A 56,021-nucleotide genomic window follows, 5' to 3' on the forward strand; every position below is an offset into this window, starting at 1 on the left:
CCTCGGTGCCGGCGCTGTTCGCGGCCGGCATGATCCCCGGCATCATGGCCGGCCTGGCGCTGATGATTCCGGCCGTGTGGCTGGCCCGCAAGCACAAGATGGGCGCGCTCGAAGCGACGCTGCCGCGCCCGGCGTTCTGGAAGAGCTTTCGCGAAGCCATCTGGGGCCTGGCCGCGCCGGTGCTGATTCTGGGCGGCATGCGCGCGGGCTGGTTCACGCCGACCGAAGCGGCGGTGGTGGCGGTGTTCTACGGCCTGTTCGTGGGCATGTGCATTCACCGGACGATCAAGGTGCGCGACCTGTTCGTGATCTTGCGCGAGTCGGGCGAGCTGTCGGCGGTGATTCTGCTGGTGGTGTCGCTCGCGGGCATCTTCGCGTACTCGCTGTCGACGCTGGGCATCATCGACCCGGTGACGCGCGCCATCGTGAACTCGGGGCTGGGCGAGTACGGCATCCTGTCGCTGCTGATCCTGTTGCTGATCACCGTGGGCATGTTCCTGGACGGGGTGTCGATCTTCCTGATCTTCGTGCCGCTGCTGCTGCCGATCGTGCAGTACTACAAATGGGACCCGGTGTGGTTCGGCGTGATCCTCACGCTGAAGGTGGCGCTGGGCCAGTTCACGCCGCCGCTCGCGGTGAACCTGATGGTGTCGTGCCGCATCGCCAAGGTGCGCATGGAAGAGACCGTGCGCTGGGTCGGCTGGATGCTGTTCTCGATGTTCGTGGTGATGGTGCTGGTCATCATCTTCCCCGAGCTGGCCTTGTGGTTACCGCGCAAGCTGGGGTACTGACATTCAAGCCCCGAACAAGAACGCCTGCCAAGATTTCGGTTCTCGGTCATGTTCAACAAAATAAGGAGACCTCTCATGAAATTCCGCCGCACCCTGCTCGGCCTTGCCGCCGCAGCCACCGCCCTTGGCATGTTCTCGACCGGCGCCATGGCGCAGGCCGCCTACAAGACCGAATACAAGATGTCGCTGGTGCTCGGCCCGCCCACACCCTGGGGCCAGGCCGGGAAGATCTGGGCCGACATGGTGAAAGAGCGCACCCAGGGCCGCATCAACATCAAGCTGTACCCGGGCGTGTCGCTCATCCAGGGCGACCAGACCCGCGAGTTCAGCGCGCTGCGCCAGGGCGTGATCGACATGGCGGTGGGCTCGACCATCAACTGGTCGCCGCAGGTCAAGCAGCTCAACCTGTTCTCCATGCCCTTCCTGATGCCCGACTACGCGGCCATCGACGCGCTCACGCAGGGCGAGGTCGGCAAGGACATGTTCAAGACGCTGGAAAAGGCCGGCGTGGTGCCGCTCGCCTGGGGTGAGAACGGCTTTCGCGAAGTCACCAACTCCAAGAAGCCCATCAGGTCGCCGGCCGACATCAAGGGCATGAAGATCCGCGTGGTCGGCTCGCCGATCTATTCGGACATGTTCACCGCGCTGGGCGCCAACCCCACGCAGATGAGCTGGGCCGACGCGCAGCCCGCGCTCGCCAGCGGCGCGGTCGACGGCCAGGAGAACCCGCTGTTCCTGTTCACGGTGCTCAAGATGCAGACCGTGGGCCAGAAGTTCGTCACCACCTGGGGCTACGTGGCCGACCCGCTGGTGTTCGTGGTCAACAAGGAAATCTGGGCCTCCTGGACGCCGGCCGACCAGGCCATCGTGCGGCAGGCCGCCCTCGACGCGGGCAAGGAAGAAATCGCCATCGCGCGCAAGGGCCTGGTGGAAGCCGACAAGCCCGTGCTGAAGGACATCGCGGGCATGGGCGTGACGGTGACCAGCCTCACGCCGGCCGAGCGCGAGGAGTTCGTGAAGGCTACGCGGCCGGTGTACGACAAGTGGAAGTCGACCGTGGGCACGGACCTGGTGGCCAAGGCCGAGCAGGCGATCGCGGCGCGCAAGAAGTAGCAGCCACAGCGCAGGCCAGGGCACCGGGGTCGGCCGCGACAATGTCGACATGCACACCCTGATCATCGACACGGACCCCGGCGCGGACGACGTCATCGCGCTGCTGTTCGCCATGGCGGCGCCCGAAGCACTCGGCATTCAGGCGCTGACCACGGTGACCGGCAACGTTGCGCTGGCCAAGACCTCGCGCAATGCGCGCCTGGCCTGCGAATGGGCCGGACGGCCCGGCATTCCGGTCTACGCAGGCGCAGAGCGGCCCCTGCGGCGCACGCCGATCTACGCGGCCAACATCCATGGACAAGAAGGCCTCACGGGCGTCGACGTGTACGAGCCCGCCGCGCCGCTGGCCGAAGGCCACGCGGTCGACTACCTGGTGCGCACCCTGCGCGCGGCACCCGAAAAGAGCGTGACGCTGGCCATGCTCGGCCCGCAGACCAACCTGGCACTCGCCCTCGAACAGGCGCCCGACATCGTGCGCGGCCTTCGCGAACTGGTGCTCATGGCCGGCGCGCACTTCAACGGCGGCAACATCACGCCGACCGCGGAGTTCAACGTGTTCGCAGACCCCCACGCGGCCGAGGCCGTGCTGAAGAGCGGCGTGCCGATCACCATGCTGCCGCTGGACGTGACGCACAAGATACTGACGAGCGACGAGCGCATCGCGCGGCTGCGCGGCCTGGGCAACCGGGCGGGCGCCATCGTCGCGGACATCCTCGGCGCCTATGCGCCGCAGGAAATGAAGCACTACGACATGCCCGGCGGACCGGTGCACGACGCCACCGTCACGGCCTACCTGCTGCGGCCGTCGCTGTTTCGCGGCAAGCGCATCCACGTGGAGATCGACAGCCGCGAGGGCATGGGCTTCGGTCAGACCGCGGCCGACTGGCACGGCAGCCAGCAGCGCACACCCAACGTGAACTGGATCGTCGACGGCGATGCGCAGGGCTTCTTCGACCTGCTGACGGAACACATCGCGCGGCTGCCCTGAACACCGCCAGCGGCCCATGAAAAAAGCCACGCTGCAAAACAGCGTGGCTTTCGTTCTTGCGCTGCGGCAGCAGGTCAGTGCTGCAGGATCTTGTTCAAGAAGTCCTTGGTGCGCGGCTGGCGGTTCTCGGGGTGGCTGAAGAACTCGTCCTTCGGGCAGTCTTCCAGGATCTTGCCGCCTACGTCGATGAAGATCACGCGGCTCGCGACCTTGCGGGCGAAGGCCATTTCGTGCGTGACCACCATCATGGTCATGCCTTCCTTGGCCAGGGCCACCATGACGTCGAGCACTTCGCCGACCATTTCGGGGTCGAGTGCCGAGGTGGGTTCGTCGAACAGCATCACGATCGGGTCCATCGACAGCGCGCGTGCAATGGCCACGCGCTGCTGCTGGCCGCCCGACAGCTGGCCCGGGAACTTGTCCTTGTGCGCCATCAGGCCCACGCGGTCGAGCATCTTCAGGCCGCGGGTCTTGGCCTCGTCGGCGCTGCGGCCCAGCACCTTGATCTGCGCGATCGTGAGGTTCTCGGTCACCGACAGGTGCGGGAACAGCTCGAAGTGCTGGAACACCATGCCGACCTTGGAGCGCAGCTTGGGCAGGTTGGTCTTGGGGTCGTGCAGCGGAATGCCGTTGACGGTGATCTCGCCCTTCTGGAAGGGCTCGAGCGCGTTCACGGTCTTGATGAGGGTGGACTTGCCCGAACCCGAGGGTCCGCACACCACCACCACGTCGCCCTTGGAGATGCTCACCGAACAATCGTTGAGCACTTGCACCGGGCCGTACCACTTCGATACGTTCTTGATTTCAATCATTTTTTCGGACATTTGTTTCTCCGGTTGGCCACTCAGCGAATGATGGCGATCTTCTTGTGCAGCCGCTTGACGAGCCAGGAAAGGGCGTAGCACATGATGAAGTAAACGACGGCTGCGAGCAGGTAGGCCTCGATCGGACGGCCGAAGTTCTTGCCCGCCGTTTCGAAGCCCTTGAGCATGTCGTAGGCGCCGATGGCGTAGACCAGCGAGGTGTCCTGGAACAGGATGATGGTCTGCGTGAGCAGCACCGGCAGCATGTTGCGAAACGCCTGCGGCAGCACCACCAGGCGCATGTTCTGCCCGTAGGTCATGCCGACCGCCTGGCCTGCGTTGACCTGGCCGCGCGGAATCGACTGGATGCCCGCGCGCATGATCTCGGAGAAGTACGCGGCTTCGAACGCGACGAAGGTGATCACGGCCGAGATTTCGGAGCGGTAGTTCGAGCCGAGCGAGCCGAACAGCGAGTAGAACGACGCCGGCACCAGCAGGAAGAACCACAGGATCACCATCACCAGCGGGATGCTTCGCATGCCGTTGACGTAGATGGCGGCCGGGGTGTCGAGCCACTTCTTGCCCGACAGGCGCATGAGCGCCAGCAGGGTGCCGAAGATGACGCCGCCGATCGTGGCCACCACCGTCAGCATGATGCTGAAGTAGAAGCCCTTGACGACGAAGTTGCTGATGACGTCCCAGTTGTAGAAGGACAGGTCGAGATTCATCATGTCAGTGTCCTCCGCCGCCGGCGCTGGCCGAGACGATGAAGCCCGGCACGCGGGTCTTCTTCTCGATGTAGGCCATCAAGCGGTTGATGATCAGGGCCGACACCGCATAGCACGCCGTCACCGCGAGGTAGACCTCGATGCCGCGCGAGGTTTCTTCCTGCGCCTGCATGGCGAACATGGTGAGTTCGGTGACCGACACGGCAAACGCGACCGACGAATTCTTGAAGATGTTCATCGTCTCGCTCGTGAGCGGCGGGATGATGATGCGGTAGGCCATCGGCAGGATCACGTAGCGGTAGTACTGCACCGTGGTGAAGCCCACCGCCATGCCCGCGTAGCGTTGGCCCTTGGGCAACGCCTGGATGCCCGAGCGCACCTGCTCCGCGATACGCGCCGAAGTGAAGAAGCCCAGCGCCAGCACCACGAGGATGAAGCTCGGCACGCCCTTCATCACGGGGATGAGTGCCGGAATCACGTGGTACCAGAGGAAGATCTGCACCAGCAACGGGATGTTGCGGAACAGTTCCACCCATGCATTGCCCAGGCGCACGAGCCACGGGTTGTCAGGCAGCGTGCGGATGATGCCGACGAGGGAGCCCAGCACCAGCGCGACGATCAGCGCCAGCAATGCAACCGACACCGTCCAGCCCCAGGCTGACAGCATCCATTGCAGGTAAGTCGGGTAGTCACCCCCGGGGTCTTGCAGGAAGACCTGCCAATCCCAGTTGCCCATGTTCATTCACTCCTTCAGCTCTTGGAAAACCTGTCCCTTGAAAAGAAACGCCCACCTTGAAAGGTGGGCGTCATTCACGCAGCGACGCGCCGCTTATTCCTTGGTGACGTACTCTTCAGCCGGCTTGTCGTTCGGGTTGGCCCAAGCGTTCTTGGTGGCTTCGCCCAGCGGCAGGTTGATGGTCACGTTGGCCGGGGGAATGGGCTTCAGGAACCACTTGTCGTACAGCTTGGTCAGCTCGCCCGACTTGGCCTGTGCCTTGATGCTGTCGTCCACGGCCTTCTTGAAGGCGGGGTCGTCCTTGCGGATCATGATGGCGATGGGTTCCACGGCCAGCACGTCGTTCAGGATCTTGTAGTCCTTGGGTGCCTTCGACTTGGCGGCCAGGGCTGCCAGGATCGAGCCGTCCATCACGAAGGCGTCGGCGCGGCCGGTTTCCAGCAGCAGGAAGCTGTCGGAGTGGTCCTTGCCGTAGACCTCCTTGAAGGTCAGGTTCTCGGCGCGCTTTTGCTTGCGCACGGTCTGCAGCGGCGTGGTGCCGGTGGTGGTGGCGACCGTCTTGTCCTTCAGGTCGGCCAGCGAGTTGATGCCCGAGTTGGCCTTGACGACGATCTTGGTTTCTTCGACGTAGGTGGTCACGCCGAAAGCCACGTCCTTCTGGCGGGTGGCGTTGTTGGTGGTCGAGCCGCACTCGATGTCCACGGTGCCGTTCTGCACGAGCGGAATGCGGTTCTGCGAGGTCACGGGCTGGTACTTGACTTCGAGCTTCTTGCCGGCGGCCTTCTCGAGGTCCTTGATGATGTTGGCGCAGACGTCGTAGTGAAAGCCGGTGTACTGGCCGTTGCCCAACGTGTACGACAGGCCGGAGGATTCACGCACACCTTCGGTGATGACGCCCGATGCCTTGATCTTGGCCAGGGTGTCATTGGCTTGTGCCAGAGCGCCGCCGGCGGCCAGCGCCGCGATTGCCAATGCCAATACTTGTTTTTTCATACGGTAAAACTCCTGAGGGTGACGTAAACAGATACAACGAAATTCTAGACACTCACATTTTGCGTGATACCCGGACCAACCCGGTGCATCGACGCCGACTCTGCACCAAGCGCGCGCATGAGCGTGTCAGCATGGTGCGATCCTGCCTCCTGGCATTGTCTGACTTTCACTAAGCAGCCTTTGTGCCCGACGCCGTTCCAGCGGGTTCGGCCGCGGGCGGAACAGGTGCCGCCGACAGGCGCACGGGCTGCGTGAGGTTCTCCGGCACGAGCAGCGCCTCCATCTCGGCGCGCGTCATGATGCCCAGCGACTCGGCCACCAGGTCGATCGGGCCGCCGGTGGCCAGCGCGGTCTTGGCGATGAGCGCGGCCTTCTCGTAGCCGATGAGCGGGTTGAGCGCGGTGACCAGCGTGACCGACTCGCGCACCCGCTTGGCCAGGAACTCGCGGTTGGCCTCGATGCCCTCGACGCAGTTGGTCTGCAGCGTGGCGCAGGCGTTGGCCAGGTGCTTGATGCTCTTGAACAGGCTCCAGCCCATGATCGGCTCGAAGGCGTTGAGCTGCAGCTGCCCGGCCTCCGACGCCATGGTCACGGTGATGTCGTTGCCGATGACCTCGAAGGCCACCTGGTTCATGACTTCCGGAATCACCGGGTTGACCTTGCCCGGCATGATCGACGAGCCGGCCTGGCGCGCCGGCAGCCTAATTTCCCCGAAGCCGGCCTGCGGGCCGCTGGACAGCAGGCGAAGATCGTTGCAGGTCTTGCTGAGCTTGGTGGCCACGCGCTTGAGCACGCCCGACAGCTGCACGAAAGCCCCCGTGTCCTGCGTGGCCTCGATGAGGTTGGCCGCCTGCTTGAGCGGCACGCCGGTCTGCTCGGCCAGGTACTGGCAGGCCAGGTTGGCGTAGCCGTGCGGTGCGTTGATGCCGGTGCCGATGGCGGTGGCGCCGAGGTTGATTTCCTCGATCAGCGCGCGCGCCTCGCCCAGGCGGGCCTCGTCCTCGCCGATCATGATCGCGTAGGTCAGGAACTCCTGGCCCAGCGTCATGGGCACGGCGTCCTGCAGCTGGGTGCGGCCGATCTTGAGCACGTCCTTGAACTCCAGCGCCTTCACCTCGAAGCTGCGCCGCAGCGCGGCCATGGCCTCCAGCAGCCGCCCGATGGCGAACCACAGCGCCAGGCGCACGGCCGTGGGGTACACGTCGTTGGTGCTCTGCGAGGCGTTGACGTGGTCGTTGGGGTGCAGCACGTCGTAGCGCCCCTTCTCGTGGCCCAGCTTTTCCAGCGCGAGGTTGCAGATGACCTCGTTGGCGTTCATGTTGGTCGAAGTGCCGGCCCCGCCCTGGATGACGTCGACCACGAACTCGTTCAGCAGCTTGCCCTCGATGAGGTCCTCGCAGGCCAGGATGATGGCCGCGGCGCGGTCGCGGTCGATGGCGCCGAGGTCGGCATTGGCGCGGGTGGCGGCCTTCTTCACGAAGGCCAGCGCGCGCACCAGGTCGGGCATGGCCGAGATGCGGGTGCCGGAAATGGCGAAGTTCTCGACGGCGCGCGCCGTGTGCACGCCCCAGTAGGCGTTCGCAGGAATCTGCTTCTCGCCGAGGAAGTCGTGTTCGGTCCTGAAATTGGAGCTCATGCAGGTTCCCCGGCTAAAAAAAAGCACGCGTGGAACGCGTGCCGAAGATGTGCTTGTGACAGCGGCGAAAAAGCTGCCGCGACTGTAGTGGCGCCCGGCACCAGGCGCCAATGCCGTATGCGGGGTGCGTCATGCATGGCACTCATAGATTGTGCGGTGCACCAATCAGCTTGGCCGTCAGGCCGGCGGCTGCGTGCCGACCAGGTACGACCACAGCGCGTCGGCCGTGCGCTTGGGTTGCAGGCCGGTGTCGACTGTGGTGGCCGCGGCGGTCTTGGCGGCGCGGCCGGTGCCGGTCTTCAGCGGCGCCGGCGCGCCGGGGCGCTCGCGGTAGGCGCGGATTTCCATCGTCGCCTCCAGGCTGTCGATTTCCGGGGGCAGCGCGCTCACCAGCTTGCGCGCCTTGATTTCCTTGCGCACCGCGCTCTGCGGCAGAAAGGCGATGCCGTGGCCTTCGAGCGCCATCGCCTTCAGGCCCTCGGCCATGTCGGTCTCGTAGACCCGGTCGAGGTGGATGGCGGTGCCCGACTCCTTCAGCAACTGGTCGACCACGCGCCCCAGGTAGGCGCCCGGCGCGTAGCCCAGGTACGGCAGCGGCTGGCCGGGACGGCCCGGCAACCGGTAGCGCGGCGCGCCGTCGGCGTCGGCCTTGACCCAGGGCGCCACGGTTTCCTCGCCCAGGCTGACCATCTCGTACTTGTTGGCGTCCAGCTGCAGCGGCTGCGAGGGGTGGTGGTAGGCGATCAGCAGGTCGCAGCTGCCTTCCACCAGCCGCAGCACCGCGTCGTGCACGTTGAGCGCGATGAGCCGGCTCTTGATCGGCCCGAAGTGCTCGCGCAGGCTGGTCACCCATGAGGGGAAGAAAGTGAAGGCCAGCGTGTGCGGCACGGCGATCTCGATCACGTCCTGCCCGGCGGCCGAATGGCCGCGCAGCATGGCCCGGGTGCTCTGCAGCGACTGCAGCATCTCGATGGCCTGGCTGTAGAGCGTCTGGCCCGCCGGCGTGAGGCGCGTGGGGTAGGAGCTGCGGTCGACGAGGTCGGTGCCGGCCCAGCCCTCCAGCGCCTGGATGCGGCGCGAGAACGCCGGCTGGGTCACGTGCCGGAGCTGGGCCGAGCGGCTGAAGCTGCGGGTCTCAGCGAGGCTGATGAAGTCTTCTAGCCACTTTGTTTCCATGGGCAACGATTATGCGAGCGCCGCGCCATACTGGGCGCCCCTCCTTTTTCCGCACTCGCCATGCCTTCTGCCGACGACCTGCTTGCGCTCAGCGCCACCGAACTTTCCCGCCGCATCGCCGCACGCGACGTGTCCTGCCGCGAGCTGATGCAGGCCTCGCTCGCGCGCATCGAGGCGCTGAACCCGCGCTTCAACGCCATCGTGTCGCTGCGTGACCCGGCCCTGTCGCTGGCCGAAGCCGACGCGCGCGACGCCGAGCTGGCGCGCGGCGAGCGGCGCGGCTGGATGCACGGTTTTCCGCTGGCCGTGAAAGACCTGAGCCACGCCGCCGGCCTGCCGACCTCGATGGGCTCGCCGCTGTCGCCGCGTTCGCCGTCGCGCACCGACAGCCTGCACGTGGCGCGCGCCCGCGCGGCCGGGGCGGTGGTCATCGGCAAGACCAACACGCCCGAGTTCGGGCTGGGCTCGCACACCTACAACCCGGTGTTCGGCATCACGCGCAACGCTTGGGCGCCGGACCGCAGCGCGGGCGGCAGCAGCGGCGGCGCCGCGGTGGCGCTGGCCCTGGGCATGCTGCCGGTGGCGGACGGCAGCGACATGATGGGGTCGCTGCGCAACCCGGCGGCCTTCAACAACGTGATCGGCATGCGGCCCTCGCGCGGCCGCGTGCCCGGCAACCCCGACGACGAGCTGTTCTTCCAGCAACTGGCCACCGACGGCCCGATGGCGCGCACGGTGGAAGACGCGGCGCGGTTGCTGGCGGTGCAGGCGGGCTTCGACGCGCGGGTGCCGCTGTCGTCGCCGCAGGCCCTGCCCTCGCCCGACGCGCTGCGGCTCGAGGGCGACGGCAAGGGCCTGCGCATCGGCTGGCTCGGCAGCATCTGGCCCGACCTGCCGCTGGCGCCCGGCATCCGCGAGCTCGGCGAGAAGGCGCTCGACACCTTCCGCACCATCGGCTGCGAAGTCGAGCCCTGCACGCTCGACGTGCCGCGCGCGCACAACTGGAGCGCGTGGCTGCGGCTGCGGCAGCTGCTGGTGGGCGGCAAGCTGGGCGCGTACTTGAGCGACCCCGCGCTGTTCGCGCAGCTCAAGCCCGAGGCGCAATGGGAAATCGAGCAGAGCCGGCACCTGGATTCGGCCTCGCTCTACCAGGCCTCGCTGTACCGCTCGAACGTGTACCGCGCGTTCGTCAAGCTGTTCGAGCGCTTCGACTTCGTGGTGGCGCCGACGGCGCAGGTGTTTCCGTTCGATGCAGCGCTGCACTGGCCGGCCGAGGTGGACGGGGTGAAGAGCGACACCTACCACCGCTGGATGGAGATCGTCACGCCGTTCACGCTGGCAGGCTTGCCGACGCTGAACGTGCGCGCGGGGTTCGGCGAGAGCGGACTGCCGATGGGGCTGCAGCTCGCGGGGCCGATTCATGCGGACCTGGATGTGCTGCGGCTGGGGCATGCGTATGACCAGGCGTGTGGATGGGCTGCCCATCGTCCTCCCGCATTGGCTTGACTCCCTCCCCTCCCGGGGGAGGGCCGGGGTGGGGGCCAGCGGCGCATCCACTGGGCGCTCTGCCTGCCCCCATCCCTGCCTTCCCCCAGCGGGGGAAGGAGCAAGACCTCAGACGGGGGTGACCACGCCGCGCCCCGCGAAGTGCCCTTCGGCATTCGCAAGGAAATGGTCGACCGACTTCTGCGTCGCCTCGGGCGACCAGCCGGCCACGTGCGGCGTGAGCAGCACGTTGTCCAGCCCGACCAGCGGCTCGGGCCGCTTCGGTTCGCTCTCGTACACGTCGACGCCCGCGCCCGCGATGCGGTTTTCGCGCAGCGCCGCGGCCAGCGCCTCGGTATCGACCACGCTTCCACGCCCGATACTCACCAGGTAGCCCTGCGGCCCCAGCGCGTCGAGCACTTCCGCGTTGACCATGTGCTTCGTGGCCGGTCCGCCCGGCGCCACCAGCACCAGCACGTCGGCCCATGCGGCCAGCGACTTCAGGTCGTCGAAGTAGCGGTGCGTGGCGCCCTCGCGCGGCTTGCGGTTGTGATAGCCGATTTCCATGTCGAACGCCGCCGCCCGCCGGGCAATCTTCTGGCCAATGGTGCCCAGCCCCAGGATGCCCAGCTTCTTGCCCGACACGTTTGCCGGCTGCTCGATGGCTTCGCGCCACACGCCTTCGCGGCACAGCCGGTCGAGCTTGCGGAACCCGCGCACGATGCTGATCAGCATCCCCATGGCGTGGTCGGCCACGCAGTCGTCGTTGGTACCGGCGCCGTTGGCCGTCACGATGCCGCGCGCACGCGTGACCTCGAGCGGCACGCCTTCGTAGCCCGCGCCCAGGCAGCAGATCAGCTCCACCGCGGGCAGGGCCGCGATTTCCTCCGGCGTGATGCCGATCACGCCGATGGTCAGCACCGCGCGAAACTTTGGGCCGTGCTCGGCAATGGCGGCCGCGCGCTCGGCGGCGCCGAAGGCATAAGTCAGGTCGTAGACCTCGGCAATCTGGGCCTGGTGGGCACTCGACAGGCTGCTGAGCACCAGCAGGGGAATCTTGGTCGGCACGTAGGAACTCCTGGATCGGTAAAAACAAAGATCGAATGATCGCGTCAGAGCAGTGGGGCTGCTTCGCTCTTCTGCAAAGCCCACATCTGGGCGTAGCGGCCCTGCCTGGCGAGCAGCGCGGCGTGCGTGCCGCGCTCGACGATCACACCGGCTTCCAGCACCAGGATCTCGTGCGCATCGACCACCGTCGACAGGCGGTGCGCGATGACCAGCGTGGTCTTGTCCTGCGCGGCGCTCTTGAGCTCCGACTGGATGGCGCGCTCGTTGGCCGAGTCCAGCGCCGAAGTGGCCTCGTCGAAGATCACGATCGGCGGGTCTTTCAGCAGCGTGCGCGCAATGGCCACGCGCTGCTTCTCGCCGCCCGACAGCTTCAGGCCGCGCTCGCCCACGGTGGTGTCGTAGCCCTTGGGCGTGGCCGAGATGAAGTCGTGGATGCGCGCGGCGCGCGCGGCGTTTTCCACCTCTTCGCGCGTGGCCCCCGGGCGGCCGTAGGCGATGTTGTATTCGACCGTGTCGTTGAACAGCACCGTGTCCTGCGGCACGATGCCGATGGCGCGGCGCACGCTGGACTGCGTGACCTCGCGGATGTCCTCGCCGCCGATGGTGATGCGCCCGTGCTGCACGTCGTAGAAGCGGTAGAGCAGCCGCGCCAGCGTCGACTTGCCCGAGCCCGAGGGGCCGACCACGGCCACCGTCTTGCCGGCCGGGATCTCGAAGCTCAAGTGCTTGAGGATGGGGCGCGCGGGTTCGTAGGCGAAGCTCACGTCCTCGAAGCGGATGGTCGAGTCCTTGCCGGCCAGCGGCTGCGCGCCCGGTGCGTCGCGCACCTCGCGGTCTTTCTCCATCAGCACGAACATCTTGTCCAGGTCGGTCAGGCTCTGCTTGATCTCGCGGTAGATCACGCCCAGGAAGTTCAGCGGTATGTAGAGCTGGATCATGAAGGCGTTGACCATCACCAGGTCGCCCAGCGTCATGCGCCCTTCGACCACGCCCGAGGTAGCGCGCCACAGCATCAGCACCAGGCTCACGGCAATCAGCGCCTGCTGGCCGGTGTTGAGCATGCTCAGCGTGCGCTGGCTCTTGATGGCGGCCTTGCGGTAGCGGTCCAGGCTGGCGTCGTAGCGCTTCGCCTCGAACGCCTCGTTGTTGAAGTACTTGACGGTTTCGTAGTTGATGAGCGAGTCGACCGCGCGGCTCTGCGCCACCGAGTCGAGCTCGTTCATGGTCTTGCGAAACTGCGTGCGCCACTCGGTCACCGTGACGGTGAAGCCGATGTACAGCACCAGCGCCGCCCCGGTGATCCAGACGAACAGCGAATCGAACTTCACCCCCAATATGGTGAGCACCAGCACCAGCTCGATGATGGTGGGCACGATGCTGTAGAGCGACATCGAGATCAGCGAGTGCACGCCGCGCGTGCCGCGCTCGATGTCGCGCGTCATGCCGCCGGTCTGGCGCTCCAGGTGAAAGCGCAGGCTCAGCGAGTGCAGGTGCTCGAACACCTCCAGCGCGATCTGGCGCGCCGTGCCTTCGGTGGCCTTGGCGAAGATCAGCTCGCGCAGCTCTCCGAACAGCGAGGTCGAGAAGCGCAGCAGGCCGTAGGCCAGCAGCAGGCTCATGGGCACGATGAGCAACGCCTGCGCCATGTCGGGCACACCCGCCTTGGGCGTCATGGTGTCGACCAGGTTCTTCAGCAGCACCGGCACGCCCACGTTGGCCACCTTGGCGCCCACCATGAAGGCCAGCGCGGCGGCCACCCGCCACTTGTACTGCCAGAGGTAGGGAAACAGGCGGCGCAGCGTCGCCCAGTCGGAACGGTCGCTGCGCTCCGGCGGGTGGCCGGAGACGGTGTGGGAGGGGGGGAGGGCTTCGCCGCTTCGGCGCATGGAGGACAATCGTGGTTGCTTGTTTGTTCCAGATTGTGCCCATGTCAGATACTTCCAGCGCTGCCGCTGCCGCCACCCTCAAGAGCCTGCCCACCGACATGGAGCTGGTGCTCAAGGTCATTCCGATGCCGGCCGACTGCAACGCCAACGGCGACATCTTCGGCGGGTGGGTCATGGCGCAGTGCGACCTGGCCGGCTCGGTGATTCCGGCGCGCCACGCCAAGGGCCGCATGGCCACGGTGGCGGTCAACGAATTCATCTTCAAGCAGCCGGTGCGCCTGGGCGACATCCTGTCGTTCTATTCGAAGCTGGTGCGCATCGGGCGCACGTCGGTCACGGTCACGGTCGAGGTGTTCGCCGAGCGCTTCCGGGCCCAGGGCGAGTACATCAAGGTGACGCAGGCCACCTTCACCTACGTGGCCATCGACGACAACGGCCGCCCGCGCCCCATCGAACAACAGGCCTGAAGGCCCTGGAGCGAGCGCCTCAGACCTTCGAAAAGTCCGGCTTTCGCTTCTCCATGAAGGCGCCGAATGCCTCCTTGGCGGCCGGTTCGCGCAGCATGCGCCCGAAGCTCGCGCCCTCCTCGCCCATGCGCTCGAGCACGGCGGGCATCTGCGACTTCTTCAGCAGGCGCTTGGTCTCGACCAGCGCGGTCAGCGGCTTGGCCGCGAGCTTGCGCGCCTGCGTTTGCGCGATGGCGTTCGCCTCGGTCGGTGGCACCACGCGGTTGACCAGGCCCACTTCGAGCGCGGCCTCGGCCATGAAGGGCTCGCCCAGCAGCAGCGCCTCGGCCGCGCGGTGGTAGCCCAGCATCTGCGGCACCAGCAGGCTGGAAGCGGCTTCGGGGCACAGGCCCAGGTTCACGAAAGGCATCGAGAAGGCCGCGTTGTCGCCCGCATAGACCAGGTCGCAATGGAACAGCATCGTGGTGCCGATGCCCACGGCCGGGCCGCAGACGGACGCGACGATCGGCTTGGGAAAGGTCGCGATGCCGCGCAAAAAGCGGAACACGGGCGACTCCTGCGTCGCCGGCGGGCCGTTCAGGAAGTCGCCGATGTCGTTGCCGGCACTGAAGATGGTCGGGTCGCCCTGGATCAGCACGCAGCGCACGGCAGCATCGGTCTCGGCCGTGGCCAGCGCGTCGGCCAGTTCGGCGTACATGCTGCTGGTGATCGAGTTCTTCTTGTCGACGCGGTTGAAGGTGAGGGTCATCACACCGGCTTCGGTGTGGACGAGGATGTCGCTCATGGGAATGGTCCTTGGGTAAAAAGGGGCGTTGCCGCGGTCAGGCGGCCGCCAGCGCTTCGCGCACGAAATCGAGCCGGTCCTGGCCCCAGAACATCTCGGTGCCGACGAACATGGTCGGCGCGCCGAACACGCCGCGTTCCACGGCCTCCTGGGTCACGGCCTTGAGGCGGTCCTTGGTGTCCTGCGCACCGGCCAGCGCGAGCAGGCCTGCGGCGTCGAAGCCCGCATTCTGCAAGACGGCGCCGACGGTGGCCGGGTCGTTGAGGTTCTGCGGCTCGACCCACATCGCGTGGTACACGGCATCCACATAGGCGCCAAAGCGCGCCGGCTCGGTCATCTGGATGCCCGTGGCACCGCGCATCAGCAGCAGCGTGTTGATGGGAAAGAAGGGGTTGTGCACGTAGGGCACGCCGTAGCGCCTGGCAAAGCGCTGCAGGTCGGCGGTCATGTACGGGCCCTTGGGCTTGATCTCGGCCGGCGAGTGGTTGCCCGTGGCCTGGAACACGCCGCCCAGCAGCATGGGCTTCCACACCAGCGTCGCACCGGTGTCGGCGCACACGTGCGGCAGTTGGGTGGCGGCCAGGTAGGCGGCGGGGCTGCCGAAGTCGAAATAGAAGTCGACGGATCTGGTCATGGCGTGGTCTCCTTCATGTGGTCTTCAGAACTTCTCGGACCAGGGGCGCAGGTCGAGTTCGTGCGTCCACGCATCGCGCGGCTGCGAATGCAGCATCCAGTAGGCGTCGGCGATGTGATCGGGGTTCAGGATGCCGTCGTCTTCCTTCAGCGCATAGCGCTCGGGGAAGTTGCTGCGAATGAACTCGGTGTCGATGGCCCCGTCGACCACCACGTGCGCCACGTGAATGCCCTGCGGACCCAGCTCGCGCGCCATCGACTGCGCCAGCGCGCGCAGGGCCATCTTGGCGCCCGAGAACGCGCCGAAGTTCGCCGCGCCGCGCAGCGACGCCGTGGCGCCCGTGAAGATGATCGTGCCGCGATGGGCGCCCTTGGGCAGCTCGCGCGCCACCATGCGCTTTGCGACTTCGCGGCCGTTGAGAAAGCCCGAGAAACAGGCCATCTCCCACACCTTGAAATACTTGCGCGCCGTCTCGGTAAGGATGCTCTGCGGCACGTTCGCGCCGATGTTGAACACCATCACCTCGATCGGCCCGATGGTCGACTCGATCTGCTCGACCAGCGCGACCACTTCCTCTTCCTTGCGCGCATCGCAGGCGAAGGCGTGCGCACGGCCGCCGTCGGCCTCGATCTGCGCCACCAGCGGCTGCAGCTTGTCGAGGCTGCGCCGCGTGACGCAGGTGGCGTAGCCCTCGCGCGCGAAGCGGCGGGCAATGGCGCCGCCGGTGGCGTCGCCCGCGCCGACGATGAGTGCGGCTTTTGTCAGCGACATGGCGGTCATTCCTTGTAGTAGACGATCTGGTTCGACGTGGCCAGCAATGCGCCGCTTTCGCTCCAGAGCTGCGCGGCCTGGTCGAAGAAGCCGTTGCTGAACTGCTGCCCCGTGGCGCTGCCCAGCAGGTAGCCCGTGCCGACCTCGGCCAGCTGCGCCGCGTTGGCGTGGAAGTAGGTGGTGATCGACACCGTGCCCGCCGGCACCGGCTTGGCGCGGCGCAGCCACACGCGCGGATAGAACAGGTCGCTCATGGCCGCGAGCGAGGTGATGTCCAGCGGCCTGGGCTGGGCGTCGCGCAGCCAGAGCCGGCTTTCGCTGTGGTGGCCGCTGCCGTCCCACTGGGCCGGAATGCCGCCGCTGATCGGGCGCATCTCGTACTGGCCGATCCACGCCACGCCCGACGGGCCGATGGTGATGCGCTCGACCGCTTCGGGGCGGGGCACCTCGGGCATGGGCAGGTCGTTTTCGCCCCAGGTCTCGCGGCGCACCGCGGTGACCACGGTGGCGGTGGTGGTCATGGTCGGCGCGCCGCCAGTGCCGGCCTGGGTGATCTGCACCGTCCAGTGCTGCGTCGAGCGGTTGGTGCGCACGGCCGTGGCCTGGATGTCGAAGGCGCCGGCTTCCAGCGCCGCCGCGTAGTTGACCGTGAGCGCGATCGGCGCGCCGAGCAGGTCCGGGTGCTTCAGCACCGCCTGCAGCACCAGCGCAGCCGTGGTGCCGCCGAAGGGCCCGACCATGTTCCAGTAGTCGGGGCTGGTCATGCCCGTGAAATGGCCCACGCGGATGTCGCTGTGGTGAATTTCAAGGGCCTTGTCGAACGGATGCGCTGTCATCTGTGTTGTCTCCTGCGACGGCTGCACGGCAAAACGACCTGGGCTGTCAGACGCGCTCGAAGATGCCCGCCGCGCCCTGGCCCATGCCCACGCACATCGTGACCATGCCGTACTTCAGATTCTCGCGACGCAGCGCGTGCACGACTGTCGCCGAGCGGATAGCACCGGTCGCGCCCAGCGGATGGCCCAGCGCAATGGCGCCGCCCATCGGGTTGACCTTCGACGGATCGAGGCCCAGCGTGCGGATGACGGCCAGCGACTGCGCGGCGAAGGCTTCGTTGAGCTCGAACCAGTCGATGTCCTCGTGCTTCAGGCCGGCATAGCGCAGCGCGGCCGGAATCGCCTCGATCGGGCCGATGCCCATGATGTGCGGCGGCACGCCCTTGCTGGCGAAGCTCACGAAGCGCGCGAGCGGCGTCAGGCCGTACTGCTTCACGGCCTTCTCGCTCGCCAGGATGAGCGCACCGGCGCCGTCCGAGGTCTGCGAGCTGTTGCCGGCCGTGACCGTGCCGCGCGCGGCGAACACGGTGCGCAGCCTGGCCAGGCCTTCGATGCTGGTGTCGGGGCGCGCGCCTTCGTCGAGGCTGACGGTGCGGGTCTTGGCATTCACCTCGCCGGTCTCCAGGTTCGGCGTGCGGTCGGTCACTTCGATGGGCGTGATCTCGTCGGCGAAGTGGCCGGCCTTCTGCGCGGCCAGTGCCTTCTGGTGCGAGGCAAGCGCGAATTCGTCCTGCGCGTCGCGGCTCACCTTCCACTGCTGCGCGACCTTCTCGGCCGTGAGGCCCATGCCGTAGGCGATGCCCACGTCGCCTTCGCGTTCGAAGATGGCGGGCGACAGCGAGGGCGCGTTGCCCATCATCGGCACCATGCTCATGCTCTCGACACCGGCGGCGATCATCACGTCGGCTTCGCCCACGCGGATGCGGTCGGCCGCCATCTGCACGGCCGACAGGCCCGAGGCGCAGAAGCGGTTGACGGTGATGCCGCCCACGCTGGTCGGCAGGCCGGCCAGCACCGCGCCGATGCGCGCGATGTTCAGGCCCTGCTGCGACTCGGGGATGGCGCAGCCGCAGATGATGTCCTCGATGGCCTTGGGGTCGAGGCTGGGGACTGCGGCGAGCGCGGCCCTGAGCGTGGTCGCGAGCAGGTCGTCGGGCCGGTAGTTGCGGAAGAAGCCGCGGTGCGACTTGCCGATGGGGGTGCGGGTGGCGGAGACGATGTAGGCGTCTTGGATTTGTTTCATGGCTTGAGATTCCTGATGTCTTGTCTTGGTCTTGCTCCCTCTCCCGCTTGCGGGAGAGGGCTGGGGTGAGGGCTGTCTTCCTGCAGCGCCTGCAGGATCCGCTCGCGCACCGCATCCGTCTGCGTCAGCACTTCGTTGTTCCAGAATCGAAGCACGCGGTAGCCCTGGGCATGCATGAAGCGCGTGCGGTCTTCGTCGTAAGCGGCGGCTTGCGCATGCTGCCCACCATCCAGCTCGACGATCAGCTTCGCTTCGAGGCACGCGAAGTCTGCGAAGTACGGACCGATCGAGCGCTGGCGTCGGAACTTGTAGTCGGACAGGCGGCGGTCGCGCAGGTGGAACCAGAGCAGGGCCTCGGCATCCGTCGGGGTTTCGCGAAGGCTGCGTGCCCTCACCCTAGCCCTCTCCCGCGAGCGGGAGAGGGGACCGGACGTGTCGATGCTGTCGCTCATGGTCCTTGCCTGCGTTGCTGCGTCAGTTGCGCACCGGCTTCCCCGTGCTCAACATCCCCATGATCCGCTCCTGCGTCTTCGGATGCACGATCAGCGAGCAGAACGCCTTGCGTTCCAGCGTCATCAGGTACTCCTCGGTCACGAGCGAACCCGCATCGACGTCACCACCGGTGACCACACCCGCGATCAGGCTCGCGATGTGGAAGTCGTGCGCGCTGATGAACCCGCCGTCGCGCATGTTCACCAGTTGCCCCTTGATCGTTGCCGCCCCGCTGCGCCCCGCCACGCGGAAGCTGCGGCGCAGCGGCGCGCGGTAGCCGGCGTCGGCCATCGCCTTGGCCTGCTGCAGCGCCACGTACAGCAGCTCGTCCTTGTTCGCGACGATCACGTCGCTGTCGAGCAGGTAGCCCAGCTTCTTCGAGTCGAGTGCGCCTGTACCGACCTTGGCCATCGCCGCGGCGGTGAATCCTTCCGTCAGGAACGGCAGCAGATCGGTGCCCGTAGAAGCCGATGCGTTCTCTGCCGCACGTCGCGCGATGTAGGTCAGCCCGCCCGCGCCGGGGATCAGCCCCACGCCGACCTCAACCAGCCCGATGTAGCTTTCCATCGCCGCGACGCGCCTGGCCGAATACACCGCCAGCTCGCAGCCGCCGCCCAGTGCCAGGCCGCGCACGGCCGACACCACCGGCACGCTCGCGTAGCGGATCTTGAGCATCACGTTCTGCAGCTCTTCTTCCGCGCCCTCGACCGCGCCGATGCCCGCGACCACGAAGGCCGGCAGCATCGCCTGCAGGTCGGCGCCGACGGAGAACATCTCTTCCGGCGACCAGATCACCAGGCCCTTGTATTCGGCCTCGGCCAGGTCGACCGCTGCGCCCAGCGCCTCGGCCACGTCGGGGCTGATGGCGTGCATCTTCGAATGGATGCTGGCGATCAGCACTTCACCGTCGAGCGTCCACACGCGCACATCGCCCTCGTCGCTGATCGTGGTGCCGGCCTTGTTCGCATCGGGCGCGTTCGCGCCCAGCACGCTCTCGGGGAACAGCTGGCGATCGTGCACCGGCAGCTTGCGCTGCGCGATGAACCGGCCTTGCGACGCGCTCCACGAACCTTCGGGCGTGTGCACGCCGCCGGCCCCATGGTTCGAGGACGCGACCGCGCCTTCGAACACCCACTTGGGCAGCGGCACCGTGCTCAGCGCCTTGCCCGCGTCGATGTCTTCCTGCACCCACTTCGCGACCTGCGCCCAACCTGCTTCCTGCCACAGCTCGAACGGCCCCTGCTTCATGCCGAAGCCCAAGCGCATTGCATAGTCGATGTCGCGCGCGCTCTCGGCAATGTCGGCCAGGTGCACCGCGGCGTAGTGAAAGCCGTCGCGCAAGATGGCCCACAGGAACTGCCCCTGCGGCCCTTCGCTCTCGCGCAGCAGCTTCAGCCGCTCGCCCGCGGGCTTCTTCAGCATGCGACCGTACACCTCGTCGGCCTTGGCGCCGGCGGGCACGTACTCGCCGCTCTTCAGGTCGAAGCGCAGGATGTCGCGCCCCACCTTCTTGAAGAAACCGGCCTTGGTCTTCTGGCCCAGGTTGCCCAGCTCCAGCAGCCTGGCGAGCACCGGCGGCGTCGCGAAGTTGGCGTAGAACGGATCGGTCTCTGCGTTCAGGGTGTCTTGCAAGGTCTTGACGACATGGGCCATCGTGTCCAGACCCACCACGTCGGCGGTGCGGAAGGTGCCCGAACTCGCGCGACCCAGCTTCTTGCCCGTGAGGTCGTCCACCACGTCGGGCGTGAGGCCGAACTTCTCGACTTCCTTCAGCGTGGCCAGCATGCCGGCGATGCCGACGCGGTTGGCGATGAAGTTGGGCGTGTCGTGCGCGCGCACCACGCCCTTGCCCAGCGTGCTGGTGACGAAGGTCTCCAGGTCGTCGAGCACCTGCGGCTGCGTGGTGGGCGTGTTGATCAGCTCCACCAGGAACATGTAGCGCGGCGGGTTGAAGAAGTGAATGCCGCAGAAACGCGGCTTCAGCGCTTCGGGCAATGCTTCGCTGAGCTTGGTGATCGACAGGCCCGAAGTGTTCGAGGCCAGGATCGAATGCTTCGCTACATGCGGCGCGATCTTCTTGTAGAGATCGAGCTTCCAGTCCATGCGCTCGGCAATGGCCTCGATGATGAGGTCGCATTCGCCCAGCTTGGCCAGGTCGTCATCGTAGTTGGCCTGCTCGATCAGCACCGCGTCGGCCACGTCGCCGAGCGGCGCGGGCTTGAGCTTCTTGAGGTTGTCGATGGCACGCGTGACGATGCCGTTCTTCGCTGCACCTTGAGCGACCGCGCCGGTCGCGTCCTTGGCGGCCAGGTCGAACAGCACGACGGGCACGCGCACGTTGACGAGGTGGGCGGCAATCTGCGCGCCCATCACGCCGGCGCCGAGCACGGCGACCTTCTTCACTTGAAATCGGGACATAGCGGAGTTTCGAAGTTCTGAATCAGTTCGGGGAACACCGCGGAACCGGCTTTGCCGGGCCGCTGGTGTTGCCCCCTTGAGGGGGAGGCTGCTACACGAAGTGAGCAGCTACGGGGGTGGGTCAAGGAACACGGTTCCAGGTTTGGGTGCGCCAGAAAGGGCCCAGGTAGCCGCGCACTTCGAGCTTCTTGCCGCCTTCGACGGGCGTGAAGCTGGCGCGGTATTCCTTGCCGTTCTCGGGGTCGAGGATCTTGCCGCCTTCCCAGACATCCTTGCCTTCGGCCTTCTTGCCGCCGCGGATGATGTCCAGGCCGACCATCGGCTTGCCCTTGCGGTCGTCGCTGCATTCGTCGCAGGTGGCACCGGGCTTGGCGTCCTTGCCCAGCGCCTTCTCGATGCGCCCGATCAGCGCGCCGTTGGTCTCGGCGATGCTGATCTCGGCCTTGACCTCGCCGGTCTTGTCGTCCACGTTGCGCCACACGCCCACGGGCGTGGACTGGGCCATGGCAGAGGCCGCCGCAACGGCGGTGAGGGCGAACAGAACGGCTGCGAATGTTTGTTTCATGCGTGTCTCCCGCAGGGGTGAAGGAAAGGACCGGGGGCCGGCCTCAGGCCAGCGCCGCGTCGGTGTCCATCAGCACCTTGCTGCCGGCGCGCGCGGTGCGCATCAGCGTCGCGGTCTCGGGGAACAGCTTGGCGAAGTAGAAGCGCGCGGTCTGCAGCTTGGCGACGTAGAAAGGGTCGGTGTTGCCAGCGGCAATTTCGCGCAGCGCCACCTGCGCCATGCGTGCGAACAGGTAGCCGAACACGAAGTGGCCGGCCACGCGCAGATAGTCCACCGCGGCGGCGCCCACTTCGTCGGGGTTCTGGAAGCCCTTGAAGCCGATCTCGGTGGTGAACTTGGTGAGCTGGTCGCCCAGCATCGCGATCGGGTTGATGAACTCGGCCATCTTCTCGTTCACGCCCTCTTCTTCCACCAGCTTGCCCACGAGCTTGCCGAACTTCTTCAGCGACGCGCCGTTGTTGCCCAGCACCTTGCGGCCCAGCAGGTCCAGCGACTGGATGGTGTTGGTGCCTTCATAGATCATGTTGATGCGGTTGTCCCGCACGAACTGCTCCATGCCCCATTCCTTGATGAAGCCGTGGCCGCCGAACACCTGCATGCACGAATTGGTCGCGATGTGGCCGTTGTCGGTGATGAAGGCCTTGACGATGGGCGTGAGCAGCGCGACCAGCTCGCCCGAGTCGTTGCGCACCTTCTCGTCGGGATGGTTGTGCTCCTTGTCGAGCAGCAGCGTGCAGAAGATCTGCAGTGCGCGGCCGCCTTCGGCATAGGCCTTGGCCGTGAGCAGCATCTTGCGCACGTCGGGGTGCACGATGATCGGATCGGCTTCCTTGTCCTTGGCCTTCACGCCCGACAGCGAACGCATCTGGATGCGGTCCTTGGCGTAGGCCAGTGCGTTCTGGTAGGCCACTTCGGTCAGGCCCAGCGACTGGTTGCCCACGCCCAGGCGAGCGGCGTTCATCATCACGAACATCGCGGCCAGGCCCTTGTTGGGCTCGCCCACGAGCGTGCCGGTGGCGCCTTCGATCACGATCTGCGCGGTGGCGTTGCCGTGGATGCCCATCTTGTGCTCCAGGCCGGCGCAGAAGATCGGGTTGCGCCCGCCGAGCGAGCCGTCGGCCTTGACGTGGAACTTGGGCACCACGAACAGGCTGATGCCCTTGCTGCCCTTGGGCGCGTCCGGCAGGCGGGCCAGCACCAGGTGAATGATGTTGTCCGTCATGTCGTGCTCGCCGGCCGAGATGAAGATCTTGCTGCCGGTGATGCGGTAGCTGCCGTCGGCCTGCGGCTCGGCCTTGGTGCGCAGCAGGCCCAGGTCGGTGCCGCAATGGGGTTCGGTCAGGCACATGGTGCCGGTCCACTCGCCGCTGGTGAGCTTGGGCAGGTAGGTCTTCTTCTGTTCTTCCGTGCCGTGGGCCTTGAGCGCTTCGTACGCGCCGTGCGAGAGGCCCGGGTACATGGTCCAGGCCTGGTTGGCGCTGTTGAGCATTTCGAACAGGCACTGGTTCACCACGAAGGGCAGGCCCTGGCCGCCGAAGGCCGGGTCGCACGACAGCGCGGGCCAGCCGCCTTCGACGTACTTGGCATAGGCGGCCTTGAAGCCCGTGGGCGTCTTCACTTCATGCGTGGCCTTGTCGAGCACGCAGCCTTCTTCGTCGCCGCTGATGTTGAGCGGAAAGGTCACCTCGGCGGCGAACTTGCCGGCCTCTTCGATCACGGCGTTGATGGTGTCGGCATCGGTCTCGGCGTGGGCCGGCAGCGCCTTGAGTTCGTCAGCGACGTGGAGCACTTCGTGCAGCACGAATTGCATGTCACGCACGGGTGGGTTGTAGGTAGGCATCCGGAAGTCTCCTGGTCGAAGCTAGATAGAAAAAGAAAAAGGGGGGGAAACGAGAAAGCGCAAAAGCAGAGAAAGCGGGGCGAGCCGCGCGCGTATCAGCGCACGGTCTTCAGGCGGCGGCCCGCCGGTGCGGCAGCCGCGGCCGCCTCCGGCGTGGGCGCATCGGGGGTCGCGCTGCGCGCGAGGATGTTGTCGAAGCCGACGTTGGCGCGGCCGATGGAGCCGGGCACTTGCAGAAAGCGCGCCTCGTAGTGCAGCGCGAGGATCAGGCCGTGAATCTCGAACCCCACCTGGCGCTCGTCGGCGTCGGCGCGCAGGTGGCCTTCGCTTTTCGACTGCACGATGGCGCGCAACACGGCGCCCTGCCAGATGTTGACCGACTCGACCAGCGCGTCGCGCACCGGCCCCGGGCGGTCGTCGAATTCGGAGGCGCCGCTGATGTAGATGCAGCCCGAGTCGATTTCGGTCGAGGTGCGCTTCATCCAGTTGGCGAACATGGCGCGCAGCCGCGGCAGGCCGCGCGCTGCCTTCAGGGCGGGAAAGAACACCTCGTGCTCGAAGCGCGCGTGGTATTCGCGCACCACCGAGATCTGCAGTTCCTCGCGCGAGCCGAAGTGGGCGAACACGCCCGACTTGCTCATCTTGGTGATCTCGGCCACGGCGCCGATCGACAGGCCTTCCAGCCCGATCTGCGCGGCCAGCGCCAGCGCGGCATCGACGATGACGGCCTTGGTCTGCTGGCCCTTCTGGGCGGCGCGGGCGGGCTTGGCGGGAACGGCGGTGGCGGTCATCGTGGAAATCCCAGGCAAAAAACAGAAAAACGAACGATCGTTCTATTTTGCAGGGACTTCCGGGTTTCGGCTCACAGAAACCTTCAGTTGTCGAAGGTTAATTGAAACGAAAAAAGGGCCGTCATCGGCCCCGTCTCTCGTCATGTCGCAAAGCGCGCGACTCAGAACTCCTGCGACACCGGCCGCACCACCACCTCGTTGATGTCCACGTTCGCCGGCTGCTCCACCGCGTAGACCACGGCACGCGCCACCGCGTCGGCCGGGATCTGGTTGGCGTCGTAGAACGCCTTCACGCCGGCCGCGCTGTCGGCGTCGCTGCTGCCGAACTTCAGCTCCGACTCGACCGCGCCGGGCGACACGGTGGTCACGCGCACGCCGCTGTTGCCCATCTCCACGCGCAGCCCTTCGGAGATGGCGCGCACCGCATGCTTGGTCGCGCTGTACACCGTGCCGATGGGGGTGAACACCTTGAACCCGGCGATGGACGCCACGTTCAGGATGTGGCCGCTGCCCTGCGCCTGCATGCGCGGCAGCACCGCGGCAATGCCGTACAGCACGCCCTTGATGTTGACGTCGATGGTGCGGTCCCACTCGTCGACCTTGAGCTTGTCGATGGGCGACAGCGGCATCACGCCCGCGTTGTTGACCAGCACGTCGATGCGGCCGAAGGCCTCCACCGTGGCCGCGGCCAGCTTGTCGAGGTCGGCGCGTTTCGCGACATCGGTGGCCACCGCGATGGCTTCGCCGCCGGCCTCGCGAATCTCGGCCACCACCTTGTCGAGCCGATCGGTGCGGCGCGCGGCCAGCACCACCTTCGCGCCGCGGGCGGCCAGGTGGCGCGCCATGGATTCGCCGATGCCGCTGCTCGCGCCAGTGACGATGGCGACCTTGCCCTTGATGTTGTCTTGAACGGATGTCATGAAGATTTCCTTGGAGGTGTTGAACGGGGTGTTGAACGGGGTGTTGAACGAGGTGTTGAGGAAGTGCATGCAGTGTGGAAAATCCACGTGTTCCCGTAAATGAAACTCTTGCGACTTCAGAATTCCCCAAACCGGAACACTTTCTACCCATGTCCAACCGCCTCGAAGCCCTGCGTGTGTTCTGCGCCGCCGCAGCCGCCACCAACTTCCGCGAAGCGGCCGTGCGCCTGTCGGTCTCGCCGCAGGTGGTGACGCGCGCGGTGCGCGAGCTCGAAGAAGACCTGGGCGAGCCGCTGTTCCACCGCAGCACGCGCGGCGTGCAGCTCACCGATTTCGGCCGGCAGCTGGCCGAGCGCGCGCTCGCGGCGGTGGGCGGCGTCGACGATCTCTTTCACCGCACCGACCGGCGCGCGCTGTCGCAGCACGCGGGCACGGTGCGCATCACCGCGCCGCACATGTACGGCCGGCTCATTCCGCAGGTGCTGGCGCCGCTGGTCGTGGCGCACCCCGGGCTGGTGCTCGACCTGCGGCTGTCGGAGCAGCATGCCGACATGGTCGACCAGCAGATCGACCTCGGCGTGCGCGTCGGGCCGATGCGCGACGCCCGCTTCGTGGCGCGCGCCGTCGGAAAGATGCCGCTGCACGTGGTCGGCGCCCCGGCGCTCATCGCGCGGGTCGGCGTGCCGCGCGACGTCGATGCGCTCGCGGCCCTGCCGCTCACCGCGCTGATCGACCGCAGCTCGGGCCGCCCCTGGCCGTGGGCCTTCAGCAAGCGGCGGCTGTTCACAGTGGCCGCGCCCGCGTTCGTGACCGACGACATCGATGCCGAATGCGCCGCCGTGCTGGCAGGCGTCGGCTTCGGCCAGCTCATCGCGCCGCTGGCCGAACCGTGGCTGCAGTCGGGGGCGCTGGTGGCCGTGCTGGCGGCCGACGAGCCGGAGCCCTGGCCGATCCATGTCTACCGCCCGCAGCGCGCGCCGGTGCCGGCGCGCGTGCGGCTGGTGTACGACGCGCTGGTGCGCGCGCTGCGCTGAAGAAAACTCCTCAGCCGCAGGTCACTCGTATTTCTGCCCGGTGCGCATCAGCTCCGGCGTGCCGATCACCTCGTTGAGCGCATCGAAGTCCAGCATCTGCGGCCGCCACGGCTGCGTGGTGCGATGCGTGTGCAGGCTGGCGTAGTAGCCCTGCAGCGTGTGCACCACCGCGCGCGCCGTGCCGCCCGGGAAGATGGCGATGCGAAAGCCGTGCTTGTGCAGTGCGTCCGCATCCTGGATCGGCGTCTTGCCGCCTTCGACCATGTTGGCCAGCAGCGGCACGCGGTGCGCGAAGCGGCTGCAGGCCGCGTCCATCTGCTCGGGGGAACGCAGTGCCTCGATGAAGAGCGCGTCGACGCCGCATTCGAGGTAAGCCTCGGCGCGGTCCAGCGCGGCGGCCAGCCCTTCGACCGCCACCGCGTCGGTGCGCGCGAGGATGAGCGTGTCGCTCGAGGTGCGCGCGTCCAGCGCGGCCTTGAGCTTGCCGACCATCTCGCGCTCGGGCACCACGGCCTTGCCGTCGAGGTGGCCGCAGCGCTTGGGAAAGGTCTGGTCCTCGATCTGCACCATGGCCGCGCCCGCGCGCTCGAAGCCGCGCACCGTGCGCTGCGTGTTCAGCGCGTTGCCGAAGCCCGTGTCGGCATCGACGATCACCGGCAGGTTCACGCGCTCGGTGATGCGCGCGAGCGTGTCGGCCACTTCGGTGAAGGTGGTCAGGCCGATGTCGGAGCGGCCCAGCCGCGTGTACGCGATGGAGGCGCCCGAGAGGTACAGCGCCTCGAAGCCGGCCTGCTCGGCCACCAGCGCACTGAGCGCGTCGTACACGCCGGGGGCCAGCACGATGTCGTTGCGCGCCAGCCGGGTCTTGAAGTCATGGGTCGTCATGCGGACGCCTCCTTGGATCGAATGAGCGCGGCAGCCGTGTGCGCCGCGATGTAGCCGCCGGCCACAGCGCTCAGCAGCCCGTTGCCGGAGAGATAGCCCCACACCGCGTCGCCCGAGACACCGCCCGCCGCACCGCCTGCCGCGAGCAGGTTGGGCAACGGCGTGCCGTCCTGCCGCAGCACGCGCATGTCGGGCGCGGTGGCCAGGCCGCCCTGGGTATGGAAGAGCGCGCCGGTCACCTTGACGGCGAAGTAAGGCGCGTCGAGGCCGCGCGCGAACACGCGGCCATTCGTGGTCGGCGCACCGCCGCGCATCGTGTCGAGCGTGGCTTGCAGCACGCCCTCGTCGCAGCCGATGCAGGCGGCCAGTTCACGCACCGTCTCGCAGCAGCGCAATGCGCCCGCGGCTTCGACGTCGCAGAAGTCGGGGAAGCCGCGCGCCAGCGCGAGCAACGGGGTGTCGAACACGTTCCACGCGATGCCGCCCGGCTGCGCGAGCACATGCACCGCAGCCTCCGAGTAGCCCTGCGTCTCGTCATGAAAGCGCCGGCCCTCGCTGTCGAGTTGCACGCCGCCTTCCATCATCACGGCCCACGACATCAGCGCACCCTGCGGCGTGACCCACGAGCCGTGGCCCTGGTAGCCGCCCAGGTCGCGCAGCCGCGCCCCCAGCGCCTCGCCCCAGAGAATGGCGCTGCCGTCGTTGCCCACATGCCCGCCGTAGGTGGCCTCGGCCATCTCGGGCAGCAGCGTGCGCACCATGGCGGTGTTGCCGCCGAAGCCGTTGCAGGCAAGCAGCAACGCGTCGCAGCCCAGCGTATCGTGACGGCCGTCGGGGCGCAGGTAGTCGATGCCGGTCACGCGGTCTTCATCGTCGAGCACCAGCGTGTCGACCACGGCCTGCGTGAGCACCGGAACGCCGGCGGCCTCGACAGCGGCCTGCAGTGCCGCCATGAGCGCGGCGCCCGTCTTCTGCGGCAGCGCATGCATGCGGTGCACGCTGTGGCCGGGGTAGAGAAAACCGTCGAGCAGCATCCACGCCAGGCCGTGGCGTTCCTGCAGCGCATCGAGCGCAGGGCCGATGGCGGTGGCGTAGGCCTCGACCAGCGCGGGCGCCGCGCGGCCGTGCGCCTTGGCCTGGATGTCGGCCGCGAAGCGCGCGGCGCTGTCGTCGGGCACGCCGTGCGCGCGCTGCGCGCGCGTGCCGGGCGCGGGAATGAAGCCCGAAGACAGCGCGGTCGATCCGCTCGGCAGCGCGTCGCGTTCGAGCACCACGCAGTCGACGCCGGCATCCGCCAGCATCAGCGCGGCCGTGAGCCCGCAGGCGCCGCCGCCGACGATGGCCACCGCCACATGCACGTCGGCCTCGACCGAGGCTGCGCGGCGAATGGTTCGCACGGGTTGCGTCATGCGGTCGAATCGATCGAATCGATCGAATTGATGAAGAGCTGGCAGTTCGTGACCTCGGCCACGTTGCGCATGTCGGCCAGCGAGATGCCGTGGCGCTCTTCACCGAAGGCCGCGCAGCCGTCGCCGAGCACCAGCGTGCGGTAGTCGCGCATGTGCGCATCGCGCACCGTGCTGGCCACACCGCCGTTGGTGACGATGCCGCAGACCGCCACCGTGTCGATGCCGGCGCGGCGCAGCACCCAGTCGAGCTGGGTGTTGAAGAAAGCCGAGTACGCGACCTTGCTCACCGTCACGTCGACCAGCCCCGCCAGCGCATCGACATTGGCCTGGCCCCAGCTGCCGGGCGCGAAGTCGCCTTTCGCCAGGTACGGGCGCAGCGCCTTCAGGTGCGGCGAGACCATCGGCTCGCCCTTCGCATCGGGCCACAGCGTGAACTGGCTCGCGACGACCAGCCCGCCCGCCGCCTTCAGCGCGCGCGCCACGGCCGCCACGCGTTCGGGCAACAGCAAGGCCGGCGGGTTGGCATCGCCGCCGCGCGCATAGGCGCCCTTGGCATCGAGAAAGTCGTTCTGCAGGTCGATGACGACCAGCGCCGTCTTCGCCGCGGCTACCTTCGCTACGGGCTTCGCGCCTTCGCTCACGACGGCCTCACCAGCAGGTTGCCGTGCGCATCGACCTCGGCATGGAAACCGGGTTCCAGCCACACGGTGGTGTCGGCCTGCTCCAGGATCGCGGGGCCTTCGATGCGTGAAGCCACCGGCAGCTCGAGCCGCGCGTAGCGCACCGCCTCGTGCCACCGGCCCTGATGGAACACGCGCTGCGTGCCCAGCGGCGCGGTGCTGCCCTCGCCTTCGGGCGCGAGCACCTTCAGGTCGAACTTGGGCCGCACGCCGATGCGCGCGTAGCGCAGGTTCATCACGCGGATGGCGATGCCGTCGAGCACGCGGCCGAAGGCGGCCGTGTAGGCCGCCTCGAACGCGCTGCGGATGGACGCGGCCGTGAGCGGCGCCTGGCCGGCCTCGGCCAGCACCACCGGCAGCGTGTGCGTCTGGCCGGCGTAGAGCATGTCGAGCGCGACCACCTGCTTCACCTCGTCGAAGCGCACGCCCGAGGAATCGAGCCGCTGCTGGCAGCTGGCCGCCAGCGCGTCGATGCGGCGCTGCACGTCGGCCACGTCGAGGTCGGCCAGCGGCTTGTTGAGCGTCTGCACCGCGTCGTGGCGCATGTCGGCGATCACGCAGCCCAGTGCAGAGGTCACGCCGGGGTAGCGCGGCACGATGCCGGTGGCCACGCCCACCTCGCGCATCATGGCGCACACATGCAGCGCGCCGCCACCGCCGAAGGGCATGTAGGCGAAGCGGCGCGGGTCATGCCCGCGCTCGATGGACACGAGGCGGATCGCACCGGCCATGCGCGCATTGGCCACGGTCAGAATGGCCTCGGCCGCCGCGTACACGTCGAGCCCCAGCGGGCGCGCGACATGTTCCTCGATCGCCTGGCGCGACTTCTCCCCGTCGAGTGCGGCGAGCAGCCCGCCGCCCAACGGACGGTCGGCGGCGATGCGCCCCAGCAGCACGTTCGCGTCGGTCACCGTCGGGCGCATGTTGCCGCGCCCATAGCAGGCCGGGCCGGGCACGCTGCCCGCCGACTCGGGGCCGACCTGCAGCATTCCGCTCGCATCCACCAACGCGATGGAGCCGCCACCGGCGCCGATGGTCTCGATCTGGATCATGGGCGAGCGGATCACCATGCCGAACTCGATGGCGGTCTGCGCCGCCAGCGCGGCCTCGCCGTTGGCAACCAGCGACACGTCGAAAGACGTTCCGCCCATGTCACCGGTGATCGCATTCGGAAAACCCGCTGCCCGCGCGATGGCTGCGCAGGCGATCACGCCCGCCGCCGGGCCCGACAGCGCGGTGCGCACCGGCAGGTCGCTCGCGGTCTGGCGCGACATCACGCCGCCGTTGCTCTGCACCACCAGCAGTTCGCCCGCGAAGCCCTGCGCGCGCAGGTCGCTCTCCAGCCGGCCCAGGTAGCTGCCGACCACCGGCTGCAGCGCGGCGTTGAGCGTGGCGGTCGAGCAGCGCTCGAACTCGCGGATCTCGGGCAGCACCTCGCTGGCCGAGGTCACGTGCGGGTTGGGCCACAGTTCGCGCACCGCGGCCACGGCCAGGCGCTCGTTCTCGGGGTTGGCGTAGGTGTTGATGAAGAACACGCACACCGCCTCGCAGCCGGCTTCGAGCAGCGAGCGTGCCTCGGCGCGCACCTGCTCCAGGTCGACCGCCGTGTGCAGCGTGCCGTCGGCCAGCACGCGCTCGTCCACTTCGCGGCGCAGGTCGCGCGGCACCACGGGCTTGAAGCTGCCGCGCAGGCCCCAGGTCTCGGGCCGGTCGCGCCGGCGCATCTCGAGCACGTCGCGAAAACCGCGCGTGGTGATGATGCCGGTGCGCGCCACCTTGCGCTCCAGCAGCGCATTGGTGCCCACGGTGGTGCCGTGCACGATGGTCGAGATGTCGGCGGCCGAGTCGGCCACGCGCGCCACACCGTTCATGAAGCCGCGCGCTTCTTCGCCGCGCGTGGAAGGCACCTTGACGATGCGCGCGGTGCCGTTGGCTTCGTCGAGCACGAAGAGGTCGGTGAAGGTGCCGCCGACATCGACGCCGACGACAAGGGATTGGGCAGGGGAAGTCATTCGGATGCTTTCGTCTTGCTGTCGGTGTTCACGTAGCCCATGGCCACGTCGGCCTCGCGCTGCGCAGGGTTGCGTTCGGCGCCATGGCCCCAGCCGCCGCCGCCGGGGGTTTCGAGGCGCACGCGCTCGCCGCGCGCCAGCGTGATGCCGCGCATCTTCGACACCATGGGCGGCGTGTGCCACTCGCCCGCGTTCTCGTAGCTGAACACGTTGACCGCGCCCGAGCCGCCGCCCGCGATGCCCTTGGGCGGCGAGGTGCCGCGCTCGCCGAAGACGAACACTTCGGCGTCCTTCTCGAGCAGTTCGATTTCGTACACGGCGCCCAGGCCGCCGCGGTGCTGGCCGTCGCCGCCGGAGTCGGCGCGCAGCGACCATTCGGTGAAGCGCACCGGGTAGGCAGCCTCCAGAATCTCGAGCGGCGGAATCGTCGCGGTAGAGATGGGTGCGTTGCCGTGCGACAGCCCGTCGCCGCCCGAGTGGCCGCCGTGGCCGCCGCCGAAGAAGCTGAACATCACCCAGCGCTGGCCTTCGCGGCCCTTGTCGCTGCGGTGCCCCGCGATCGACAGCGCATTGATGGTGCCGTAGGCCTGCGCCACGGCGCGCGTGGGGTCGGCCTGCGCGGCGGCGCTGAAGATCACGTCGATCATGCGCAGGATGGTTTCGGTGTAGCCGCCGACCGGGCGCGGGCGCTCGCAGCTGATGACCAGCTTGTCGGGAATGACGAAGTCCACCGCGTCGAGCACACCGGCGTTGGCCGGCACGTCGGGGAACAGGTGCTTGAGCGCGACGTAGCAGGCCGCGATGGCCGTGGCACGCGAGATGTTCACCGGCCCCGCGCACTGCGGCGAGGTGCGCGAGAAGTCGAGCGTGAGCCGGTCGCCGGCCACCGTCATGTCGAGTGCGATGGTGAGCGGCTCGTTGACGATGCCGTCGTTGTCCAGCACGTCCTCGAAGCTGTAGCGCCCGTCGGGCAGCGAGGCGATGTGCGAGCGCATCAGGCGCAGCGCGCGGGTGCGCAGCTCGCTCAACGCGTTCAGCACCAGGTCGTCGCCGTACTCGTCGAGCAGCCCGTTCAGCCGCTTCTCGCCGAGCTCCAGCGCGGCGAGCTGGCCGTTCAGGTCACCCCACAGGCTGTCGGGCAGGCGCGTGTTGGCCTGCAGGATGGCCAGCACGTCGGCGTCGAGCACGCCGCCCCGCACGATGCGCACCGGCGGAATCTGCACCGCTTCCTGCCAGCACTCTGTGGCCGCGGGGTTGTAGTTGCCGGGCACCGCGCCGCCCACGTCGTGCCAGTGCGCAGCCGAGGCCATGTAGCAATACAGCGTGCCGTTGCGGAAGAAGGGCTTCACCAGCTTGAAGTCGTTGGCGTGCGTGCCGCCGTCGTAGGCGTCGTTGCTGATCCAGATGTCGCCGTCCTTCATGCCGCCGCGCGGCGCGGCCGCCCTGGCGGTGGCGCGCACCGCGAAGGCCATGGCGCCCACGAACACCGGCAGGCCCGACTTGCCCTGCACCAGCGTGTCGCCGGTCGTGGCGTCGTACAGGCCGTGGCAGGCGTCGTGCGCCTCGGCAATGATGGGATTGAACGCGCTGCGGTAGAGCGTGGCGTCCATTTCGTCGGCCACCTGTTCGAGGCGGCCGCGCAGCACGGCGAGCGTGACGGGGTCGAGGGTTTCGTTCATTTGTTTCAGTCCACCTTTGCGCCACTGGTCTTGACGACCTTGGCCCATTTATCGATTTCGCGCTTCACGTGCGCGGTGAATTCGGCCTGCGTGGAGCCCACGGGCTCGGCGCCGAGCGCGACCAGCTTCTCGCGCACTTCGGGCAGTTTCAGGATGCGCTGCACCTCGGCCGAGAGCTTGTCCACCACCGGCTGCGGCGTGCCCTTGGGCGCGAACAGGCCCGACCACGCGTCGGCATAGAAGCCCGGGTACGTCTCGGCGATGGTCGGCAGGTCGGGCAGCGAGGGCGCCCGGCGCAGGCTGGTCAGCGCGATCGCCCGCAGCTTGCCGGCCTTGATGTGCGGCAGCGCCGACGGCAGGCCGTCGACCATCATCTGCACCTGGCCGGCCAGCAGGTCCGACACGGCCGGCGCGCTGCCCTTGTAGGGCACGTGCGTGATGTCGACACCCGCCTCGGACTTGAGCATTTCCATGCCCAGGTGCGCGGCCGTGCCGTTGCCCAGCGACGCGTAGTTGAGCTTGCCGGGCTCCTTCTTCGCCAGCGCCATGAGCTCGGCTAGGTTCTTCGCCGGCACCGACGGGTGCACCACGAGCACGTTGGGCACCACGGCCACCTGGCTGATGGCGACGAAGTCGGTCACCGGGTCGTAGGGCATCTTGCTGTAGAGCGAGGTGTTGATCGCATGCGAGCCGGTCACGCCCATCACGAGCGTGTAGCCGTCGGGCGGCGCCTTGGCGACGATGTCGGAGCCGACGTTGCCGCCCGCGCCCGCGCGGTTGTCGACCAGCACCGGCTGGCCCCACTTCTCGCTCATCTTCACGGCGATCAGGCGCGCCGCCGCGTCGGTGGCGCCGCCCGGCGGAAAGGGCACGACGATGCGGATCGCCTTGCCGGGAAAGTCGCCGGCCTGGGCCGCCGCCGCGAGCGGCAGGCAGACGAGGAGCGTGGTCGCGAGGTAGCGCAGGAGTTTCATGGGCGTGCGGAAGTGGATGGAAAGGCCGGGGGCGCGAGCTGTTGCCACAGCAGGCGGATGTCTGTGTCACCGGGCGCGTCGAGTGCGCTGTCGCAGAAGCGCGCGGCCTGTGCGGCGGGCACGCTGCGCGCGGCGTAGTGCGCGAACTTGGCGGCGAGCGCCGCACGGTCCAGCGGATGGGCCGCGTCGCCCACGATGGTGTCGACGGTTTCCTGCAGCCGGCCCGCGGCATGCTCCACCACCAGCGTGGCGCCGCGCAGTTTGCGCGCCGTCAGGTCGGCATCGATGTCGAGCATGACCAGCGCTTCGAGGCGCCGCAGCTCGGCGTCGTCGAAACACGGCGCCGCATAGACCGAGGGATCGACATCGCCGAATCGCAGCATGGCGGCAACGCCGAAGGAAAGGCTGAACTGCGCCTGGATCGGCGTGCGCGGTGCGCGGTTGCCGCAGTACACGACAGCCTCTTCGTAAACCCGCAGCGCCACGCGCTGAATGCCGCGCGTGTCGCCGTTCAGCCGCTCGCGGATGCGCCGCGCGGCGACCGCGCCGTAGTGCACGTGGCGCACCGCGGCAAAGGGCTTGAGGTAGGCGTCCTGCAGCAGCGGGATCGTTGCATCGGGCAGCGGCTGGGTCGCCGCCGCGGCGTGCGCGCTCGCGTAATGGGCCAGCGCGCCGGGCGGCGCATCGATGCCGGCCGCGCTCGCGAACGCCGATTGCAGGCCGAGCGACGCGCTGTGCCCGAGGTAGGTGTTGCGCGCCGTTCGGCCCTGCGCCACCGGCAGGTAGAGGCTGGTCGCGAGCTGGCAGGCCGCGATGTCGACGGCCTGCACGATGCCCGCCGGCGGCAGGCCGAGCAGGCGCGCCACGCCGGCCGCGACGCCGAGCGCCGGCCAGTTGGCGTCGACGTGCATGCCGGGGCGAATGCGCAGCCAGGCGCCGCAGCGCGCGCCGACCTCGTAGCCGAGCACGAAGGCATCGGCGAAGTCGGCCAGGCGCACACCCCGTTGCAGCGCGAGCGGCAGCAGCGCGGCAACCAGCGGCACGCCGGGCCGGCCGTGCGCGAGCGCATGGCCTTCGCAGGCCTCGTCCCACGTGGCGGCCATGGCCAGCACCTGGGCCGCGGCATGCACGCCCATCGACGGACCGCCGGGAAAGCAAAAGGCGCCGGGCTCGCAACCGGACAACGCGGCTTCGAGGCGCACGACTTCACCAGCATGCCGGCCCGCGATCGCGCAGCCGACGGTGTCGACCAGGAGGCGTCTCGCCTGTTGCGAAGCCTCCGGCGTGGCCGGGCGAGCCGCGTGCAGCGCCACCGTGTCGTGCAGCACCTCGAGGTGGGCGTCCCAGCGGCGCGGATCGTTTTCAGCGTGCATGGACGTCCTTGGCGGCGAACCGTTGCCGCAGCTGCGCGAGCAACCCGCCCGCGCGCACCATGTCCATCAGGAAGCCCGGCACGGGCTCGCAGGCCAGCGTGCGGCCATCGACGCGTCGCACCGCCGGGCTCTGCGTGTCGAGCGAGACCGTGTCGCCGTCCTGCAGCGAATCCACGTCGGCGCAGGTGAGCAGCAGCAGGCCCACGTTGAAGGCATTGCGAAAGTAGAGGCCGCTGTACGACGGCGCGATCACCGCGGCCACGCCCAGCTGCACCAGCACGGCGGCGGCCTGCTCCCGCGAGGAGCCGATGCCGAAACCGGGACCGGCCACGATCACGTCGCCGGGCCGCACGTCGCGCGCGAACTCGGGGCGCACGGCTTCGAGGCAGTGCCTGGCGATGACGTCGATGCCGTGCTTCATCGCATGGCCCGGCGCGAGCGCGTCGGTGTCCACGTCGGCGCCCAGGCGCCAGACGCGGTGGGTGTTGCTGTCGATGAGGCTGGTGGCGGGCGCGTTCATGCGAGCACCTCGCGCGGATCGGTCACGCAGCCGCGCAGCGCCGCGGCGGCCACCGTGTAGGGCGAGCCGAGGTACACCTGCGCGGTCGGCGAGCCCATGCGGCCCTTGAAGTTGCGCGCCGTGGTCGAGATGACGGTGACGTCGTCGCCCATCGGGTCGCCATAGCCCGAGCAGGCGCCGCACGCGGTCGGGAACAGCTCGGCGCCCGCGTCCAGCAGCACCTGCAGCACGCCCTCTGCGCGCGCCTGCTCCTGGTCCTGGATGCTGGCGGGCGCGACGATCAGGCGGATGCCCGCCGCCACCTTGTGCCCGCGCAGCACCTGGGCCGCGGCGCGCAGGTCGTCGAGCTTGGCGCCGGTGCAGGCACCGATGTAGGCCACGTCCACGGGCGTGCCCGCATAGCGGCTCACGCCGTGCGAATTGGCCGGGCTGTGCGGCGCGGCGATGTGCGGCTCCAGCGTGGCGGCGTCGAAGCGGTGGCGCGTGAAGTCGGCGGCCTCGTCGGTGAACCAGTGCGTGGTGTCGGCGGCCGGCGCGCCCGCGGTCGCCAGAAAGGCGGCGGTGGTCTCGTCGGGCGCGATCAGTCCGGCCTGCGCGCCCAGCTCGGCGCTCATGTTCGACAGCGTCATGCGCTCCTGCATCGACAGCGCCTTGACGGCCGGCCCCGCGAACTCGACCGCCTGGTAGCGCCCGCCGTTCATGCCGAAGCGCCCGATCATGTGCAGCATCATGTCTTTGGCGGTCACGCCCGCGGGCAATGCGCCGTCCCACCACATGCGCAGGGTCTCGGGCACGCGCAGCCAGATCTCGCCGGTGACCACCACGCCGAGCATCTCGGTGCTGCCCACGCCGAACATGTAGGCACCGAACGCGCCGCCCGTGGGCGAATGCGAGTCGCCGCCCACGCACAGCATGCCGGGACGGATGTGGCCGTGCTGCGGCACCACCACATGGCAGATGCCCTGGCTGTCGTACACGTGCGGCAGCTGCTGGTCGCGTGCCCAGTCGCGCGCGATGCGCACGATGCGGCGCGAGTCGTCGTCGCGCTCGGGCACGTAATGGTCCATCACGAGCACGATGCGCGAGCGGTCCCAGATCTGCGCGCCCAGTTCCTCGAGCATGGGCTTCAGGCGGCGCGGGCCCGACGAGTCGTGGAACATGGCCAGGTCGACACCGCAGGTCACGATCTCGCCCACCGCCACATGGCCGCGGCCGCTGGCGCGCGCAATGAGCTTCTGCGCCAGCGTCTGCGCCGGCACGTGCTTCGGCGTGGGGGTGGTTGCGAAAGCGCTCATTCCGGCTTGGCTCCCGAGAATTTCACGACCTTGGCCCAGCGCGGGATCTCGCTCTGCACGAACGCGGAAAACTGCTCGGACGAGTTGCCGACCGGAATCGCGCCTTCGCTGTCCAGCCGCTTGAGCATGTCGGGCTGCTGCAGCGCGTGGCGTGCGGCGTCGCCGAGCTTGCGCGCCACGTCGGCGGGCAGGCGTGCCGGGCCGAACAGGCCGAACCAAGCGCTCGACTCGTAGCCCGGCAAGGCCTCGGCGATGGCCGGCACGTCGGGGAACGCGGGCAGGCGCTTCGCGGTGGTCACGCCCAGCGCCTTGAGCTTGCCGGCCTGGATGTGGGCCTTGACGTTGCCCACCGCCGCGAACATCAGCTGCACCTGGCCCGCGAGCAGGTCCTGCACGGCGGGCGCGGTGCCCTTGTAGGGGATGTTCACGATGTCCACGCCCGACTGCATCTTGAAGGCCTCGCCCGCCATGTGCAGCGACGAGCCCACCGCGCCGATGGCGAAGTTGAGCTGGCCCGGCCTGGCCTTGGCGAGCGCGATGAGCTCGCGCACGTCCTTCACCGGCAAGCTCGGGCTGGCCACCAGGATCGACGGCGAGGTGGCCACGCAGGTGAGCGCGGTGAAGTCCTTCACCGGGTCGAAGGGCAAGCTCGGGTACAGCGTGGCGTTGATGGCATGGCTGGTGAAGCTCAGCAGCAGCGTGTGGCCGTCGGGCGCGGCCTTGGCGACCGCGTCGGCGGCGATGTTGCCGCCGGCGCCGGGCTTGTTCTCGACGATGACGGTGCGGCCCAGCGCGGGGCCCATGCTGACGGCCAGCGAGCGGGCCAGCGTGTCGGTCGAGCCGCCGGCGGGCGCGCCGACGAGGATGCGCACCGGCGCATTGCCGATCTGCGCGCGGGCGCCGGCGGCGAATGCCAACGCGGCCAGCGCGGAGGGCGCGATGAGGATGTCACGGCGTTTCATCGGATGGTCTCCTTGTTTTTGTCGCGGGGCTCACAGCCCCAGGTACGCGCGCCGCAGTTCGTCGCTGCCCAGCAGCGCATCGGGCTTGCCGGAGAAGCGCACGCTGCCGTTTTCCAGCACGTAGGCGCGATCGGCAATCTCCAGCGACTGGCCCACGTTCTGCTCGACCAGCAGCACGGCGAGGCCACCGTCGCGCAGCGTGCGGATGAGAGTGAACATGTCTTCCACCAGCAGCGGCGAGAGGCCCAGCGAAGGCTCGTCGAGGATCAGCAGCACCGGCTCGGCCATGAGCCCGCGCGCGATGGCCAGCATCTGCTGCTCGCCGCCGCTCATGGTGCCGGCGTGCTGCGCGATGCGCTCGCGCAGGCGCGGGAAGATGTGGAACATCTTCTCGACGTTGGCCGCGCGGCGTTCGCGGGCGCGGGTGAAGGAGCCCAGCTCCAGGTTCTCCAGCACGCTGAGGTTGGGGAACACCTTGCGGCCTTCGGGCACCTGGATGAGGCCGGCCTTGACCACGTCGCGGTAGTGCGCGCCGGTGAGGTCCTTGCCGTCGAAGCGCACGGTGCCGCTCCAGGCGGGCACGAGGCCGCAGACCATCTTGTTGAGGGTCGACTTGCCCGCGCCGTTGCTGCCGAGCAGCGCGACCATTTCGCCGGCGCCCACCTGCAGGTCGACGCCGCGCAGCACTTCCACGCGGCCGTAGCCGCCGCGCAGGCCTTGAATGTCGAGCAATGCGCTCATTCGGATACTCCCGCTGCGGCCTTGCGCAAGCGCGCCGCCGTGCCATGGCCCAGGTACGCCTCGACGACCCGGTCGTCGGAGGTCACCTGCGCCGGGTTGCCCTCGGCAATGAGCTGGCCCTGGGCCAGCACCCACACGTGCTCGGCCAGGTTCATCACGGCCTGCATCACGTGTTCGATCATCAGCACGGTCACGCCGCTGTCGGCAATGCCGCGCACCACCGGCATCATCTCGGCGATCTCCTGCGGGTTGAGGCCTGCCAGCACTTCGTCGAGCAGCAGCAGGCGGGGCCTTGTGGCGAGCGCGCGGGCCAGTTCGAGGCGCTTGCGCCCGGCCACGGTGAGGTCGGAGGCGGGCTTGTCGAGCTGCGGCGCCAGGCCCACGCGCTGCGCGACGGCCTCGGCGTTCTGCAGTGCTTCGGCGCGGTTGCGCACATGCAGGTGCGCGCCCACGGCGATGTTCTCGCGCACGGTCTGCGCGGCGAAGGGCTTCACGATCTGGAAGGTGCGCGTCATGCCGAGCACGGCGTTGCGGTGCGGCTCGCGGCCGGTGATGTCCTGGCCGGCGAAGCGCACGGTGCCGGCGTCGGGCTTCAGAAAGCCCGACATCAGCGCGAACAGCGTGGTCTTGCCCGCGCCGTTCGGCCCGATCAGCGCCGTGAGGCTGCCCTGCTTCACGGCCAGGCTCACGTTCTGCACGGCCTTCAGGCCGCCGAAGGAGCGCGAGATGCCGTCGAGTTTCAACAGCGGCTCAGTCATGCTTGCCTCCCTTGGCGTTCCACAGCTGCCGCACCGACAGGCCCAGGCCCGCGACGCCGCGCGGCAGGAAGATCACGATGAGCACGAGCACGGTGCCGTAGATGACCATGTTGATGCCCGGCAGTTCGCCGAACAGGTTGCGCGTGAAGTCCGACAGCAGGTGCAGCGCGGCCGCGCCCAGCACCGGTCCCCACAGCGTGCCCATGCCGCCGACGATGGCCGCGACCAGCGCCTCGACCGAGGTGACCGACCCGTAGGCGATGCCTGCGTCGATGTACTGGAACACCTGCACGTAGAACCCGCCGGCCGCGCCCATGAAGGCGGCGGAGATGCCGATGGCCGCGAGCTTGACGCGGAACGGGTTCACGCCCACGGCGCGCGCGGCGTCCTCGTTGTCGCGCACGGCCTGCAGGTAGGCACCGAAGCGGCCGTTGCGCAGCCACCAAGTGACCAGCAGCGCGACGACGACCATCGACAGCACCAGCCACAGGTAACCCGCGCGCGAGGCGAACTGCATGTTGCCGACCGACTCGCGCAGCGGCACCATGAGCCCGACGCCGCCGCCGGTGAAGGGCACCGAGGTGGCGAGGATGCGGAACACTTCGGCGAAGGCCAGCGTGACGAGCGCGAAATACGAGCCCTTCAGGCCGTAGCGGAAGGTGAGCGCGCCGACGAACAGGCCCACCAGCGCGGCGCCGGCCACCGCCATCGGCAGCGCGATCCACGGGTTGATGCCGCCCTGCAGCTGCGCGATGGCCTGGATGTAGGCACCGGTGCCGAAGAAGAGCGCATGCCCGAACGAGAACTGCCCGCCGAAGCCGCCGAGGATGTTCCAGGCCTGCGCGATGAGCGTGGCGTACAGCGCCATCATCACGAAGTTGAGCATGACGCCCGACTTCGTGACCAGCGGCACGCAGCCGACGACCACGGCGAACAGCGCAATGCCCGCGAGCTGCTTGTATCCCGGGTTCATTCGCGCGTTCATGCCTTGGCTCCGAACATGCCCTGCGGGCGGAACAGCACGACGCCGATGAAGATGGCGAAGATGCCGATCTGCCCGAGCGACTCGCCCAGGTACAGGCCGCCGAGCGACTCGACCACGCCCACGAGCAGTCCGCCGATGAGCGCGCCCACGAAGCTGCCCATGCCGCCGAGCACGACGATGGTGAAGGCCACGAGCACGAAGCCGCCGCCCACCTGCGGGTTGACGTAGTACGCGGGCAGCAGGAAGCACGCCGCCGCGCCCAGGCACGCGAGGCCGATGCCGAAGCTCATGGCATACACATGGTCGACGTCGATGCCCATGAGCTTGGCGCCCTCCTTCTCCTTGGCCACGGCGCGGATGGCGCGGCCCAGGTCGGTGCGGCCCATGATCCAGAACAGGATGCCCGACACCACGAGCGCACCGGCGAAGGCGATGAGCTTGGGCACGGCGATCATGGCCGGGCCGATGGCGACGGTGCTCAGCGAGTAGGCGGTTTCGATGCTGCGGGTGTCCGACTTGAAGAACAGCAGCGCGAGGTTTTCCATGACGATGGAGATGCCCAGCGTGGCGAGCAGGATGTTCTCGTCCTTGCCGTGGCCTGCGCGGTTGATGACGACGCGCTGCAATGCGTAGCCGAGCGCGAACATGCCCAGGATGGCGACGGGAAGGGCCATGTAGGGGTCGATGCCCAGGCGCTCCTTGAGGAAGTAGACGACGTACAGGGCCAGCATCAGGCTGGCGCCGTGGGCGAAGTTGATGATGTGCAGCACGCCGTAGATCAGCGTGAGGCCCACGGCGATCAGGGCGTACACGGCGCCGGTGGTCAGTCCGTTGAGGACCGAGGGGAAGAGGATGTTGATGTCTGGCATTGGCTGTTGTCTCGTGCTGTCGCAGCGCTTCTTAAGAGGTCCGCCCGGCCTGCGTGGTCGATCGGTCGCCGTCAGGGATCGGGGGGCTCACCGCCACTGCGTCCAACACGCGCTCAGGCCTTGAGCGGGAAGATCGGGTCGACTTCGCGGTAGTCGCGCGGAATGATCACCTTGATGTCGTTCTTCACGACCTGCGTCATCAGCGGTTGGGCGCCCTCGTTCTGCCCGTTGACGAACCTGGTGGGGCCGTACGGCATGAAGTGGTTGCCGAAGGTGCTCTTCTCCAGCGCGTCGATGATGGCGGCGCGGTCCGTCGACCTGGCGCGCTCGATGGCATCGGCCAGCAGCCACATCGAGGTGTAGGTCATGAAGACCTCGTAGCTGAAGAACTGGCCCTTGGCTTCCACGCGCTTGCGCAGTTCCTGCGAGCGCTTGTCCTTCGGGTTGAACCAGTGGTTGCAGTCGATGATGCCGTTGGCCGCGTCCGGAAACTCCTTCACGAACTTGTAGCTCGACGCGGCGCCGCCCAGCACCGAGAAGATGGCCTTGGGCACCACCTTCTGCTGCTGCATGGTGCGCACCAGCAGCGCGTATTCGTTGTAGTAGTTGGCCGGAATCACGATGTCGGGGTTGACCGACTTCATGCGCAGCACGATGTTGTTGAAGTCGCGCGTGGGGTTGGCGTGCTTCACCACCTCTTTCACGTCGAAGCCGTAGCCCGGGAGTTCGCGCGACAGCAGCTGCGCGGTGCCGGCACCGAAGAGCGACTCCTCGTGGATGATCATCACCGTCTTGGCGGGGCTGCCCGCGGCCTTGTTGAGCACCAGCAGGTTGGCGATGGCGACCTCGGTCGACTTCTTGTAGCCGGGGCCGAAGCGGAAGGTGTTCTTCAGGCCGCGCTCGACGATCTGGTCGGCCACGCCCACGTCGACCACGTGCGGCAGGTTGTACTTGGCCGCGGCCTGCGTGGTGGCCAGGCAGATGGCCGAGGCGAAGGCGCCCACGATGGCGGCCACGCCGGCCTCGTTCATCTTCTCGACCTCGGCGGCACCGGCCTGCGGCTGCGACTGCGCGTCGCCCAGCAGGGCCTCGAGCTTCGCGCCGCCCAGCGACTTGATGCCGCCCGCCGCGTTGATGTCCTCGATGGCCATGAGCGCACCCAGGCGGCACTGCTGTCCCGAATAGGCCAGCGCCCCGGTAACCGGATGCAGCACGCCGACCTTGACGGTCTTGGGCTGCGCACCGGCCACGAGCGGAAAGGCGACGGCGGTGGCCAGGGCGGCCGACTGCGACACGAAACGACGGCGGTTCTGCATGGTGAGGCTTTCCTTTTTCTTCAGTTGAACTGGGCTGACACGTCTTTGCTGACCCACACCTTGGCGTCGATGCTGCCCACGCGGGAGAGCTGCATTTCGTAGGTGTAGCGGTCGGGGCGGTAGAGGCCGTGCAGCCACTGCACGGGCCGCTCGTCTTCGTCGTAGATCAGGCGGCGCACCGCCAGCAGCGCGGAGCCGACCGACACTTCGAGATGCTGCGCCAGCACGTTGTCGGCCAGGCGCGCGGAGATGGTCTGGTGCGCCCTGCCCACCTTCACGCCCGACTCCTCGAGCAGCACCAGGATGGGCTTCTTCGACAGCTCTCGCCGCCCGAAGCGGCGCGCGATGGTGTCGGGCACGTAGGTGGTGATGTGCGACAGCGGGCCTTCCTTGGTGGAGCGCACGCGCACGGCCTTCTGCACCGGGTCGCCGAGCTGCAGCTGCAGCGCCTCGGCCACCTGGGTGGACGCGGTGATGGTGGCCACGTCGATCACCTTCACGGAGGTGTGCAGGCCCATGGTGACCAGGTTCTCGAGCAGGCCGCGCAGATTGGCACGCTCCATGCTCTTGCCACTGGGGCCGTCGCCGAGGGCCGGGGGCGGCAGCGCGCGCGTGCGGCGCCCGGGGTTGCGCTCGATCAGGCCTTCGGCCGCCAGCTGCTCGAGCGCGCGGCGCACCGTGACGCGCGCCACGCCGAACTGCGCCATCAGCGCGAGTTCGCCGGGCAGCCCTTCAGCGAAACGGCCTTCGTGCAACTGCTCGCGCAGCACCAGGTAGATCTGGTGGTATTTCGGCAAAGGCATTTGCGACATGCCTTTGATGTTTTTGCAGTTTCAATGTTCTGTCAATGGGACATTTGGCGCGCCAACGGAAAGGGCGCCCGCAGGCGCCCTCGAAAGACCGGCTGTGCCAGCGCCCGGTCAGAGCTTGAACGGCACCACTTCCTGGCGCTGCTCGCCCAGGCCTTCGATGCCCAGCGTCATCACGTCGCCCTTCTTCAGGAACAGCGGCGGCTTCATGCCCATGCCCACGCCGGGCGGCGTGCCGGTGGTGATGACGTCGCCGGGCATCAGCGTCATGAACTGGCTCACGTAGCTCACGATCCTGGCCACGCTGAAGATCATGGTCTTGGTGCTGCCCGTTTGCACGCGCTGGCCGTTCAGGTCGAGCCACATTGCGAGCTTTTGCGGGTTCTCGATCTCGTCGCGCGTCACCAGCCAGGGGCCGAGCGGGCCGAAGGTGTCGCAGCCCTTGCCCTTGTCCCAGGTGCCGCCGCGCTCGATCTGGTACTCGCGCTCGCTGATGTCGTTGATGGTGCAGTAGCCGGCCACGTAGTCGAGCGCGCTCTTTTGCGACACGTAGCGTGCGCGCGTGCCGATGACCACGCCGAGCTCGACTTCCCAGTCGGACTTGACCGAGCCCTTGGGCAGCATCACGGGGTCGTTCGGGCCCTGGATGCAGCTGTTGGCCTTCATGAAGACCACGGGCTCCTTGGGCACCGGCAGGCCGGACTCGGCCGCGTGGTCCGCGTAGTTCAGGCCGATGGCGATGAACTTGCCGACGTTGGCCACGGGGCTGCCCAGGCGCGGCTTGCCGCGCACCAGCGGCAGCTTGTCGAGCCTGGTCTTGCGCAGCTTGGCGATGGCGGCGTCGCCGAGCTGCTCGGGACCGATGTCCTTGACGATGGCGCTCAGGTCGCGCAGCTTGCCGTCGTTGTCGATGAGGCCGGGCTTTTCCTTGCCGGGGTTGCCGTAGCGGACGAGTTTCATGCTTTCCTTTCAGTGCATTGATGGGGGTGGGTATGCAGCGCGACCCGCGACGTCGAGCGGGTTCATATGGTGATGCCGCCGTCGACGGTGAAGGCCTGGCCGGTGGCGAACACCGATTCGTCGCTGGCCAGGAACACCACCACCGGCGCAATTTCCTCGGCCTGCGCGAGCCGGCCCATGGGCTGGCGCGCGATGAAGGCACGGCGTGCCGCGTCGGGGTCGGCATTGGCGTTGATGCGGTCGCCCAGCGAAGGCGTGTCGACCGTGCCCGGGCACACCGCATTGCAGCGGATGCCCCTGGCCACGTAGTCGGCCGCGACGCTCTTGGTGAGGCCGAGCACGGCCGCCTTGGTGGTGCCGTAGACGAAGCGGTTGGGCAGGCCCTTCATGCTGGAGCACACGCTCGCCATGTTGATGATGCTGCCGCGCCCGGCCGCCAGCATGCCGGGCAGCACGGCCTGGATGGTCCACATCTGGGCGCGCACGTTGAGGCTGAAGGCGAACAGCAGGTCGTCGTCGGTGGCCTGCTCGATGGTGCCGTTGTGCACCACGCCGGCGCAGTTGAAGAGGATGTCCAGCGCGGGCAGCTTGCCCACCAGCGCGCCGATGGCGGGCTTGTCGAGCACGTCGAGCTTGAGCGCGGTGACGTTGGGCATGCCGGCGTAGCGCGCCAGCAGTGCTTCGTTGACGTCGGTGGCCCAGACCTGCGCACCCTCGGCGGCCATGGCGAGCACGCTGGCATGGCCGATGCCCTGGCCAGCGGCGGTGACCAGCGCGGTCTTTCCCTTCAGTCTCATCGGTGTCTCCTCGTTCTTCGGGTTAGGCCCGATGGTGGCGCGGGCGGTGTATCGTATTCTGAATTGGCCTTACCACTTGTCCAATTCAGGACAACCCTTAAACCCGTTCCTCCACTCCTTTCGTTCTCCCTTTCGCTGCCGTGCCGATCCAGACCCTCGAACCCCAACGCCTCTACCGCCAGATCGCCGAACAGCTGCGCGTGCTCATCGGCAAGGGCGAGTTCGCGGTGGGCGCGCGCATTCCCGCCGAGCGCGACCTGGCCAAGCAGCTGGGCGTGAGCCGGCCTTCGGTGCGCGAGGCGCTGATTGCGCTGGAGGTGGAAGGCTGGGTCGAGATCCGCACCGGCTCGGGCGTGTACGTGCTCGACCGGTCGCACCGCACGGCCCCGGTCGCGAACGGTGCGAATGGCGCCGGGGCCGAATGGGGCCCGCTGGAGATCATTCGCGCGCGCCGCCTGGTCGAAGGCGAGACCGCCGCCACGGCCGCGCAGCACGGCAAGCGCAAGGACGTGGACGCCATGCGCCGCGCCATCCGCACGATGCGCGACATGGCCGCGCGCAACGAGGTGCCGCACGAAGGCGACCGCGCCTTTCACCTGGCCATCGTCAACGCCTGCGACAACGTGGTGCTGACCGAAACGGTGCAGGGCTTCTGGGAGTCGCGGCACGGGCCGATCTTCGCCCGGATGATCGATTACTTCGAGACCATGACGTCGTGGCAGGCCGCCATCGGCGAGCACGAAGCCATCCTCGAGGCCATCGCGGCGCGCGACCCCGCGGCGGCACGCGACGCCATGCACCAGCACATGGACAAGTTCCACCAGCGCTTCAGCGCGAGCTGGCGCCGCGCCAAAGCTTCCTGACACCTACCGCCAGCCATCACAAGCCAGCCAACCCCGCACCCCATGACGCCCTACATCCGACTCCACCCCGCCGACGACGTCGTCATCGCGCGTGCCCAGCTGCTCGGCGGCACCGCCATCGAGGGCGTGGCCGTGCGCGGCCTGATTCCGCCGGGCCACAAGATCGCGATGCGCGCCATCGCCCCCGGCGAACCGGTGCGCCGCTACAACCAGATCATCGGTTTTGCGAGCAGGCCCATCGCCGCGGGCGAACATGTGCACACGCAGAACCTGGACATGGGACCCGACAAGGGTGACTTCGAGCGCGACTACGCCTTCGGCGCCGACGTGAAGCCCGCGCCCGCCAAACGCGAGGCCACCTTCATGGGCATCCGGCGCGCCGACGGCCGCGTGGCCACGCGCAACTACATCGGCGTGCTGACCAGCGTGAACTGCTCGGCCACGGCCGCGCGCGCCATTGCCGACCACTTCTCGCGCAAGACCAACCCGCAGGCGCTCGCGGCGTTCCCGAACGTCGACGGCATCGTCGCGCTGACCCACGGCACCGGCTGCGGCATGGACACCGAGGGCCTGGGGCTGCAGATCCTGGCGCGCACGCTCACGGGCTACGCCACGCACCCCAACTTCGCGGGCGTGCTGGTGGTGGGGCTGGGCTGCGAGGCCAACCAGATCAACGCCTGGCTCGCGACCGGCCACCTGGCCGAGGGCGAGAACTTTCGCACCTTCAACATCCAGGACACGGGCGGCACGCGCAAGACGGTCGAGAAGGGCGTGGCGCTCATCAACGAGATGCTGCCGCGCGCCAACGCGGTGAAGCGCGAGCCGTGCAGCGCGGCGCACATCACCATCGGGCTGCAGTGCGGCGGCTCCGACGGCTACTCGGGCATCAGCGCCAACCCGGCGCTGGGCGCGGCGGTCGATCTGCTGGTGGCGCATGGCGGCACGGCCATCCTCAGCGAGACACCCGAGGTGTACGGCGCGGAACACCTGCTCACGCGCCGCGCGGTGAAGCGCGAGGTGGGCCAGAAGCTGGTGGACCGCATCAAGTGGTGGGAGCACTACACCGAGATCAACCAGGGCGAGATGAACAACAACCCCTCGCCGGGCAACAAGGCCGGCGGACTCACGACCATCCTGGAGAAATCGCTGGGCGCGGTCGCCAAGGGCGGCACCAGCAACCTGGAGGCGGTGTACGAATACGCCGAGCCCGTCACTGCGCACGGCTTCGTCTACATGGACACGCCGGGCTACGACCCGGTGAGCGCCACGGGCCAGGTGGCCGGCGGCGCCAACCTCATCTGCTTCACCACGGGACGCGGCTCGGCCTACGGTTGCGCGCCCTCGCCTTCGCTCAAGCTGGCGACCAACTCGGCGCTGTGGCAGCGGCAGGAAGAGGACATGGACATCAACTGCGGCGAGATCGTGGACGGCACGGCCTCGATCCAGGAGATGGGCCAGCGCATCTTCGAGATGGTGCTCGCCACCGCCTCGGGCGCGCATTCGAAGAGCGAACAGCACGGCTACGGCCAGAACGAGTTCGTTCCCTGGCAGGTCGGCGCAGTGATGTAGCCGACGCCCATCACACAGAACACGGCACACAGCGCCCCGATGCCGCCGCACTGACCGGCGCGGCATCGCACCAGGGGCATCCGCAGGAGACAACCGGATCCGGGACAGCGGGTTCGGAAAACCAAGGACAACGACATGAAAAAGATCCGACTCTCGCCTACCGCACTGGCTGCAGCCCTTGTTCTGGGTGCCGCCGCACTGCACCTTCCCGCGCACGCGGCCGACACCAAGGCCAAGAAGATCGCGCTGTCGAACAACTTCGCCGGCAACTCGTGGCGCCAGGCCATGCTCAAGAGCTGGGACAAGGTCACGAAGGACGCGGTCGCCAAGGGCGTGGTGGCGCAGGCCCCCAGCTTTACCACCTCGGAGAACCAGGCCACCGAGCAGGCCGCGCAGATCCAGAACATGATCCTGCAGGGCTTCGACGCCATCGTGATCAACGCGGCCTCGCCCACGGCGCTGAACGGCGCGGTGAAGCAGGCCTGCGACGCGGGCATCGTGGTGGTGTCGTTCGACGGCATCGTGAACGAGCCCTGCGCCTACCGCATCGCGGTGGACTTCAAGCAACTCGGCGCGATGCAGATCGACTACTTCGCCAGCCGCGGCATCAAGGGCAACCTGCTCGAAGTGCGCGGCATCGCGGGCGTGTTCGTGGACGACGAGATCCACCAGGGCATCACCGCGGCCGTGGCCAAGCGGCCCGAATACAAGATCGTCGGTTCGGTGCACGGCAACTGGACGCAGACAGTGGCGCAGAAAGAGGTGTCGGCCATTCTCTCGACGCTGCCGCAGGTGACGGCTGTCGCCACGCAGGGCGGCGACGGCTACGGCGTGGCGCAGGCTTTCAAGGCCGCGGGCCGCCCCACGCCGATCATCTTCATGGGCAACCGGCAGGACGAGCTGGCGTGGTGGAAGGAACAGCGCGACGCCAACAAGTACCAGACCATGTCGGCCAGCATCGCGCCGGGCGCCTCGACCTTCGCGTTCTGGGTGGCGCAGCAGATCCTGTCGGGCGTGAAGGTGCCCAAGGAGATGAAGCTGCCGATCAGCGTGGTGACGCAGGAGACGCTGGACCAGTCGCTGAAGAACACCGAGGTCGGGAGCGTGGTGAACGTGGAGTACTCGCAGAAGGAAGTGATCGACTTCATTGCCAAAGCCAAGTAAGCAGCGATGCCGAACCCATCGCAACAGCCAACGGGTGAGGTGCTGGTCGAGGCGCGCGGCGCGGCGCGGTCCTTCGGGGCCGTGCAGGCACTGCGCGGCGTCGATCTGCAATTGCGGCGCGGTGAGTGCGTCGGCCTGGTGGGACACAACGGCGCAGGCAAGTCGACACTCGTCAACGTGCTGTGCGGCGCGCTCGCACCCGACCGGGGCGCGCTGCACTTTGCCGGGCGACCCGCGGACAGCGCCGCGTGGAGCCTGCGCGAGGCGCGGCGCTGGGGCCTGCGCTGCGTGTTCCAGGAACTGTCGCTGTGCGACAACCTCACGCTGGCGGAGAACATGCGCATCGCGCAGCCGCAGTCGTCCGAATGGGCGTGGCGCAAGCGCGCGGGCGCGCAGCTGATGGCCTCGCTGGACCGCATCTTTCCGGGACACGGACTGCGGGCCGACGACGTGGTGGGCGAGCTGCCCATCGGCAAGCGGCAGATCGTGGAGGTGGCGCGCGCGTTCACGCCGGGGGCGCAACCGCTGGAACTGATGATCCTCGACGAGCCGACCTCTTCGCTCGACGGGCAGGCCGCCGCGCAGCTGCTGGCCTACATTCGCAGCTTCGTGGCCGAGGGCAAGACCTGCGTGCTGATCACGCACAAGCTGCGCGAGATCTTCGCGGTGACCGACCGGCTGGTGGTGATGCGCGACGGGCAGGTGGTGCAGGCCACGCCGACCGCCGAGACCGACCGCGAGCGGCTGGTGACGGCAATGGGCCAGGCCGTGGCCAGGGACGCGCCGTCTTCCGACGCCTCGACAGCGCGCCGGCACGAAGCCGGCGATGTGCAGGCCGTGGTGCAGGTGCAGGCCTCGCCGCAGCGCGGCATGGCGCTGAGGGCAATGCGCGGGGAAATCATCGGCCTCGCCGGGTTGGCCGGTCATGGCCAGACCGCGATGCTGCTGGCCCTGCAGGAAGCTTCGCAGCACACGCACAAACACAAGGACGCGATGCGCGTCGAAGGCGGCACTGCCTTCGTGGCCGGCGACCGGCAGACCGACGGCGTGTTCACGCTCTGGTCCATCGCGCGCAACATGACGGTGGGCTGGCTCGCGCAGCTGCGCGCGCGCAGCCCGCTGATCGACCTGAAGCGCGAGCAGGCGCACGCGCAGCAGTGGCGCCAGCGGCTGGGCCTGGTCACGCCCGACATGAGCCTGCCGATCGGCTCGCTCTCGGGCGGCAACCAGCAGAAGGTGCTCTTCGCACGCGCGCTCGGCTCGACCGCGCCGGTCATCCTGATGGACGACCCGATGCGCGGCGTGGACGTGGGCACCAAGCGCGACGTGTACGCGCTGATTCGCGACGAGGCGCGCCAGGGTCGCACCTTCGTCTGGTACACGACCGAGTTCGACGAACTGCACCACTGCGACCGCGTCTATGTGTTCAGCAACGGGCGCGTGGTCGGCGAGCTGGCCGGCGACGACATCAGCGAGGAGCGCGTGGTGGCGCTGTCATTCGAGGAGGCCACGGCATGACGAATGCTGTTCTTTCGAGCAGCCGAAGCCCCGCGCGCCGCGTGGCGATGCTGCATGCGCTGCTGCCCGCCGTGGCGCTCGCGCTGCTGCTGGCGGCGGTGTTCTTCAAGCAACCGCGCGCCATGTCCTACTTCGGCATCAACCTGCTGCTGAACCTGGCCATTCCGGTGATGTTCGCCACGCTGGCGCAGATGATGATCCTGGCGGTGAGCGACCTCGACCTGTCGATCGGGCCGTTCGTGTCGCTGGTCGCCTGCATCGGTGCCACGCTGATGCCAGAGCAGCCGTGGCTCGCGGTGCTGGCGCTGATTGCGGCCGTCGGCGTGTATGCGCTGGCGGGCGCGGTGATCGAGGCGCGGCAGCTGCCCTCGATCGTGGTCACGCTGGGGCTGTCGTTCGTGTGGCTGGGCTGCGCGGTGCTGCTGCTGCCCACGCCGGGCGGCACGGCGCCCGAGTGGCTGCGCGGCGCCATGAGCTGGCGCACGCCGCTGTTGCCGATGCCGATCTGGATGGCCATCGTCACGGCCATCGTGGGCCATCTGCTGATCACGCGCAGCGCCTTCGGCACGCTGGTGCGCGGGCTGGGCGGCAACCCGGGCGCAATTGCGCGCGCGGGCTGGAACATGGTGCGCGTGCGCGCCGGCGTGTATGCGATTGCGGGCGTGTTCGGCGTGTGCTCGGGGCTGATGCTGGTCGGCCAGGCCACCTCGGCCGACGCCAACATCGCCTCGCGCTACACGCTGGTGGCGATTGCGGCGGCCATTCTGGGCGGGGCCGAATTCGCGGGCGGCAAGGTGGCGCCGGTGGGCGCGGTGATCGGCGCGCTCACGGTGACGCTGGCGGCCTCGTTCCTGACCTTCCTGAACATCGCGCCGGACTGGCAGGTGGGCATGCAGGGCCTGATCCTGGTGGCCGTGCTGGGCCTTCGCGCGGCCATCGACCTGGTGGGAGGCAAGCGATGAGCGCGGTGAACGACACGTTGACGCCACCGCCGCCCGTGCCGCCCACGCCGCGCTGGCAGCGCTTCAAGAAACTCGCCGGCAACCGCCCCTGGCTGGGCTCCTGCGTGGCCGCCGTGCTGGCCTGGGCCGCCACGGTGTGGAGCGCCCACGGCCAGGGCTCGGGCGACCTGCTGGCCGCGGCGCTCGCGTTCTCGGCCTTCACGGTGCTGGTGTCGCTCGGGCAGATGCTGGTGATCAGCGTGGGGCCGGGCAATGCGGACCTGTCGATTCCCTCGACCATCGCGCTGTCGGGCGCGGCCGCGATGATCGTCATGGACGGCAACAACGCGATGCTGGTGCCGGGGTTGCTGGCGGCCACGGCGGTGGGTGCGGGCGTGGGCCTGTTCAACTTCGGGCTGATCCGGCTGCTGCGCATTCCGCCGATCATCGCCACGCTGGCGGCCTCGCTGATCGTGATGTCGGTGGCCATCAACTTCGGGCGCGGGCTCAAGGTGAAGCCGCCGGCACTGTTCTCCGACCTGATGACGCAGCGCATTCTCGGCGTGCCGCTGGTGGCGCTGGTGGCGGTGGTGGTCACCGTGCTGATTGCGGTGATGCTGGAGCGCACGGTGCTGGGCCGCTCGATTGCCGCGGTGGGCCAGAACCGCCGCGCCGCGCAGCTCGCGGGCCTGCGGGTGGAGCGCACGCGGCTGCTGGCCTACGTGATCTGCGCCGCGCTCGCGGGCTTCACGGGCGCGCTGCTCGCGGGCTTCTCGGGTGGCAACTCGCTCGACCAGGGCGCCGAGTACTTGCTGATGACCATCGCGGTGGTGGTCATCGGCGGCACGGCGGTGGCGGGCGGGCGGCCGAGCGTGCCGGGCATCTGGGGCGCGGCCATGTTCATGTTCCTGCTGGTGGCGCTGCTCAACGCCGTCGGCGCCGGGCCGGGGCTGCGCACGCTGCTGACCGGCGTCATCATCATCGCGGTCATCGTGCTGGCGAGCTCCCGCCCCAGGCGCTGAAGCCGCACCCATCACCACCCCATCACCACGTCTCACCCAAGGAAGACAACACCCATGGCCACCCTCCAAGACCTCCCCTTCGGCTTTCTGGACGGCACCGGCTTCGAACGGCTGGACCCGCGCTTCAACACCTGCATTCCCGGCCCCGAGCGCCTGGAGCGCCTGTGGACCGGTGCGCGCTGGTGCGAAGGCCCAGCGTGGTTCGGCGCGCACCGCACGCTGGTGTGGTCGGACATTCCGAACAACCGCATGCTGCGCTACGACGAGGTCAACGGCACGGTGGGCGTGTTCCGCGCGCCGGCCGACAACACCAACGGCCACACGGTCGACCGCCAGGGCCGGCTCGTGAGCTGCGAGCACCTCACGCGCCGCGTGACGCGCACCGAGCACGACGGCAGCATCACGGTGCTGGCCTCGCACTGGCAGGGCAAGCGGCTGAATTCACCGAACGACGTGGTGGTGCATTCGGATGGCGGCGTGTGGTTCACCGACCCGAGCTACGGCATCCTGTCGGACTACGAGGGCCTGCGCGCCGACAGCGAGATCGGCGCCTGCCACGTGTACCGCATCGACCCCGCGAGCGGCGAGGTCGCGCGCATGACCGACGACTTCGTCAAGCCCAACGGGCTGGCGTTCTCGCCCGACGAGTCGCTGCTGTACATCGCCGACACGGGCGCGAGCCATGCGGCGGACGGGCCGCGCCACATCCGCAAGTTCAAGGTGGGCCCCGACGGGCGCTCTTTGAGCGGCGGCGAGGTGTTTGCGGAATGCACGAACGGGCTGTTCGACGGCTTTCGCCTGGACACCGAGGGCCGCATCTGGACCAGCGCCGCGGACGGCGTGCACGCCTACCACCCCGACGGCACCTTGCTGGGCAAGATCCTCGTGCCGGAGCGCGTGGCCAACGTGTGCTTCGGCGGGCCGAAGCTCAACCGCCTTTTCATCTGCGCGACCTCGTCGCTCTATGCCATCACCTTGAACGCAAAGGGAGTCTGACTCATGTCCAGAACACTGCCGGCCGACAGCCTGCAAGCCACCGCCACCCGCATCCTCGAAGCCGCGGGCAGTTCGCCGGCCGAAGCGCAACAGGTGGCGGCCAACCTGGTGCTGGCCAACCTCAGCGGCCACGACTCGCACGGCGTGGGCATGCTGCCGCGCTATGTCGACGCGGTGGCCGAAGGCGGCCTGAAGCCCAACGCCGCCGTGCGCGTGAACCTGGACATCGGCACGCTGATGGGCCTGGACGGCCAGCACGGCTACGGGCAGATCGTCGGCGTGCAGGCGATGGAACTGGGCATTGCGCGCGCCCGGCAGCACGGCAGCTGCATCTTCACGCTCTCGCACGCGCACCACCTGGGGCGCATCGGCCACTTCGCCGAGATGGCGACGGCGCAGGGGCTGGTGGCCCTGCACTTCGTCAACGTGCTGTCGCGCCCGGTGGTCGCGCCCTGGGGCGGCGGCGACGGGCGCTTCGGCACCAACCCGTGCTGCATCGGCATCCCGCTGGCGGGCGCCGACCCCTTCGTGCTCGACTACGCGACCAGCCGCGTGGCGCAGGGAAAGATGCGCGTGGCGCACAACAAGGGCGAGCAGGTGCCCGACGGCTACCTGATCGACGAGAACGGCGCGCCCACCAACGACCCGGGCGTGGTGGTGGTGCCGCAGGGCAACGGGCTGTTCGGCGCGCTCATGACCTTCGGCGAGCACAAGGGCTACGGCATGGCGGTGGCGTGCGAGCTGCTGGGCGGCGCGCTGTCGGGCGGGGGCACCTGGCACCGGCCGGCAGACGCCTCGCGCACGGTGCTGAACGGGATGCTGACCGTGCTGATCGACCCCGAGCGGCTGGGCACGCAAACGTCGTTCGAGCAGGAAGCGCGGGAGTTCGTCGAGTGGCTGCGCCAGAGCCCGCCGGGACAGGGCTTCAATGAAGTGCAATTGGCGGGCGAGCCTGAGCGCAAGGCGCGTGCGGCGCGGCGCAAGGACGGGATCTGGGTGGACGATGCGACGTGGGGGGAGATTGTGGCGGCGGGGGCTAAGGTGGGTGTGAGCGTTTCGGTCTGATTGCGCCTCGTCCAAATCGGGAGAGGGGCCGGGCGACGAAGACCTGTCCGCTCCCACACGACCCCAGCATTCGGGTCCGCACCGGCGGTTCGAGCCGCGCTGAGTGGTCCGGTCGTCGCTACGGCGCGGTCGGCGGGAATGCGACGCTTGCTACGACCGCGCTACAGAGGAAGCGCTGCTGGTGCGGGGCCGCGTTGCTCCTTCTCCGGCGCGCAGAGCTACCGAGCGTTCCGGCGTGCCGCCTTGCTCAGAGGTGAATCGGGACCAACTCCACGGACTACAAGAATGTGCCTATCGGCATGAGCAAGGCTGCTGAATACCAGATGGCTCCAAAGATCACGTGGAGCCCAAATGCCGCCCATGCCGGCCAAGCTCTACGCCAAGCCACAGCCGCAACTGCGATGGCGCTTTCGACATAGAGCAAGAACGTCACAGTCTGCCCAGTCCACGCGAAATTTCCTTGCATCATGCGCCCGCCAGACTCCACGACACAGATGCTGATCGTCATCCCAACGGCGTAGAGGAACCATGCGAACAGCAGCCGGTTAGCCTTCGCGCGCTGGCGCCAGATGACCACGGCGGCCACGACTGGAAATAGAAGCGAGCCCGGAAGCTTTTTGAGCACGTCCGCCGGCCCGCCATAGACTGCGAACGGTGCAAATCCGAGCCCTCCCCCCCCTGGGCTGCCATTGAAGGTCACTCGGTACTGGAGCGCCAACACGATGCACGCCGGTATTGCGACCAACGTGAGGTTTCGCAGAGCCGCTTTCCATGAGCCGGACAACGCACGATAAAACTCTACAGCGCACACGCACGGCAAGAACGCGATCAGGAACGATGGCTTCGCAACAGCGGAAAGGATCACGCCGACGGGCAATATCACCATCCAAACTGCGCCCTTCTGTCCTTCGAAGGCAACCCTGAAGTAGGCGAACAGAACTGCTATCGAGAGTGCCTTCGAGAGCACCTGAGTCGGGTTGTGGTAGACGGTTGGCGCGATGTAGCCATAGTAGAAGTTCAGCGCGAGCGCGGTCTGCACGAAGATGTGAGAGACCAGCAGGACCAAGACTGCGACGCTCAGTGCGCCCATCGGGCTCCCCCTCGGCGAAGATCGACGGATCTGGGCTCCGATCATCCCCGCCATACCTGCATAGCACAGTGACATCAGAACGATGGCCGCAGCCTCGTAAGAAAGGCTGCTCGCCTTGGCGATCGCGATAACCAGCAGTTGGAACAGAAAGTGCGGCGAGACGACGTCGGACCACTGGTGGATAGACTTCGCATACTGGATGTGATTCCACAGGTCTGCCGGCTCCTGCAGGTAAGGGAGCATGGGCATCGAGAACATCACAGCAGCAATCACTGCGGCCCAGCACACTACCGCCCATCGGCGGTGCATCCCTCCCACTGGGTGGACTGGAGTGGCTGCGGCTACATTTTTCAAGTCTTCTCCTTCTTGCTACTTGCTACTTGCTACTTGCATCGCATTGTGACGGCAGCCAAAAACCGAAAATCGCCCAGCACAAGCGCGGGCGATACGGGTCGGACATTGGGAGGCATAGAAGTTACGGCGATAGGCGAGCGCCGAACGGCAGTTCATGATCGACCGAGCCAGGCTGAGCGGCGCGAATGAGTCGCTGACGCACATCGCGACGAGTCGG

52 protein-coding genes (1 of these 52 running past the window's edge) are annotated in these 56,021 nt (G+C 68.1%); 14 read left to right on the plus strand and 38 right to left on the minus strand.

Features of this window, described 5'->3' with window-relative positions; all coding sequences use genetic code 11:
* From ACSFA5_RS16945 to ACSFA5_RS16955, 3 genes are all read left to right on the plus strand, one after another.
* Window positions 1–791 carry the 3' portion of a TRAP transporter large permease gene (locus ACSFA5_RS16945; RefSeq protein WP_435445200.1) on the plus strand. It extends 508 nt beyond the left edge of the window, so 791 of the gene's 1,299 nt are visible here — the last part of the coding sequence; the start codon falls outside the window, past its left edge; it ends in the stop codon at window positions 789–791.
* A 75-nt stretch (window positions 792–866) separates the two neighbouring features.
* Window positions 867–1,904 (plus strand): DctP family TRAP transporter solute-binding subunit, encoded by a 1,038-nt coding sequence (locus tag ACSFA5_RS16950; protein ID WP_435445201.1) that lies wholly within the window; start codon window positions 867–869, stop codon window positions 1,902–1,904.
* Window positions 1,905–1,953: 49 nt separating this feature from the next.
* The gene (locus ACSFA5_RS16955) at window positions 1,954–2,892 is read left to right on the plus strand and encodes a nucleoside hydrolase (protein ID WP_435445202.1); all 939 of its coding nucleotides are present in this window, start codon (window positions 1,954–1,956) and stop codon (window positions 2,890–2,892) included.
* A 74-nt stretch (window positions 2,893–2,966) separates the two neighbouring features.
* Here ACSFA5_RS16955 and ACSFA5_RS16960 read toward each other — a convergent pair whose 3' ends face one another.
* From ACSFA5_RS16960 to ACSFA5_RS16985, 6 genes are all read right to left on the minus strand, one after another.
* Window positions 2,967–3,704, minus strand: coding sequence for an amino acid ABC transporter ATP-binding protein (locus ACSFA5_RS16960; RefSeq protein WP_435445203.1), 738 nt, complete (start codon window positions 3,702–3,704; stop codon window positions 2,967–2,969).
* 32 nt (window positions 3,705–3,736) lie between these two features.
* The gene (locus tag ACSFA5_RS16965; protein ID WP_435445204.1) at window positions 3,737–4,426 is read right to left on the minus strand and encodes an amino acid ABC transporter permease; all 690 of its coding nucleotides are present in this window, start codon (window positions 4,424–4,426) and stop codon (window positions 3,737–3,739) included.
* A gap of 1 nt (window position 4,427) precedes the next feature.
* Window positions 4,428–5,159: an amino acid ABC transporter permease gene (locus ACSFA5_RS16970; protein ID WP_435445205.1), complete on the minus strand. Its 732-nt coding sequence runs from the start codon at window positions 5,157–5,159 to the stop codon at window positions 4,428–4,430.
* A gap of 93 nt (window positions 5,160–5,252) precedes the next feature.
* Complete coding sequence (locus tag ACSFA5_RS16975; protein WP_435445206.1) at window positions 5,253–6,152, minus strand: amino acid ABC transporter substrate-binding protein; 900 nt, start codon at window positions 6,150–6,152, stop codon at window positions 5,253–5,255.
* A gap of 169 nt (window positions 6,153–6,321) precedes the next feature.
* The gene (locus ACSFA5_RS16980; RefSeq protein WP_435445207.1) at window positions 6,322–7,788 is read right to left on the minus strand and encodes an aspartate ammonia-lyase; all 1,467 of its coding nucleotides are present in this window, start codon (window positions 7,786–7,788) and stop codon (window positions 6,322–6,324) included.
* A gap of 177 nt (window positions 7,789–7,965) precedes the next feature.
* Window positions 7,966–8,964 (minus strand): LysR substrate-binding domain-containing protein, encoded by a 999-nt coding sequence (locus ACSFA5_RS16985; RefSeq protein ID WP_435445208.1) that lies wholly within the window; start codon window positions 8,962–8,964, stop codon window positions 7,966–7,968.
* Between the two features lie 60 nt (window positions 8,965–9,024).
* Here ACSFA5_RS16985 and ACSFA5_RS16990 point away from each other — a divergent pair, with 60 nt between their 5' ends.
* Window positions 9,025–10,470, plus strand: coding sequence for an amidase (locus ACSFA5_RS16990; RefSeq protein ID WP_435445209.1), 1,446 nt, complete (start codon window positions 9,025–9,027; stop codon window positions 10,468–10,470).
* 108 nt (window positions 10,471–10,578) lie between these two features.
* Here the strand turns inward: ACSFA5_RS16990 and ACSFA5_RS16995 are convergent, their stop codons facing one another.
* Both ACSFA5_RS16995 and ACSFA5_RS17000 read right to left on the minus strand, forming a co-directional pair.
* A complete protein-coding gene (locus ACSFA5_RS16995) occupies window positions 10,579–11,517 on the minus strand; it encodes a 2-hydroxyacid dehydrogenase (protein ID WP_435445210.1) in 939 nt (312 codons plus the stop codon).
* 44 nt (window positions 11,518–11,561) lie between these two features.
* The gene (locus ACSFA5_RS17000) at window positions 11,562–13,403 is read right to left on the minus strand and encodes an ABCB family ABC transporter ATP-binding protein/permease (RefSeq protein WP_435445211.1); all 1,842 of its coding nucleotides are present in this window, start codon (window positions 13,401–13,403) and stop codon (window positions 11,562–11,564) included.
* A gap of 41 nt (window positions 13,404–13,444) precedes the next feature.
* On the opposite strand from ACSFA5_RS17000, the gene ACSFA5_RS17005 reads away from it, so the two are divergent.
* The gene (locus ACSFA5_RS17005) at window positions 13,445–13,870 is read left to right on the plus strand and encodes an acyl-CoA thioesterase (protein ID WP_435445212.1); all 426 of its coding nucleotides are present in this window, start codon (window positions 13,445–13,447) and stop codon (window positions 13,868–13,870) included.
* A 19-nt stretch (window positions 13,871–13,889) separates the two neighbouring features.
* Here the strand turns inward: ACSFA5_RS17005 and ACSFA5_RS17010 are convergent, their stop codons facing one another.
* From ACSFA5_RS17010 to ACSFA5_RS17060, 11 genes are all read right to left on the minus strand, one after another.
* Window positions 13,890–14,654: an enoyl-CoA hydratase gene (locus ACSFA5_RS17010; protein ID WP_435445213.1), complete on the minus strand. Its 765-nt coding sequence runs from the start codon at window positions 14,652–14,654 to the stop codon at window positions 13,890–13,892.
* 37 nt (window positions 14,655–14,691) lie between these two features.
* Window positions 14,692–15,288, minus strand: a complete 597-nt coding sequence (locus ACSFA5_RS17015; RefSeq protein WP_435445214.1) for a 2-hydroxychromene-2-carboxylate isomerase — start codon at window positions 15,286–15,288, stop codon at window positions 14,692–14,694.
* 24 nt (window positions 15,289–15,312) lie between these two features.
* A complete protein-coding gene (locus ACSFA5_RS17020) occupies window positions 15,313–16,059 on the minus strand; it encodes an SDR family oxidoreductase (protein WP_435445215.1) in 747 nt (248 codons plus the stop codon).
* A 5-nt stretch (window positions 16,060–16,064) separates the two neighbouring features.
* Complete coding sequence (locus ACSFA5_RS17025; protein ID WP_435445216.1) at window positions 16,065–16,895, minus strand: acyl-CoA thioesterase; 831 nt, start codon at window positions 16,893–16,895, stop codon at window positions 16,065–16,067.
* Window positions 16,896–16,941: 46 nt separating this feature from the next.
* Window positions 16,942–18,138, minus strand: coding sequence for an acetyl-CoA C-acyltransferase (locus ACSFA5_RS17030; RefSeq protein WP_435445217.1), 1,197 nt, complete (start codon window positions 18,136–18,138; stop codon window positions 16,942–16,944).
* Window positions 18,135–18,590 carry an endonuclease domain-containing protein gene (locus ACSFA5_RS17035; protein ID WP_435445218.1) on the minus strand — a complete coding sequence of 152 codons (456 nt, stop codon included), beginning with the start codon at window positions 18,588–18,590 and terminating at the stop codon, window positions 18,135–18,137. The genes ACSFA5_RS17030 and ACSFA5_RS17035 overlap by 4 nt, the downstream gene beginning before the upstream one ends.
* A 22-nt stretch (window positions 18,591–18,612) precedes the next feature.
* Window positions 18,613–21,048: a 3-hydroxyacyl-CoA dehydrogenase/enoyl-CoA hydratase family protein gene (locus ACSFA5_RS17040; RefSeq protein ID WP_435445219.1), complete on the minus strand. Its 2,436-nt coding sequence runs from the start codon at window positions 21,046–21,048 to the stop codon at window positions 18,613–18,615.
* A 121-nt stretch (window positions 21,049–21,169) separates the two neighbouring features.
* The gene (locus ACSFA5_RS17045; protein ID WP_435445220.1) at window positions 21,170–21,613 is read right to left on the minus strand and encodes a DUF2147 domain-containing protein; all 444 of its coding nucleotides are present in this window, start codon (window positions 21,611–21,613) and stop codon (window positions 21,170–21,172) included.
* A 43-nt stretch (window positions 21,614–21,656) separates the two neighbouring features.
* Window positions 21,657–23,453 carry an acyl-CoA dehydrogenase C-terminal domain-containing protein gene (locus ACSFA5_RS17050; RefSeq protein ID WP_435445221.1) on the minus strand — a complete coding sequence of 599 codons (1,797 nt, stop codon included), beginning with the start codon at window positions 23,451–23,453 and terminating at the stop codon, window positions 21,657–21,659.
* Window positions 23,454–23,548: 95 nt separating this feature from the next.
* Window positions 23,549–24,244, minus strand: a complete 696-nt coding sequence (locus tag ACSFA5_RS17055; RefSeq protein ID WP_435445222.1) for a TetR/AcrR family transcriptional regulator — start codon at window positions 24,242–24,244, stop codon at window positions 23,549–23,551.
* Between the two features lie 161 nt (window positions 24,245–24,405).
* Window positions 24,406–25,164, minus strand: coding sequence for an SDR family oxidoreductase (locus ACSFA5_RS17060; protein WP_435445223.1), 759 nt, complete (start codon window positions 25,162–25,164; stop codon window positions 24,406–24,408).
* A 149-nt stretch (window positions 25,165–25,313) separates the two neighbouring features.
* Between ACSFA5_RS17060 and ACSFA5_RS17065 the strand changes: the two genes are divergently transcribed.
* A complete protein-coding gene (locus ACSFA5_RS17065) occupies window positions 25,314–26,198 on the plus strand; it encodes a LysR family transcriptional regulator (RefSeq protein ID WP_435445224.1) in 885 nt (294 codons plus the stop codon).
* Between the two features lie 21 nt (window positions 26,199–26,219).
* On the opposite strand, the gene ACSFA5_RS17070 is transcribed toward ACSFA5_RS17065, so the two are convergent.
* The 18 genes from ACSFA5_RS17070 to ACSFA5_RS17155 form a co-directional block, all read right to left on the minus strand.
* A complete protein-coding gene (locus tag ACSFA5_RS17070) occupies window positions 26,220–27,083 on the minus strand; it encodes an isocitrate lyase/PEP mutase family protein (protein ID WP_435445225.1) in 864 nt (287 codons plus the stop codon).
* The gene (locus tag ACSFA5_RS17075) at window positions 27,080–28,492 is read right to left on the minus strand and encodes an FAD-dependent oxidoreductase (RefSeq protein WP_435445226.1); all 1,413 of its coding nucleotides are present in this window, start codon (window positions 28,490–28,492) and stop codon (window positions 27,080–27,082) included. The genes ACSFA5_RS17070 and ACSFA5_RS17075 overlap by 4 nt, the downstream gene beginning before the upstream one ends.
* Complete coding sequence (locus ACSFA5_RS17080; protein WP_435445227.1) at window positions 28,489–29,133, minus strand: cysteine hydrolase family protein; 645 nt, start codon at window positions 29,131–29,133, stop codon at window positions 28,489–28,491. Before ACSFA5_RS17080 ends, ACSFA5_RS17075 begins: the two co-directional genes overlap by 4 nt.
* Complete coding sequence (locus tag ACSFA5_RS17085) at window positions 29,130–31,184, minus strand: hydantoinase/oxoprolinase family protein (RefSeq protein ID WP_435445228.1); 2,055 nt, start codon at window positions 31,182–31,184, stop codon at window positions 29,130–29,132. The genes ACSFA5_RS17080 and ACSFA5_RS17085 overlap by 4 nt, the downstream gene beginning before the upstream one ends.
* Window positions 31,181–32,863, minus strand: coding sequence for a hydantoinase B/oxoprolinase family protein (locus ACSFA5_RS17090; protein ID WP_435445229.1), 1,683 nt, complete (start codon window positions 32,861–32,863; stop codon window positions 31,181–31,183). The genes ACSFA5_RS17085 and ACSFA5_RS17090 overlap by 4 nt, the downstream gene beginning before the upstream one ends.
* Before the next feature lie 5 nt (window positions 32,864–32,868).
* Entirely contained in the window at window positions 32,869–33,837 is a 969-nt protein-coding gene (locus ACSFA5_RS17095) for a Bug family tripartite tricarboxylate transporter substrate binding protein (protein WP_435445230.1), read from the minus strand.
* Window positions 33,834–35,210: an MmgE/PrpD family protein gene (locus ACSFA5_RS17100; protein ID WP_435445231.1), complete on the minus strand. Its 1,377-nt coding sequence runs from the start codon at window positions 35,208–35,210 to the stop codon at window positions 33,834–33,836. Before ACSFA5_RS17100 ends, ACSFA5_RS17095 begins: the two co-directional genes overlap by 4 nt.
* Entirely contained in the window at window positions 35,200–35,730 is a 531-nt protein-coding gene (locus ACSFA5_RS17105) for a LeuD/DmdB family oxidoreductase small subunit (RefSeq protein WP_435445232.1), read from the minus strand. The genes ACSFA5_RS17100 and ACSFA5_RS17105 overlap by 11 nt, the downstream gene beginning before the upstream one ends.
* Window positions 35,727–37,025, minus strand: coding sequence for a 3-isopropylmalate dehydratase large subunit (locus ACSFA5_RS17110; RefSeq protein WP_435445233.1), 1,299 nt, complete (start codon window positions 37,023–37,025; stop codon window positions 35,727–35,729). Before ACSFA5_RS17110 ends, ACSFA5_RS17105 begins: the two co-directional genes overlap by 4 nt.
* Window positions 37,022–37,987, minus strand: a complete 966-nt coding sequence (locus tag ACSFA5_RS17115) for a tripartite tricarboxylate transporter substrate binding protein (RefSeq protein WP_435445234.1) — start codon at window positions 37,985–37,987, stop codon at window positions 37,022–37,024. Before ACSFA5_RS17115 ends, ACSFA5_RS17110 begins: the two co-directional genes overlap by 4 nt.
* A 30-nt stretch (window positions 37,988–38,017) precedes the next feature.
* The gene (locus ACSFA5_RS17120) at window positions 38,018–38,728 is read right to left on the minus strand and encodes an ABC transporter ATP-binding protein (RefSeq protein WP_435445235.1); all 711 of its coding nucleotides are present in this window, start codon (window positions 38,726–38,728) and stop codon (window positions 38,018–38,020) included.
* Complete coding sequence (locus tag ACSFA5_RS17125; RefSeq protein WP_435445236.1) at window positions 38,725–39,486, minus strand: ABC transporter ATP-binding protein; 762 nt, start codon at window positions 39,484–39,486, stop codon at window positions 38,725–38,727. Before ACSFA5_RS17125 ends, ACSFA5_RS17120 begins: the two co-directional genes overlap by 4 nt.
* Entirely contained in the window at window positions 39,479–40,459 is a 981-nt protein-coding gene (locus ACSFA5_RS17130; RefSeq protein ID WP_435445363.1) for a branched-chain amino acid ABC transporter permease, read from the minus strand. The genes ACSFA5_RS17125 and ACSFA5_RS17130 overlap by 8 nt, the downstream gene beginning before the upstream one ends.
* 8 nt (window positions 40,460–40,467) lie before the next feature.
* Entirely contained in the window at window positions 40,468–41,340 is an 873-nt protein-coding gene (locus tag ACSFA5_RS17135; protein ID WP_435445237.1) for a branched-chain amino acid ABC transporter permease, read from the minus strand.
* Window positions 41,341–41,453: 113 nt separating this feature from the next.
* Entirely contained in the window at window positions 41,454–42,656 is a 1,203-nt protein-coding gene (locus ACSFA5_RS17140; RefSeq protein ID WP_435445238.1) for an ABC transporter substrate-binding protein, read from the minus strand.
* A 20-nt stretch (window positions 42,657–42,676) separates the two neighbouring features.
* The gene (locus ACSFA5_RS17145) at window positions 42,677–43,459 is read right to left on the minus strand and encodes a GntR family transcriptional regulator (RefSeq protein ID WP_435445239.1); all 783 of its coding nucleotides are present in this window, start codon (window positions 43,457–43,459) and stop codon (window positions 42,677–42,679) included.
* A gap of 117 nt (window positions 43,460–43,576) precedes the next feature.
* On the minus strand, window positions 43,577–44,425 hold the full coding sequence (locus tag ACSFA5_RS17150; RefSeq protein ID WP_435445240.1) for a fumarylacetoacetate hydrolase family protein: 849 nt from the start codon (window positions 44,423–44,425) through the stop codon (window positions 43,577–43,579).
* 62 nt (window positions 44,426–44,487) lie between these two features.
* A complete protein-coding gene (locus ACSFA5_RS17155) occupies window positions 44,488–45,222 on the minus strand; it encodes an SDR family oxidoreductase (RefSeq protein ID WP_435445241.1) in 735 nt (244 codons plus the stop codon).
* Between the two features lie 140 nt (window positions 45,223–45,362).
* Between ACSFA5_RS17155 and ACSFA5_RS17160 the strand changes: the two genes are divergently transcribed.
* The 8 genes from ACSFA5_RS17160 (at window position 45,363) to ACSFA5_RS17195 (ending at window position 54,360) form a co-directional block, all read left to right on the plus strand.
* Window positions 45,363–46,085 (plus strand): FadR/GntR family transcriptional regulator, encoded by a 723-nt coding sequence (locus ACSFA5_RS17160; RefSeq protein WP_435445242.1) that lies wholly within the window; start codon window positions 45,363–45,365, stop codon window positions 46,083–46,085.
* A 42-nt stretch (window positions 46,086–46,127) separates the two neighbouring features.
* Entirely contained in the window at window positions 46,128–47,654 is a 1,527-nt protein-coding gene (locus ACSFA5_RS17165; protein WP_435445244.1) for a UxaA family hydrolase, read from the plus strand.
* Between the two features lie 135 nt (window positions 47,655–47,789).
* Window positions 47,790–48,818 carry an ABC transporter substrate-binding protein gene (locus ACSFA5_RS17170; protein WP_435445245.1) on the plus strand — a complete coding sequence of 343 codons (1,029 nt, stop codon included), beginning with the start codon at window positions 47,790–47,792 and terminating at the stop codon, window positions 48,816–48,818.
* 6 nt (window positions 48,819–48,824) lie between these two features.
* Window positions 48,825–50,336, plus strand: a complete 1,512-nt coding sequence (locus ACSFA5_RS17175) for a sugar ABC transporter ATP-binding protein (protein WP_435445246.1) — start codon at window positions 48,825–48,827, stop codon at window positions 50,334–50,336.
* Window positions 50,333–51,298, plus strand: coding sequence for an ABC transporter permease (locus tag ACSFA5_RS17180; RefSeq protein ID WP_435445247.1), 966 nt, complete (start codon window positions 50,333–50,335; stop codon window positions 51,296–51,298). Before ACSFA5_RS17175 ends, ACSFA5_RS17180 begins: the two co-directional genes overlap by 4 nt.
* Window positions 51,295–52,299 carry an ABC transporter permease gene (locus ACSFA5_RS17185; RefSeq protein WP_435445248.1) on the plus strand — a complete coding sequence of 335 codons (1,005 nt, stop codon included), beginning with the start codon at window positions 51,295–51,297 and terminating at the stop codon, window positions 52,297–52,299. Before ACSFA5_RS17180 ends, ACSFA5_RS17185 begins: the two co-directional genes overlap by 4 nt.
* 54 nt (window positions 52,300–52,353) lie before the next feature.
* The gene (locus ACSFA5_RS17190) at window positions 52,354–53,295 is read left to right on the plus strand and encodes an SMP-30/gluconolactonase/LRE family protein (RefSeq protein WP_435445249.1); all 942 of its coding nucleotides are present in this window, start codon (window positions 52,354–52,356) and stop codon (window positions 53,293–53,295) included.
* A 3-nt stretch (window positions 53,296–53,298) separates the two neighbouring features.
* The gene (locus ACSFA5_RS17195; protein ID WP_435445250.1) at window positions 53,299–54,360 is read left to right on the plus strand and encodes a malate/lactate/ureidoglycolate dehydrogenase; all 1,062 of its coding nucleotides are present in this window, start codon (window positions 53,299–53,301) and stop codon (window positions 54,358–54,360) included.
* 277 nt (window positions 54,361–54,637) lie between these two features.
* On the opposite strand, the gene ACSFA5_RS17200 is transcribed toward ACSFA5_RS17195, so the two are convergent.
* On the minus strand, window positions 54,638–55,693 hold the full coding sequence (locus ACSFA5_RS17200) for a hypothetical protein (RefSeq protein WP_435445251.1): 1,056 nt from the start codon (window positions 55,691–55,693) through the stop codon (window positions 54,638–54,640).
* Window positions 55,694–56,021 lie beyond the last annotated feature (328 nt).

The organism is Variovorax monticola, from assembly GCF_051216855.1.
Lineage (GTDB): Bacteria > Pseudomonadota > Gammaproteobacteria > Burkholderiales > Burkholderiaceae_C > Variovorax.

Coding starts and splice junctions, on each gene's coding strand:
- ACSFA5_RS16950 (WP_435445201.1), top strand. CDS start 867: ATGAAATTCCGCCGCACCCTGCTCGGCCTTGCCGCCGCAGCCACCGCC.
- ACSFA5_RS16955 (WP_435445202.1), top strand. CDS start 1,954: ATGCACACCCTGATCATCGACACGGACCCCGGCGCGGACGACGTCATC.
- ACSFA5_RS16960 (WP_435445203.1), bottom strand. CDS start 3,704: ATGATTGAAATCAAGAACGTATCGAAGTGGTACGGCCCGGTGCAAGTG.
- ACSFA5_RS16965 (WP_435445204.1), bottom strand. CDS start 4,426: ATGATGAATCTCGACCTGTCCTTCTACAACTGGGACGTCATCAGCAAC.
- ACSFA5_RS16970 (WP_435445205.1), bottom strand. CDS start 5,159: ATGGGCAACTGGGATTGGCAGGTCTTCCTGCAAGACCCCGGGGGTGAC.
- ACSFA5_RS16975 (WP_435445206.1), bottom strand. CDS start 6,152: ATGAAAAAACAAGTATTGGCATTGGCAATCGCGGCGCTGGCCGCCGGC.
- ACSFA5_RS16980 (WP_435445207.1), bottom strand. CDS start 7,788: ATGAGCTCCAATTTCAGGACCGAACACGACTTCCTCGGCGAGAAGCAG.
- ACSFA5_RS16985 (WP_435445208.1), bottom strand. CDS start 8,964: ATGGAAACAAAGTGGCTAGAAGACTTCATCAGCCTCGCTGAGACCCGC.
- ACSFA5_RS16990 (WP_435445209.1), top strand. CDS start 9,025: ATGCCTTCTGCCGACGACCTGCTTGCGCTCAGCGCCACCGAACTTTCC.
- ACSFA5_RS17000 (WP_435445211.1), bottom strand. CDS start 13,403: ATGCGCCGAAGCGGCGAAGCCCTCCCCCCCTCCCACACCGTCTCCGGC.
- ACSFA5_RS17005 (WP_435445212.1), top strand. CDS start 13,445: ATGTCAGATACTTCCAGCGCTGCCGCTGCCGCCACCCTCAAGAGCCTG.
- ACSFA5_RS17010 (WP_435445213.1), bottom strand. CDS start 14,654: ATGAGCGACATCCTCGTCCACACCGAAGCCGGTGTGATGACCCTCACC.
- ACSFA5_RS17015 (WP_435445214.1), bottom strand. CDS start 15,288: ATGACCAGATCCGTCGACTTCTATTTCGACTTCGGCAGCCCCGCCGCC.
- ACSFA5_RS17020 (WP_435445215.1), bottom strand. CDS start 16,059: ATGTCGCTGACAAAAGCCGCACTCATCGTCGGCGCGGGCGACGCCACC.
- ACSFA5_RS17025 (WP_435445216.1), bottom strand. CDS start 16,895: ATGACAGCGCATCCGTTCGACAAGGCCCTTGAAATTCACCACAGCGAC.
- ACSFA5_RS17030 (WP_435445217.1), bottom strand. CDS start 18,138: ATGAAACAAATCCAAGACGCCTACATCGTCTCCGCCACCCGCACCCCC.
- ACSFA5_RS17035 (WP_435445218.1), bottom strand. CDS start 18,590: ATGAGCGACAGCATCGACACGTCCGGTCCCCTCTCCCGCTCGCGGGAG.
- ACSFA5_RS17040 (WP_435445219.1), bottom strand. CDS start 21,048: ATGTCCCGATTTCAAGTGAAGAAGGTCGCCGTGCTCGGCGCCGGCGTG.
- ACSFA5_RS17045 (WP_435445220.1), bottom strand. CDS start 21,613: ATGAAACAAACATTCGCAGCCGTTCTGTTCGCCCTCACCGCCGTTGCG.
- ACSFA5_RS17050 (WP_435445221.1), bottom strand. CDS start 23,453: ATGCCTACCTACAACCCACCCGTGCGTGACATGCAATTCGTGCTGCAC.
- ACSFA5_RS17055 (WP_435445222.1), bottom strand. CDS start 24,244: ATGACCGCCACCGCCGTTCCCGCCAAGCCCGCCCGCGCCGCCCAGAAG.
- ACSFA5_RS17060 (WP_435445223.1), bottom strand. CDS start 25,164: ATGACATCCGTTCAAGACAACATCAAGGGCAAGGTCGCCATCGTCACT.
- ACSFA5_RS17065 (WP_435445224.1), top strand. CDS start 25,314: ATGTCCAACCGCCTCGAAGCCCTGCGTGTGTTCTGCGCCGCCGCAGCC.
- ACSFA5_RS17070 (WP_435445225.1), bottom strand. CDS start 27,083: ATGACGACCCATGACTTCAAGACCCGGCTGGCGCGCAACGACATCGTG.
- ACSFA5_RS17075 (WP_435445226.1), bottom strand. CDS start 28,492: ATGACGCAACCCGTGCGAACCATTCGCCGCGCAGCCTCGGTCGAGGCC.
- ACSFA5_RS17085 (WP_435445228.1), bottom strand. CDS start 31,184: ATGACTTCCCCTGCCCAATCCCTTGTCGTCGGCGTCGATGTCGGCGGC.
- ACSFA5_RS17090 (WP_435445229.1), bottom strand. CDS start 32,863: ATGAACGAAACCCTCGACCCCGTCACGCTCGCCGTGCTGCGCGGCCGC.
- ACSFA5_RS17095 (WP_435445230.1), bottom strand. CDS start 33,837: ATGAAACTCCTGCGCTACCTCGCGACCACGCTCCTCGTCTGCCTGCCG.
- ACSFA5_RS17100 (WP_435445231.1), bottom strand. CDS start 35,210: ATGCACGCTGAAAACGATCCGCGCCGCTGGGACGCCCACCTCGAGGTG.
- ACSFA5_RS17105 (WP_435445232.1), bottom strand. CDS start 35,730: ATGAACGCGCCCGCCACCAGCCTCATCGACAGCAACACCCACCGCGTC.
- ACSFA5_RS17110 (WP_435445233.1), bottom strand. CDS start 37,025: ATGAGCGCTTTCGCAACCACCCCCACGCCGAAGCACGTGCCGGCGCAG.
- ACSFA5_RS17115 (WP_435445234.1), bottom strand. CDS start 37,987: ATGAAACGCCGTGACATCCTCATCGCGCCCTCCGCGCTGGCCGCGTTG.
- ACSFA5_RS17120 (WP_435445235.1), bottom strand. CDS start 38,728: ATGAGCGCATTGCTCGACATTCAAGGCCTGCGCGGCGGCTACGGCCGC.
- ACSFA5_RS17125 (WP_435445236.1), bottom strand. CDS start 39,486: ATGACTGAGCCGCTGTTGAAACTCGACGGCATCTCGCGCTCCTTCGGC.
- ACSFA5_RS17130 (WP_435445363.1), bottom strand. CDS start 40,459: ATGAACCCGGGATACAAGCAGCTCGCGGGCATTGCGCTGTTCGCCGTG.
- ACSFA5_RS17135 (WP_435445237.1), bottom strand. CDS start 41,340: ATGCCAGACATCAACATCCTCTTCCCCTCGGTCCTCAACGGACTGACC.
- ACSFA5_RS17140 (WP_435445238.1), bottom strand. CDS start 42,656: ATGCAGAACCGCCGTCGTTTCGTGTCGCAGTCGGCCGCCCTGGCCACC.
- ACSFA5_RS17145 (WP_435445239.1), bottom strand. CDS start 43,459: ATGCCTTTGCCGAAATACCACCAGATCTACCTGGTGCTGCGCGAGCAG.
- ACSFA5_RS17150 (WP_435445240.1), bottom strand. CDS start 44,425: ATGAAACTCGTCCGCTACGGCAACCCCGGCAAGGAAAAGCCCGGCCTC.
- ACSFA5_RS17155 (WP_435445241.1), bottom strand. CDS start 45,222: ATGAGACTGAAGGGAAAGACCGCGCTGGTCACCGCCGCTGGCCAGGGC.
- ACSFA5_RS17165 (WP_435445244.1), top strand. CDS start 46,128: ATGACGCCCTACATCCGACTCCACCCCGCCGACGACGTCGTCATCGCG.
- ACSFA5_RS17170 (WP_435445245.1), top strand. CDS start 47,790: ATGAAAAAGATCCGACTCTCGCCTACCGCACTGGCTGCAGCCCTTGTT.
- ACSFA5_RS17175 (WP_435445246.1), top strand. CDS start 48,825: ATGCCGAACCCATCGCAACAGCCAACGGGTGAGGTGCTGGTCGAGGCG.
- ACSFA5_RS17180 (WP_435445247.1), top strand. CDS start 50,333: ATGACGAATGCTGTTCTTTCGAGCAGCCGAAGCCCCGCGCGCCGCGTG.
- ACSFA5_RS17185 (WP_435445248.1), top strand. CDS start 51,295: ATGAGCGCGGTGAACGACACGTTGACGCCACCGCCGCCCGTGCCGCCC.
- ACSFA5_RS17190 (WP_435445249.1), top strand. CDS start 52,354: ATGGCCACCCTCCAAGACCTCCCCTTCGGCTTTCTGGACGGCACCGGC.
- ACSFA5_RS17195 (WP_435445250.1), top strand. CDS start 53,299: ATGTCCAGAACACTGCCGGCCGACAGCCTGCAAGCCACCGCCACCCGC.
- ACSFA5_RS17200 (WP_435445251.1), bottom strand. CDS start 55,693: ATGCTCCCTTACCTGCAGGAGCCGGCAGACCTGTGGAATCACATCCAG.